The sequence below is a fragment of the uncultured Paraglaciecola sp. genome, from assembly GCF_937123705.1.
GTDB lineage: Bacteria > Pseudomonadota > Gammaproteobacteria > Enterobacterales > Alteromonadaceae > Paraglaciecola.
This window is the reverse complement of sequence record NZ_CAKZKO010000138.1, coordinates 115,343-173,013: the sequence shown is the minus strand read 5'-3', so window position 1 is coordinate 173,013 and position 57,671 is coordinate 115,343. Positions and strand designations below refer to the sequence as shown.

At 41.9% G+C, this 57,671-nt stretch carries 55 protein-coding genes (2 of these 55 running past the window's edge); 18 read left to right on the top strand and 37 right to left on the bottom strand.

Annotation, left to right across the window (positions count from 1 at the left end; genetic code table 11):
• Positions 1-519: the 5' end (the start) of a NupC/NupG family nucleoside CNT transporter gene (locus Q0688_RS17940; RefSeq protein ID WP_299080153.1), read on the bottom strand. 690 nt of this gene lie to the left of the window's left edge; the window shows 519 of its 1,209 coding nt (coding positions 1-519); it begins with the start codon at positions 517-519; its stop codon lies off the left edge, out of view.
• A gap of 48 nt (positions 520-567) precedes the next feature.
• On the bottom strand, positions 568-1,191 hold the full coding sequence (udk, locus tag Q0688_RS17935; protein ID WP_299080150.1) for a uridine kinase: 624 nt from the start codon (positions 1,189-1,191) through the stop codon (positions 568-570).
• A 360-nt stretch (positions 1,192-1,551) separates the two neighbouring features.
• Here udk and Q0688_RS17930 point away from each other — a divergent pair, with 360 nt between their 5' ends.
• The gene (locus Q0688_RS17930; RefSeq protein WP_299080147.1) at positions 1,552-4,665 is read left to right on the top strand and encodes a TonB-dependent receptor; all 3,114 of its coding nucleotides are present in this window, start codon (positions 1,552-1,554) and stop codon (positions 4,663-4,665) included.
• Between the two features lie 75 nt (positions 4,666-4,740).
• Positions 4,741-5,907, top strand: coding sequence for an endonuclease/exonuclease/phosphatase family protein (locus tag Q0688_RS17925; protein WP_299080144.1), 1,167 nt, complete (start codon positions 4,741-4,743; stop codon positions 5,905-5,907).
• Positions 5,908-6,118: 211 nt separating this feature from the next.
• Here Q0688_RS17925 and Q0688_RS17920 read toward each other — a convergent pair whose 3' ends face one another.
• Positions 6,119-7,534: an FAD-dependent oxidoreductase gene (locus Q0688_RS17920; protein WP_299080142.1), complete on the bottom strand. Its 1,416-nt coding sequence runs from the start codon at positions 7,532-7,534 to the stop codon at positions 6,119-6,121.
• Between the two features lie 9 nt (positions 7,535-7,543).
• Complete coding sequence (gene gltB, locus Q0688_RS17915) at positions 7,544-12,010, bottom strand: glutamate synthase large subunit (RefSeq protein ID WP_299080139.1); 4,467 nt, start codon at positions 12,008-12,010, stop codon at positions 7,544-7,546.
• A 553-nt stretch (positions 12,011-12,563) separates the two neighbouring features.
• Between gltB and arcB the strand changes: the two genes are divergently transcribed.
• From arcB to galK, 3 genes are all read left to right on the top strand, one after another.
• A complete protein-coding gene (gene arcB, locus Q0688_RS17910; protein ID WP_299080136.1) occupies positions 12,564-14,909 on the top strand; it encodes an aerobic respiration two-component sensor histidine kinase ArcB in 2,346 nt (781 codons plus the stop codon).
• Between the two features lie 82 nt (positions 14,910-14,991).
• Positions 14,992-16,041 carry a galactose-1-phosphate uridylyltransferase gene (gene galT / locus Q0688_RS17905; protein ID WP_299080133.1) on the top strand — a complete coding sequence of 350 codons (1,050 nt, stop codon included), beginning with the start codon at positions 14,992-14,994 and terminating at the stop codon, positions 16,039-16,041.
• A gap of 3 nt (positions 16,042-16,044) precedes the next feature.
• Positions 16,045-17,208 carry a galactokinase gene (gene galK / locus Q0688_RS17900; protein ID WP_299080130.1) on the top strand — a complete coding sequence of 388 codons (1,164 nt, stop codon included), beginning with the start codon at positions 16,045-16,047 and terminating at the stop codon, positions 17,206-17,208.
• A 10-nt stretch (positions 17,209-17,218) separates the two neighbouring features.
• Here the strand turns inward: galK and Q0688_RS17895 are convergent, their stop codons facing one another.
• From Q0688_RS17895 to Q0688_RS17835, 13 genes are all read right to left on the bottom strand, one after another.
• Positions 17,219-18,082, bottom strand: coding sequence for a DMT family transporter (locus Q0688_RS17895; RefSeq protein ID WP_299080127.1), 864 nt, complete (start codon positions 18,080-18,082; stop codon positions 17,219-17,221).
• 6 nt (positions 18,083-18,088) lie between these two features.
• Positions 18,089-19,444: a magnesium transporter gene (gene mgtE, locus Q0688_RS17890; protein WP_299080124.1), complete on the bottom strand. Its 1,356-nt coding sequence runs from the start codon at positions 19,442-19,444 to the stop codon at positions 18,089-18,091.
• Positions 19,445-19,547: 103 nt separating this feature from the next.
• Complete coding sequence (locus tag Q0688_RS17885) at positions 19,548-19,823, bottom strand: HPr family phosphocarrier protein (protein WP_299080121.1); 276 nt, start codon at positions 19,821-19,823, stop codon at positions 19,548-19,550.
• Positions 19,824-19,826: 3 nt separating this feature from the next.
• A complete protein-coding gene (gene rapZ / locus Q0688_RS17880; RefSeq protein ID WP_299080118.1) occupies positions 19,827-20,672 on the bottom strand; it encodes an RNase adapter RapZ in 846 nt (281 codons plus the stop codon).
• On the bottom strand, positions 20,673-21,116 hold the full coding sequence (ptsN, locus tag Q0688_RS17875; protein WP_299080115.1) for a PTS IIA-like nitrogen regulatory protein PtsN: 444 nt from the start codon (positions 21,114-21,116) through the stop codon (positions 20,673-20,675).
• A gap of 34 nt (positions 21,117-21,150) precedes the next feature.
• Positions 21,151-21,438 carry a ribosome hibernation promoting factor gene (hpf, locus tag Q0688_RS17870; RefSeq protein WP_299080112.1) on the bottom strand — a complete coding sequence of 96 codons (288 nt, stop codon included), beginning with the start codon at positions 21,436-21,438 and terminating at the stop codon, positions 21,151-21,153.
• 25 nt (positions 21,439-21,463) lie between these two features.
• Positions 21,464-22,954 (bottom strand): RNA polymerase factor sigma-54, encoded by a 1,491-nt coding sequence (locus Q0688_RS17865; protein ID WP_299080109.1) that lies wholly within the window; start codon positions 22,952-22,954, stop codon positions 21,464-21,466.
• A 52-nt stretch (positions 22,955-23,006) separates the two neighbouring features.
• A complete protein-coding gene (lptB, locus tag Q0688_RS17860; RefSeq protein WP_299080107.1) occupies positions 23,007-23,732 on the bottom strand; it encodes an LPS export ABC transporter ATP-binding protein in 726 nt (241 codons plus the stop codon).
• The gene (gene lptA / locus Q0688_RS17855) at positions 23,732-24,280 is read right to left on the bottom strand and encodes a lipopolysaccharide transport periplasmic protein LptA (protein ID WP_299080104.1); all 549 of its coding nucleotides are present in this window, start codon (positions 24,278-24,280) and stop codon (positions 23,732-23,734) included. The genes lptB and lptA overlap by 1 nt, the downstream gene beginning before the upstream one ends.
• Positions 24,243-24,809 (bottom strand): LPS export ABC transporter periplasmic protein LptC, encoded by a 567-nt coding sequence (gene lptC, locus Q0688_RS17850; protein ID WP_299080102.1) that lies wholly within the window; start codon positions 24,807-24,809, stop codon positions 24,243-24,245. Before lptC ends, lptA begins: the two co-directional genes overlap by 38 nt.
• Positions 24,806-25,360: a 3-deoxy-manno-octulosonate-8-phosphatase KdsC gene (gene kdsC / locus Q0688_RS17845; RefSeq protein ID WP_299080099.1), complete on the bottom strand. Its 555-nt coding sequence runs from the start codon at positions 25,358-25,360 to the stop codon at positions 24,806-24,808. Before kdsC ends, lptC begins: the two co-directional genes overlap by 4 nt.
• Positions 25,360-26,319 carry a KpsF/GutQ family sugar-phosphate isomerase gene (locus Q0688_RS17840; RefSeq protein ID WP_299080097.1) on the bottom strand — a complete coding sequence of 320 codons (960 nt, stop codon included), beginning with the start codon at positions 26,317-26,319 and terminating at the stop codon, positions 25,360-25,362. Before Q0688_RS17840 ends, kdsC begins: the two co-directional genes overlap by 1 nt.
• A 24-nt stretch (positions 26,320-26,343) precedes the next feature.
• Entirely contained in the window at positions 26,344-27,300 is a 957-nt protein-coding gene (locus Q0688_RS17835; RefSeq protein WP_299080094.1) for a calcium/sodium antiporter, read from the bottom strand.
• Positions 27,301-27,686: 386 nt separating this feature from the next.
• On the opposite strand from Q0688_RS17835, the gene Q0688_RS17830 reads away from it, so the two are divergent.
• Genes Q0688_RS17830 through murA form a run of 7 tightly spaced genes read left to right on the top strand, consistent with a single transcriptional unit; the run spans position 27,687 to position 32,326 of the window.
• Positions 27,687-28,487: an ATP-binding cassette domain-containing protein gene (locus Q0688_RS17830; protein ID WP_299080091.1), complete on the top strand. Its 801-nt coding sequence runs from the start codon at positions 27,687-27,689 to the stop codon at positions 28,485-28,487.
• Positions 28,484-29,263 carry a lipid asymmetry maintenance ABC transporter permease subunit MlaE gene (gene mlaE, locus Q0688_RS17825; protein WP_299080088.1) on the top strand — a complete coding sequence of 260 codons (780 nt, stop codon included), beginning with the start codon at positions 28,484-28,486 and terminating at the stop codon, positions 29,261-29,263. Before Q0688_RS17830 ends, mlaE begins: the two co-directional genes overlap by 4 nt.
• Positions 29,264-29,274: 11 nt before the next feature.
• Positions 29,275-29,739 carry an outer membrane lipid asymmetry maintenance protein MlaD gene (mlaD, locus tag Q0688_RS17820; RefSeq protein ID WP_299080085.1) on the top strand — a complete coding sequence of 155 codons (465 nt, stop codon included), beginning with the start codon at positions 29,275-29,277 and terminating at the stop codon, positions 29,737-29,739.
• Positions 29,740-29,772: 33 nt separating this feature from the next.
• Positions 29,773-30,414: an ABC transporter substrate-binding protein gene (locus Q0688_RS17815; protein WP_299080082.1), complete on the top strand. Its 642-nt coding sequence runs from the start codon at positions 29,773-29,775 to the stop codon at positions 30,412-30,414.
• A complete protein-coding gene (locus Q0688_RS17810) occupies positions 30,415-30,729 on the top strand; it encodes an STAS domain-containing protein (RefSeq protein WP_299080079.1) in 315 nt (104 codons plus the stop codon).
• Positions 30,730-30,757: 28 nt separating this feature from the next.
• Positions 30,758-31,015: a BolA family protein gene (locus tag Q0688_RS17805; RefSeq protein ID WP_299080076.1), complete on the top strand. Its 258-nt coding sequence runs from the start codon at positions 30,758-30,760 to the stop codon at positions 31,013-31,015.
• Between the two features lie 48 nt (positions 31,016-31,063).
• Positions 31,064-32,326 (top strand): UDP-N-acetylglucosamine 1-carboxyvinyltransferase, encoded by a 1,263-nt coding sequence (gene murA, locus Q0688_RS17800; RefSeq protein WP_299080073.1) that lies wholly within the window; start codon positions 31,064-31,066, stop codon positions 32,324-32,326.
• A 67-nt stretch (positions 32,327-32,393) separates the two neighbouring features.
• On the opposite strand, the gene Q0688_RS17795 is transcribed toward murA, so the two are convergent.
• The 3 genes from Q0688_RS17795 to Q0688_RS17785 all read right to left on the bottom strand — a co-directional run bounded on the left by Q0688_RS17795 (position 32,394) and on the right by Q0688_RS17785 (position 35,455).
• Positions 32,394-33,446 (bottom strand): trypsin-like peptidase domain-containing protein, encoded by a 1,053-nt coding sequence (locus tag Q0688_RS17795; RefSeq protein WP_299080070.1) that lies wholly within the window; start codon positions 33,444-33,446, stop codon positions 32,394-32,396.
• Positions 33,447-33,549: 103 nt separating this feature from the next.
• Positions 33,550-34,914 (bottom strand): DegQ family serine endoprotease, encoded by a 1,365-nt coding sequence (locus tag Q0688_RS17790; protein ID WP_299080067.1) that lies wholly within the window; start codon positions 34,912-34,914, stop codon positions 33,550-33,552.
• Between the two features lie 103 nt (positions 34,915-35,017).
• Positions 35,018-35,455: a DUF1043 family protein gene (locus tag Q0688_RS17785; RefSeq protein WP_299080064.1), complete on the bottom strand. Its 438-nt coding sequence runs from the start codon at positions 35,453-35,455 to the stop codon at positions 35,018-35,020.
• Positions 35,456-35,640: 185 nt separating this feature from the next.
• Between Q0688_RS17785 and zapE the strand changes: the two genes are divergently transcribed.
• Positions 35,641-36,747: a cell division protein ZapE gene (gene zapE / locus Q0688_RS17780; protein ID WP_299080061.1), complete on the top strand. Its 1,107-nt coding sequence runs from the start codon at positions 35,641-35,643 to the stop codon at positions 36,745-36,747.
• A gap of 121 nt (positions 36,748-36,868) precedes the next feature.
• On the top strand, positions 36,869-37,591 hold the full coding sequence (locus Q0688_RS17775; RefSeq protein ID WP_299080058.1) for a YebC/PmpR family DNA-binding transcriptional regulator: 723 nt from the start codon (positions 36,869-36,871) through the stop codon (positions 37,589-37,591).
• A 127-nt stretch (positions 37,592-37,718) separates the two neighbouring features.
• Here the strand turns inward: Q0688_RS17775 and folE are convergent, their stop codons facing one another.
• The 4 genes from folE to Q0688_RS17755 all read right to left on the bottom strand — a co-directional run bounded on the left by folE (position 37,719) and on the right by Q0688_RS17755 (position 40,784).
• Positions 37,719-38,273, bottom strand: coding sequence for a GTP cyclohydrolase I FolE (gene folE / locus Q0688_RS17770; protein ID WP_299080055.1), 555 nt, complete (start codon positions 38,271-38,273; stop codon positions 37,719-37,721).
• Positions 38,274-38,433: 160 nt separating this feature from the next.
• Positions 38,434-38,616, bottom strand: coding sequence for a hypothetical protein (locus Q0688_RS17765; RefSeq protein WP_299080050.1), 183 nt, complete (start codon positions 38,614-38,616; stop codon positions 38,434-38,436).
• A gap of 47 nt (positions 38,617-38,663) precedes the next feature.
• On the bottom strand, positions 38,664-39,092 hold the full coding sequence (locus Q0688_RS17760; RefSeq protein WP_299080048.1) for a CopD family protein: 429 nt from the start codon (positions 39,090-39,092) through the stop codon (positions 38,664-38,666).
• A gap of 15 nt (positions 39,093-39,107) precedes the next feature.
• Positions 39,108-40,784: a chloride channel protein gene (locus Q0688_RS17755; protein WP_299080044.1), complete on the bottom strand. Its 1,677-nt coding sequence runs from the start codon at positions 40,782-40,784 to the stop codon at positions 39,108-39,110.
• 182 nt (positions 40,785-40,966) lie between these two features.
• Between Q0688_RS17755 and Q0688_RS17750 the strand changes: the two genes are divergently transcribed.
• Complete coding sequence (locus Q0688_RS17750; protein ID WP_299080041.1) at positions 40,967-41,677, top strand: DUF6776 family protein; 711 nt, start codon at positions 40,967-40,969, stop codon at positions 41,675-41,677.
• A gap of 117 nt (positions 41,678-41,794) precedes the next feature.
• Positions 41,795-42,139, top strand: a complete 345-nt coding sequence (gene erpA, locus Q0688_RS17745; RefSeq protein ID WP_299080038.1) for an iron-sulfur cluster insertion protein ErpA — start codon at positions 41,795-41,797, stop codon at positions 42,137-42,139.
• 81 nt (positions 42,140-42,220) lie between these two features.
• Here the strand turns inward: erpA and Q0688_RS17740 are convergent, their stop codons facing one another.
• The 8 genes from Q0688_RS17740 to rpe all read right to left on the bottom strand — a co-directional run bounded on the left by Q0688_RS17740 (position 42,221) and on the right by rpe (position 50,726).
• Positions 42,221-43,039, bottom strand: coding sequence for a DUF1338 domain-containing protein (locus tag Q0688_RS17740; RefSeq protein ID WP_299080035.1), 819 nt, complete (start codon positions 43,037-43,039; stop codon positions 42,221-42,223).
• 24 nt (positions 43,040-43,063) lie between these two features.
• Positions 43,064-44,536 (bottom strand): succinylglutamate-semialdehyde dehydrogenase, encoded by a 1,473-nt coding sequence (astD, locus tag Q0688_RS17735; protein ID WP_299080032.1) that lies wholly within the window; start codon positions 44,534-44,536, stop codon positions 43,064-43,066.
• Positions 44,537-44,538: 2 nt separating this feature from the next.
• Positions 44,539-45,567: an arginine N-succinyltransferase gene (gene astA / locus Q0688_RS17730; protein ID WP_299080029.1), complete on the bottom strand. Its 1,029-nt coding sequence runs from the start codon at positions 45,565-45,567 to the stop codon at positions 44,539-44,541.
• Positions 45,568-45,593: 26 nt separating this feature from the next.
• Positions 45,594-46,799: an aspartate aminotransferase family protein gene (locus tag Q0688_RS17725; RefSeq protein ID WP_299080026.1), complete on the bottom strand. Its 1,206-nt coding sequence runs from the start codon at positions 46,797-46,799 to the stop codon at positions 45,594-45,596.
• A 257-nt stretch (positions 46,800-47,056) separates the two neighbouring features.
• On the bottom strand, positions 47,057-48,220 hold the full coding sequence (locus Q0688_RS17720; RefSeq protein WP_299080023.1) for an HDOD domain-containing protein: 1,164 nt from the start codon (positions 48,218-48,220) through the stop codon (positions 47,057-47,059).
• Between the two features lie 109 nt (positions 48,221-48,329).
• Positions 48,330-48,965: an aminodeoxychorismate/anthranilate synthase component II gene (locus Q0688_RS17715; RefSeq protein WP_299080020.1), complete on the bottom strand. Its 636-nt coding sequence runs from the start codon at positions 48,963-48,965 to the stop codon at positions 48,330-48,332.
• A gap of 24 nt (positions 48,966-48,989) precedes the next feature.
• A complete protein-coding gene (trpS, locus tag Q0688_RS17710; protein ID WP_299080018.1) occupies positions 48,990-49,994 on the bottom strand; it encodes a tryptophan--tRNA ligase in 1,005 nt (334 codons plus the stop codon).
• Positions 49,995-50,054: 60 nt separating this feature from the next.
• On the bottom strand, positions 50,055-50,726 hold the full coding sequence (rpe, locus tag Q0688_RS17705; RefSeq protein ID WP_299080016.1) for a ribulose-phosphate 3-epimerase: 672 nt from the start codon (positions 50,724-50,726) through the stop codon (positions 50,055-50,057).
• A gap of 276 nt (positions 50,727-51,002) precedes the next feature.
• Here rpe and Q0688_RS17700 point away from each other — a divergent pair, with 276 nt between their 5' ends.
• Complete coding sequence (locus Q0688_RS17700; RefSeq protein ID WP_299080014.1) at positions 51,003-51,647, top strand: TorF family putative porin; 645 nt, start codon at positions 51,003-51,005, stop codon at positions 51,645-51,647.
• Positions 51,648-51,767: 120 nt separating this feature from the next.
• Complete coding sequence (locus Q0688_RS17695) at positions 51,768-52,091, top strand: hypothetical protein (RefSeq protein WP_299080011.1); 324 nt, start codon at positions 51,768-51,770, stop codon at positions 52,089-52,091.
• Here Q0688_RS17695 and Q0688_RS17690 read toward each other — a convergent pair.
• The 5 genes from Q0688_RS17690 to Q0688_RS17670 all read right to left on the bottom strand — a co-directional run.
• On the bottom strand, positions 52,083-52,919 hold the full coding sequence (locus Q0688_RS17690) for a Dam family site-specific DNA-(adenine-N6)-methyltransferase (RefSeq protein WP_299080008.1): 837 nt from the start codon (positions 52,917-52,919) through the stop codon (positions 52,083-52,085). The two genes, Q0688_RS17695 and Q0688_RS17690, sit on opposite strands and share 9 nt — an antisense overlap.
• Before the next feature lie 73 nt (positions 52,920-52,992).
• Positions 52,993-54,438 (bottom strand): DamX protein, encoded by a 1,446-nt coding sequence (locus Q0688_RS17685; RefSeq protein WP_299080006.1) that lies wholly within the window; start codon positions 54,436-54,438, stop codon positions 52,993-52,995.
• 69 nt (positions 54,439-54,507) lie between these two features.
• Positions 54,508-55,575, bottom strand: coding sequence for a 3-dehydroquinate synthase (gene aroB, locus Q0688_RS17680; protein ID WP_299080003.1), 1,068 nt, complete (start codon positions 55,573-55,575; stop codon positions 54,508-54,510).
• Between the two features lie 40 nt (positions 55,576-55,615).
• A complete protein-coding gene (gene aroK, locus Q0688_RS17675) occupies positions 55,616-56,131 on the bottom strand; it encodes a shikimate kinase AroK (RefSeq protein WP_299080000.1) in 516 nt (171 codons plus the stop codon).
• Positions 56,132-56,359: 228 nt separating this feature from the next.
• A protein-coding gene (locus Q0688_RS17670; protein WP_299079997.1) for a type IV pilus secretin PilQ crosses the window boundary here: on the bottom strand, positions 56,360-57,671 show its 3' portion. 455 nt of this gene lie beyond the right edge of the window; the window shows 1,312 of its 1,767 coding nt (coding positions 456-1,767); its start codon lies off the right edge, out of view — the gene reads right to left on this strand; the stop codon is at positions 56,360-56,362.

Below are 57,671 nucleotides of genomic sequence, written 5' to 3'. Positions count from 1 at the left end.
AGAGGCTAAACCGCCAACCATAACGGCAAACAGTTCGGAGCGTGTAAGGTTAGGAATATAAGGCCTGATAACGAGAGGCGCCTCGGTCTGCCCCACAAAAATATTGGCTGCAGCTGACATAGATTCAGGTCGGCTGGTTTTCAAGAACATTTGTAAAAAACCGCCAATCACGCGAATTATCACGTTCATAATCTTAAGGTGATATAAAACCGTAATTAAAGATGAGAAAAATATAATCACCGGTAATACATTAAAAGCAAAGATAAAACCGATAGATTTGTTACCCAAAGGGCCAAATATAAAGCTAATACCATCTTGGCTATAGCTAATAATATTTTCTACATAGCTGGTGAGCGATAAAAGAAATTGCTTACCCGGAGGAAAATATAATACTAAGGCCCCCACCGAGGCCTGAATGGCAAATGCACCGCCTACAGTGCGCCAATTGATGGCCCGCTTGTGAGACGAAAAAGCAAACGCGATAAGCAACATTAGTGCTACGCCGATAAGACTAACCATGTGATTTCCTTTTTTATTTTTATTAGTAATCAGTAATTTATTTGTAAATTAAAGCAGGCTCTGCTGGATATGAGATTTAATCACATCGAGTGCAATGCGGTTTTTACCACCCTGAGTGACAATTACATCTGCGGTGAAGCGACTAGGGGAAATAAACTGATGATACATAGGTTTAACAGTTGACTCATACTGATTCGCAACCGACTCTAAAGTACGCCCTCTTTCAGCTATATCCCGTTTCATACGGCGTAGTAAACAAATATCCAGCGGTGTATCCACAAAAATCTTAATATCAAACATAGGTTGTAACGCATCGTTGGCTAACAACATAATACCTTCAATGATAATAACGGGGGCTGAAATCAAGGTTTCAGTTTTTTCAAGACGGGTGTGAGTTTTATAACAATAATGTGGGTACTCAATAGACTGCCAATTTTTCAACGCACTTAAATGTTCAACCAACAACTCATGTTCAAAGGCTTTTGGGTGGTCATAGTTGTTTTTTTCTCTTTCCGCCATGGGCAAATGATCCTGAGAGCGATAATAGTGATCTTCTCGTAAAATTTGAACTGTCTTGCCTTCTTCAGAAAATTCTTTTAATAAATTCTCAGTAAACAAAGACTTACCTGAACCGGATGCGCCTGAAATGGCAATAACTAAAGGGGTAGACATAGCGTACCGTTACATAAAGAAATAAATTGGTACGAAAGATACCAGCGAACTTGCTAAAAGTCAGTTCACAATGTAGATTTTCTACTTGACTTCTTGGTCAGCTTTGTAAGTTTTTTGTTAAAACATGTTGCTAAATTGTATAAATGACCTAAGAAGTGCAACAGTTTTATGAATTTACACCAACACTGTTACCGCGGTAATAAAAGTGTCATAATTAGTCTGTTAAACTAACGGTTATAGAAATGAGAAGTCGATATTGAGTCGATCAACCAAGACAGCCAAGGTTGTCAACATGGCATTTATAAATAAACTGTAGTTCGAATTATAGGTTCAGAACACACAAAACTTAGGATACACATCATGTTTAAAAAATCAAAATTCAATCGCATCGCGATTGCTGTAGCTATGGCAGTAGGTATGTCTACTACGGCAGTGGCACAAGAAACATCTTCTGGAATTTCTGGTAAAATTGTAGGTCCTCAAGGTAATGCAGCCGCTGGAACTGTGGTCACTATTACTCATATACCTTCAGGCTCTGTCAAAACAACAGTAGTCAATGAGTCTGGTCAGTATACTGCTAAAGGTCTTCGCGTTGGTGGTCCTTATAGTGTGAAAGTTGATTCTAATCAATTTGAAGATACGCTAGTAAATGAAGTGTTTTTGACCTTAGGTGAGTCTTATAATCTAAGTCTTGCACTAGAATCTGAGCAAGATATTGAAAGTATAGTAGTAACAGCTTCTGCCGTTAGTACCTCTGTTTTTGGTGGAACCGGTCCAACAGCTAACTTTAACCTTGCAGATTTAGAAGGTGCACCAGCAATCAACCGTGATATCAATGACGTTATACGTGCTGATCCTCGCATTTATGTAAACGAAGCATCCAATAATGCGGTTCAGTGTGGTGGCGCTAGCCCTCGTTATAATAGTCTCACACTTGATGGTGTGCGCATGAACGATAACTTCGGTTTGAATAGCAATGGTTACCCCACTGAGCGTATGCCTTTCTCTTTTGATGCTATCGATCAGGTGGCCGTTGAGTTGGCTCCATTTGATGTGCAATACGGTGGTTTTACTGCTTGTAATATTAATGCAGTAACAAAATCTGGTACTAATGAATTCCATGGAAGTGTATTTTTTGACTATAACAATGATTCCCTAATTGGCGACAGCATTGAAGGCGATGATATTGACAATGGCAATTTCACCGACAAACGTTATGGCGTTAATCTAGGCTTCCCACTAATCAAAGATACTTTGTTTTTCTTTGGTTCTTACGAAAAAGTAGAAGGTGTTGAATTATTCAGTTATGACGCACTAGGCAGCCGGGTGACTCAAGATGACGTGGATCGAATCACAAGTATCGCGCAAAGTGTTTATGGGTATGATGCAGGTGGCATGCCTGGTTCAATGCCAGTTGAAGATGAAAAGTTATTAGTTAAATTAGACTGGAACATTAACGAAGATCATCGTGCAGCTTTTGTTTATAACTACAATGATGGTTTTAGCCTTAGTCAATCTGATGGTGGTTCTAGCCGTTTGCCTTTAGAAAATCATTTCTATGAGCGTGGTGCAGAGCTTAAGTCTATGGTGTTGTCGGTTTATTCTGATTGGAATGCTGATTTTTCTACCGAGTTTCGTTTGGGTAAAACAGAGTTAGACAATCGTCAAACTTCATTAGATGCAGCTTCAGGATTTGCCGAAGCACAAATCAGAACTGATGGTGGTGGTACGGTTTATATTGGTCCAGATGATTCTCGTCAATCAAATGACCTTGACTGGGAGAACTTTACTGCCAAATTGGCTGCTACTTATTACCTAAACGATCACAAAATTACTGCGGGAATCGAATACGAAGAAATTGACGTATTTAATATGTTCCTACAGCATTCAGTGGGTGAATACCGCTTTAATAGCATAGATGATTTTGAATCTGGTGATGTAGATCGTATTTATTATGGTAATGCCGCCGGAACTAACGTGCCAGCCGATGCCGGTGCAACTTTCGCAAATGAATTGTTCACACTTTATGTGCAAGATGATTTTGACTTGACCGACGACATTCAATTGATGGTTGGTTTACGTTACGACAAATACAGCACAGACGATACACCAACAGAAAACGTTAACTTTATGAACCGCTATGGTTTTAGTAACACTGGTAATGTGGATGGTATTTCGTTGATACAACCTCGTGTTGGCTTTAACTGGGCTGTAGATGATAACTTAGAAGTGCGTGGTGGTGTTGGCTTGTACTCAGGTGGTAATCCAAATGTTTGGATTTCAAACGCCTACTCAAATGATGGTGTAACTAATATTCAGGTTCGTGAACGTGAAATAGCCAACTTCGATAACTTGTTCAACACTGAATTGTCAGGTGCTGGTCGTCCAATATACGACATTCCACAAGCTATGTTTGATGCAGTAGCCAATACTTCTATTACAGATGGTGATGGTGGTGTGAATGCAACTGATCCTGATTTTGATATTCCTTCAGAGTGGAAATACTCTCTAGGTCTAACTTATGTTAGCGACAGTGATTATGTGGTTACTGTTGATTTAATGCATACAGAGAAGCAAGATTCGCCAATAGTTAAGTCATTGAGTTCAGTTGTGGTAGATGCTGCACCAGATGGGCGCCCTATTTATGACAGATTAGATGGACGCTTTGTCAATAATGACTTAATCTTGACTAACGTTAAGGGAATTAATGGTTCTTCAACTATTCTTTCATCTTCAATTGACAAGAGCTATGACAATGGAATCGACGCGACTCTAGGTTATGCCTATGTACGTGCTACTGATGTTAGCCCAATGACAAGTTCAACAGCTGGCTCTAACTTCGGTAATGTTGCGGTGGTTGATTTCAACCGTCCTAAGTTATCCACTTCAGATTATGAAACACGTCATCGTTTCACTTTGAACTTAGGCTACAATACTGAATTGATTGATGGTTATAACACCCGTTTCAGTTTATTTGGTACCGCAAACGAAGGTCGTCCTTATTCATACGTGTACTCAGATGCTAGGATGTTTGAAGATTCAAATAGTTTCCGTAGCTTGATTTATGTGCCTACTGAGAGTGACTCTAAAGTTGTTTACGGCCCTGACTTCGACCTAGAAGCCTTTAATGCCTTAATTGAAGCAGAAGATTTAACTCGTGGTGAAATTGCTGGTCGTAACTCTAGAGCTTCCGATTGGTGGGTTAAGTTTGATGCTCGAGTTGAGCAAGAACTTCCAGGATTTATGGAAGGACATAAAGCCAGTGCTTTCTTAGTTATTAAGAACCTAGGCAATATGTTAAATGATGACTGGGGTGTCTTGAAGCAAGGTTCATTTGTTGGTGATGATATTATCGAAGCGTCTATTAATGACCAAGGTCAATATTCTTACAATGAATTCCTTCCTTTTGAACAATCCGTTGTCCGCTCTCCTTCTTTATGGGAAGTACGCGTAGGGGTTAAATACAAGTTCTAATTCTTAAAATTAGATACTTTGAAAGCCGACTATTTATAGTCGGCTTTTTTGTTTACAGCCAAAAGTAATGAAACAATGTATAAAATATTCCTGTTCTTTTCTGTGGTATTCAGTATGCCGGTAAATAGCCAAAGTATTAGGGTGGCGACATTCAACGTCAGTATGGAAGCCACTAATTATATGGAGCCTAGCCAAGCTGCCACGGCAGATGTGCTGAGCAAGCATTTGTTGTCGAGTCGGTCTCAACAAATCAGTCATATTGCCGAGGTTATTCAGCGGGTTCAACCGGATATCATTTTGCTCAATGAGTTTGATTATTCTGAGCAATCCAATAAGGCTGTTATGGCTTTTCGCCGCAACTATTTAAATAGCGCCAAAAATGGTGCACCTTCAATCGATTATCCATATTTTTACTCAGCGCCTGTGAATACTGGAATTGATTCAGGTTTAGATCTCGACAGGGACGGTATAGCATCTGGCACTAAAGGCGATGCCTTTGGTTTTGGGCTGTTTCCGGGTCATTATGGCATGGTGGTGTTAAGCAAATATCCAATCCAATTTGACAATATACGCAGCTTTCAACATTTCCTCTGGAAAGATATGCCAAACAATTTAATGGCATCGATCAAGGATGAAAACGGGCGATCGTATTACACTCAGCAAGCGCAGCAGATATTACGATTATCTTCTAAGTCTCATTGGGATATTCCTATCAAAATTGGTAATCACACTATTCATATACTGGCCAGTCATCCAACGCCACCTGTATTCGACGGGCCTGAAAATCGTAATGGTAAACGCAATCACGATGAAATCCGTTTTTGGACCGATTACCTGTCCACTAGTGAAAAATCAGCCTACATCTACGACGATACGGGCAAACGAGGCGGATTTAATGGAAAACACTTCGTTATAGCAGGTGATTTAAACGCTTCACCTGATGAAGGTGATGGCATAAAAAACGGCATAAAAGGGTTACTTGCTCACCCGTTGGTGAATGCTCTCGTTGTGCCAAAAAGTGCAGGAGGACAGAGACATACGCCAGACAATCAATACGCCGCCACACATACTGCCGATTGGGCAATGCGCGCAGATTATGTATTACCTTCAAAAACACTGAATGTCACTACAAGTGGCATATTTTGGCCTAAGTCAGATGAACCCTTATTTGGTTTAATCAAAGATCGTAAAAGCTCTTCAGATCATCGCTTAGTGTGGGTGGACATTGAAATGGCGGATTAAAAGCAAAGCTGTTGAACCACAGAGGTCACAGAGCGCACAGAGAAAAGCAAAATAATCACATGTTGTGTGATTCCTTAATTGTGTCTTGTTCCTTTCTTCTTTTTCTCTGTGCAGCGAAGCGCTCTGTGTCCTCTGTGGTTTAAATTCTTTTTTTTGACCAACAGACAAAGGGGCGCAAGCCCCTTTGTCTGTTTAGATTGTGCTTTTAGTTTTAAACGCCTAGGTAATCGAGAATCCCTTCAGCGGCGCAGCGGCCTTCGTCAATGGCGGTAACGACTAAATCTGAGCCTCTTACCATATCGCCACCTGAGAAAATCTTGGGGTTAGAGGTCTGGAAAGCATATTTGCCATGTTTAGGGGCGCGCACTCGGCCTTTCTCGTCCAAAATTATTCCAAAGTCACCAAACCAGCTAGCAGGGCTAGGTTGAAAACCAAAAGCAATGATCACCGCATCGGCTTCAAGTACGTGCTCTGAGCCTTCTATTACAACTGGGCGGCGGCGACCTTCGGCATCGGGCTGACCCATCTCGGTCTTGACCATTCGTACACCTATGGCTTTGCCATCGCTGTCTACAGCAATATCTAGCGGCATAAGATTAAAGTTGAAATTCACTCCTTCTTCACGCGCATTGACCACTTCTCGGCGCGAGCCAGGCATGCTGGCTTCATCGCGGCGATAGGCACAAGTCACATCGGTTGCACCTTGACGAATAGCGGTTCGAACACAATCCATGGTGGTATCGCCACCACCGAGTACCACTACTTTTTTGCCCTGCATATCAACAAAATCAGAGGCTGATTGTTCTAAACCTAGCTCGCGATTGACGTTGGCAATAAGGTAAGGCAGTGCTTCATACACACCCGGTGCTTTTTCGTTCTCAAAGCCACCTTGCATAGGTTGATAGGTCCCCATTCCTAAGAAAACGGCATCGTATCCGTCTAATAAGTCTTGGAATGGTTTGTCTTTGCCGATTTCGGTATTCAGTACAAACTCTATGCCCATTTCAGTGAAAATGTCATGGCGCAGCGCAATCACGTCTTTTTCTAATTTGAATGATGGAATACCAAATGTGAGTAAACCACCAATTTTTTCATATTTATCAAACACAACCGGTTGTACACCATTGCGCACTAAGATATCGGCGCAACCTAATCCGGCAGGTCCAGCGCCAATAATGGCGACCTTTTTAGTGGTTTTAACCACCTTAGACATATCCGGCCTCCAGCCTTGTTTAAAGGCAGTGTCGGTAATGTATTTTTCGATACTGCCAATAGTAACGGCACCAAAGTCATCATTCAGGGTGCAGGCGCCTTCACACAATCTGTCTTGTGGGCATACTCTGCCGCAAACCTCGGGTAAGGTATTGGTTTGGCTGGATAATTCTGCCGCTTCAAAAATACGTCCCTCGTTTGCTAGTTTTAGCCATTGTGGAATGTAGTTATGCACTGGGCATTTCCATTCACAGTAGGGGTTACCACAATCGAGGCAGCGATCGGCTTGACCTGCTACTTGAGTGTCACTCATGGGCTGATAGATTTCAGCAAATTCTTCACGCCTAAGCATAGAGGGCTTTTTAGGTGGATCGATGCGCTCTACATCAACAAATTGGTATATATTCTTAGCCATGCTCCCCCCTTATTGTACTTGTACACGAAGTTCGGCTGTAGACCGACTAATGTGACCAAGTAGATTGTTAACGTCACTGGTTTTTGGCTTAACCAATCTGAATTTAGGCAAGTATGAGGCAAAATTGCTTAAGATATCGTGAGCATGCTCACTGCCTGTTTCTTCATAATGTTGGTTGATAAGGCCACGTAAGTGTTCCATCAAAATGGCTTTGTCTTCGATAGACATAAGCTCAACCAATTCTCCATTTACGCGCTGTTGGATATCATCTTGTTCATCAAGAATATACGCAAAACCACCTGTCATACCGGCCCCAAAGTTGACGCCTGTACGCCCAAGCACGGCAACAATACCGCCTGTCATATATTCACAACCGTTGTCGCCTATGCCTTCCACTACGGCTATGGCTCCAGAGTTACGAACGGCAAATCGCTCACCTGCTAGACCTGCCGCAAATAATTTGCCACCCGTTGCGCCATACAGGCAGGTATTACCGGCAATCACACTTTCATTGGATTTAAAGCTTGCGTTTCTAGGTGGATGAATAACTAACTTGCCGTCTGTCATGCCTTTACCGACATAATCATTAGCGTCACCAGATAAGGTCATCTCAAGGCCGCCAGCATTCCACACTCCGAAGCTTTGTCCAGCAGTCCCTCTGAAATTTAACTTAATAGGATTTTCGCTCATGCCTTTGTTGCCATGATGTTTGGCAATTAATCCTGAAACAATAGCGCCAACCGAACGGTCAGTATTGCGAATAGGGTAATTGAATACCCCACCACTTTTAGTGGTCACGGCCGTTGCTACATCATTGAGTAGTCGTTGGTTTAAGTCACCTCTATCTGCAGGTGCATTGGCTTCCTCGCTGCAAAATAACTTAGTGTGATCCCCAGCTTCTGGCTTAGCCAATATTGGGCTGAGATCCAATCTATTTTGCTTGGCAGTGACACCATTTAAAACCTTAAGTAAATCGGTGCGGCCTACTAAGTCTTCCAGCCTACGAACCCCCATGGTTGCCATGATTTCACGTACTTCTTGAGCGATAAACTTAAAGTAGTTCATAACCATTTCGGGTAAACCTATGAAGTAACTCTCTCGTAGGTTTTCGTCTTGGGTGGCGATGCCTGTAGCACAGTTGTTTAAATGGCAAATACGCAAATATTTACACCCTAACGCAACCATTGGGCCAGTGCCGAAACCAAAGCTTTCAGCACCTAATATGGCACCTTTTATTACGTCTAAGCCAGTTTTTAGGCCACCATCTGTTTGTACTCTGACCTTGTGTCGTAAGCCATTGCTGACTAAAGCTTGTTGGGTTTCAGCCAGACCCAGCTCCCACGGACTTCCCGCGTATTTTACCGAGGTTAATGGACTGGCACCTGTACCACCATCATATCCAGAGATGGTAATTAAGTCGGCATAGGCTTTCGCCACGCCACAGGCAATAGTGCCCACGCCAGGTTCCGACACCAATTTTACCGAAATCAAGGCTTCAGGATTGACTTGTTTTAGATCAAAAATTAACTGAGCTAAATCTTCAATTGAGTAAATATCGTGATGCGGCGGTGGAGAAATTAAGGTAACACCTGGCACCGAATGTCGTAACTCAGCAATATACTGATTCACCTTGTCACCTGGCAGCTGTCCCCCTTCACCGGGCTTGGCCCCTTGCGCAACTTTAATTTGCAGGATCTTAGCATTCACTAAGTAGTGAGGTGTTACGCCAAAACGACCGGATGCAATTTGTTTGATATTAGAATTACGCTCGTTACCAAATCGCGCCGGATCTTCACCGCCTTCACCTGAGTTAGAATTGCCTCCTAAACGATTCATGGCAATAGCTAGGGCTTCGTGAGCTTCTGGACTTAAAGCGCCAATTGACATGGCCGCCGTGTCAAACCGTGGAAATAGGTTTTCGGCGGGTTCGACTTCATCGATTGAAATGGCTTCTGCATTAGGCGCTAAGGCCAACAAATCTCGAAGACAGGCGATTGGACGATCATTTACCAACTCACTGAATTTTTGATAGTCCTGATAGTTACCACTTACTACCGCTTTTTGTAGTGTAGTAACTACATCTGGATTGTAAGAGTGGTATTCACCGCCATGCACATATTTTAATAAGCCACCGTGATCGATTTTTTTGCGTTTAAGCCATGCCACACGATTTAGATTCACTAAGTCTTGTTGAAAATCATCAAAACCAGCACCTTGAATACGGCTAGGTACGCCCTTAAAACAGGTTTCCATAACGGTATTATTAATACCAATAGCTTCAAATAATTTTGAGCTACGGTAACTGGCAATAGTGGAAATGCCCATCTTAGACATAATCTTATACAAGCCCTTATTAATCCCTTTGCGGTAATTAACTATGGCTTGCATTGGTGGCATGTCGAGTTGCCCCGTTTCACACATTTGCTCAATGACTTCATAAGCTAAAAATGGATAAATAGCGGTAGCGCCTAAACCTAGTAGCACCGCATATTGATGAGAGTCTCGCACCGATGCGGTTTCTACTACTATATTGGCATCGCAGCGTAAGCCTTTTTCTACTAAACGTTTTTGCACCGCGCCCACCGCCATAGCTGCTGGTATTGGAATACGTGATGACTTAATGGCGCGATCAGACAAAATAACGAAAGCGGCGCGTTTATGGGAAACTATGTGCTCAACCTCATTACACACCCGATTAATTGCTTTTTTTAGCCCTTCTTCAGGTGGGAAATTTAGATCAACAAATTCGGCATAATAATGTTCAGGATCGTAATTGCGTAGCTGTTTTAGATCGGTGTACATCATTATGGGTGAGTCGAATAATACTCGATCTGCATATCCAGATGTTTCTGTGAACACCGATTTTTCACGGCCGATACAAGTTGCTAAAGACATCACATGGTTTTCACGCAAGGGATCAATAGGAGGGTTGGTGACTTGAGCAAATTGCTGGCGAAAATAATCGTAAATAGTTCGATTCTTGCCAGAAAGCACAGCCATTGGGGTATCGTCACCCATAGAGCCAGTGGCTTCTTGGCCATCTTTTGCCAACACTTTTACAACTTGATCGAGTTCTTCGTAGCTGAAATTAAATTGCTTGAAGTAGGTATTCATCATGTCGTCGTCAAACATACGTTTGCCGATTTCCGGGGCTTCACATTCTTCAATAGGTACTAAACGGCGGATGCTTTTTTCAAGCCATTCCTTATAGGGATGGCGGCTTTTTAAATCATCGTCTATTTCATTTGAGCGCCATAACTTACCTGTTTCGGTATCTATGGCTAACATCTCGCCTGGTGCCACTCGGCCTTTCTCAACAACATCTTCTGGTTTGTAGTCCCAAATGCCCACTTCTGAGGCCAAGGTAATTAAGCCATCTTTAGTAATAACATAGCGAGCTGGGCGCAAACCGTTTCGGTCAAGATTACAAGCCGCATGGCGACCGTTAGTTAATACGATACCCGCAGGTCCATCCCAGGGCTCCATATGCATGGAGTTAAACTCGTAGAAGGCTTTCAGGTCTTCGTCCATAGTATTGTTATTTTGATAGGCAGGTGGCACAAGCAAGCGCATCGCCCTAAACAAGTCCATACCACCTGCTAAAAATAGCTCAAGCATATTATCTAAAGATGAAGAGTCAGAGCCTATTTCGTTTACAAACGGGGCCGCATCGGCTAAGTCGGGTAATAAAGGCGTTTTGAATTTACCGCTACGAGCTTGGGCCCAATCACGGTTGCCGCGTATGGTATTAATCTCACCATTGTGGGCTAAAAACCTGAAGGGTTGAGCTAATGGCCAGCGCGGCAAGGTATTGGTAGAAAAGCGTTGATGGAATACGCAAATAGCAGATTGCATATTTTCATCAGCTAAATCTAGGTAAAACTTGGGTAAGTCACCAGCCATTACTAGGCCTTTATAGACTGTTACTAAGCTAGATAGACTGGCAATGTAAAACTCAGGATCGTCAGATAAGCGTTTTTCAGCACGTCTGCGAGCCATAAATAAACGCCGCTCTAAATCTGCTGAGCGCCAACCAGAAGGGCCATTTACAAACACTTGTTCAATTTGAGGTACGCAGGATGCGGCTAAATCACCTAATACCGAATTGTCGGTGGGCACTACTCTCCAGCCAACGACCCCTAAGGTCTCTTTTTCCAATTCTTCGATGATAATCTGTTTAGCAGCCTTGGCTAAGTTTTGGTCTTGATTAAGAAATATCACGCCAACGCCGTACTTCTTACCTAGCTTCCAGTTTTTTTGCTCTGCTATTCCTCGAAAGAACGCATCAGGTTTTTGCAAAAGCAAACCACAACCATCGCCGGTTTTCCCGTCTGCGGCAATACCACCACGGTGTTGCATGCGGTCGAGTCCTTCAATAGCGGTACTAACCAAGTGATGACTGGGTTCGCCAGCAGTGTGAGCGATTAGGCCAAAACCACAGTTATCCTTTGAATCGTTAGGATGAAATAAACTCATTAATGCAAACTCCTTCAACCCTCGACTGGGCAGGGTGTTATTTAGTGTTACTGCCAATTTAGACATCTCAGACACGTTTGAAAAACGTGCCTGCGCCTCATGGCTTGATGCTCATGTTCTGATCGTAATTATTACTGAAGATACCAGTCGAGTATCGAATATTTATACTAAGCAGGTCTTACAAAATACCGAGGATTATTTTAGAAATCAATTCTCTTATTTAAGGGATTTTTTGTTTTTCACCATTTTAGGTTTAATTGGGACTGAAACTACTTTAATATCAATTGGATAGAGTGATGTTGTAGCTTGGTTATATGCTAGATAAAAAAGCTAAAAAGCAGGGGGTATTGTTATCAAAAAGTTAATAAAAGCCTATTGATTAAGCTAGTGAAGCCAGATCCAATATTATCTAAATATCTTAAAAAAGTGCATAACTAGTATTTTTAGATAGGACGAAGCATTTTTATGCAAGTCTAAGTTTTGATCCTTGGAGTATTCTTGTTAGCATGTCGCGCATTGGTGGCAACCACTGAAATTTGAGAGCAACATATTTATGACACAAAAGACTCTAGTTGATCCTTGGGCGATGCGGATCGCACAGTTTATTAGTCGTTTGGGTACCTTAAAAGCGAGTGTTTTATTTGTCATCTTGACCTTGATGTTTACCTTTACGGGTACTTATGTTTTCCGGGGGATTGTGAGTGATCATGCCCATTTTGAAGATTTTTTAAGTGCCACCATTTTGACCTTGCTTAGCGCGCCTTGGATGATGTGGATTTTTAGCGAGTTAGTGCAACAGCTGGAACGCTCAAGAGAGAGCCTTAAGGATGCCGTCACTCAGTTGGAGCGATTAAGAGAAGAGGATGATGTGCTTAATCGCACGCTACAAACCAGTATTCAACAACTAAGTCATGAAATAGAGCAACGAAAAAACGCCCAACTAGAGCGAGAAACTGTATTTACCGAACTCGAACGTGAAATAACAGACAAATCTGAGAAAGAGCAGCAAGCTTTGCGGTTATCTACACTGCTAAGGTCGATAATTGATGCGTCGCCGGATCTTATTTATTACCGCAACGAGGAAGGACAGTTTGCCGGTTGCAACCGTGTTGCTGAACAAATGACCGGTAAAACTGAACAGGAACTCATTGGGCTCACCCCACATCAAGTTTACGATGAAGAGCTGGCCCGCCAAGTAGTGGCAAGTGATCAAGATGTACTTGAAAACAACGTCAGTATTACTGAAGAATTATGGCTACGTTTTGCTGATGGACGCCGCCGCTATTTTGAAATGCGTAAGGTACCATTTTATAGCGCGGATAATACTCGCCTTGGTCTACTTGCCTTCGGCCGTGATATCACTGAGCGAAAACAAGCAGAGATTGCAGTGACAAAAGCCAGCAAAGACAAAACAGCGTTTATTGCAACTATTAGCCATGAGTTACGCACACCCCTTAATGGCATTGTTGGCTTAAGTAGAATGTTGCGCGATACCGAGCTTACCAGCGAACAGTTTGCATGGGTGAGCACGATTTACGCCAGTGGTATTACCTTAGGTAACATATTTAATGACATTATTGATTTAGATAGGTTAGATAGGGACAGGCTTGAGTTATCACTAAAAACAGTGTCGATAAAAGAATTTACGCAAGAACTTAGCAGCATTATTGAGTTATTGGCCAAAGATAAAGAATTGATGTTTACCGCAGATGTGGAAGATCCACTACCAGCTTTGGTTGAGGTAGATGGTACCCGTTTACGGCAAATATTATGGAATTTGTTGTTTAATGCGGTCAAGTTCACGCAAAAAGGCGGCGTATCATTGGCTGTCAAAGCTAAAGCAATTGATGCTGAAACCAGTATGGTCACTTTTCAGGTGCGTGACACAGGAGTAGGAATACCTCAGCAAGACTTAGAGAAAATTTTTGCTATGTATTACCAAGTAGACCTACCTGAACATCAAAGTGCCACTGGTACAGGTATTGGCTTAGCTATATGTCAACAAATGGTGTCATTGATGAATGGGACTATTAGTGTAAGCAGTGTTATGGGCGAAGGCACCTGCTTTACAGTTGACTTACCCCTAGCAATTAGCCAAAAACCTCTGCAAGTAGAAACGCTGAAAGTGACGGGTTTGCAGATATTACTAGTAGAAGATATTGAGCTTAATGTCATGGTGGCCAAGGCCTTGTTGGAAAAACTTGGGCAAGTTGTTGATGTCGCCATGACAGGCAACGAAGCGATTACCATGGCCCGCGATAAGCAATATGATTTAGTTCTACTTGATATACAGCTGCCAGATATGAATGGTTTTGAAGTGGCTAATGTTCTTCATGAAGAATCATTAGTAGAACAAACCAGTATCGTTGCCTTAACGGCCAATGTGGTTAAAACTCGCCAAGAGTATCTTGATAATGGCATGGACGATGTTATTGCTAAACCTGTTAAGAAGAGTCGTATTATTGAAGTCGTTAATAATTTGTTTTATGAGCAGCCTATATTACCTCACGAACCCACTACAGAGCCTAAGAAAGATCAACTTAATGCAATCCTCGATCTAGAATTGTTGCAGATGTTGGTGGACACTATTGGCCATGAAATGGTGAGAACAAGTGTTAAGGTCTTTCAAGAAAAAATGCCCGAGTACTTAGAGATCTTGCAACTTAGCTTAAGTGCAGATGAGAAAGACGAAGTGTGTTCTCAAGCTCATAAAATTAAAGGTGCCGCGGGCTCTGTCGGCTTAGCTAGGGTGCAAAAAATAGCCAACGAAATTCAACAAGGCGATCATCCAGCTTGGTGGCAAAATGTACATGATTGGGTTGAACAACTTAATCAGGCTGCGAGCCAAGATATGCAAAAATTAGTTAACTGGCTGGGACAGCAGGATATAGATGACTAAGCCAAGTCACTTAGCAAAGCGATAGTTGATATATCAGTGACTGCTGCATAAGTCTTAATTCGAAGAAATAGGTTATAAAAATATGTCTACATTTGATCCTGTTGATCACTCTCATCGTCGCCGTAACCCCTTAACGGGCGATTGGGTTTTGGTATCCCCTCATAGAGCTAAGCGCCCTTGGCAAGGACAAGTTGAAAAGCCTCAAGTAGCTGATTCTGTAGCCCACGATCCGCAATGTTATTTATGTTCTGGTAATACCCGTATTAATGGGGAAATCAATCCTGAGTATGATGGCACATTTGTATTCACCAATGATTTTGCTGCCTTGATGCAGGACACGCCAGCATCTGGGCAATCCAATGACGATCTATTTACTTTGCAAGCAGCCAGAGGCACCAGCCGGGTTATTTGTTTTTCTCCTGAGCATAATAAAACCTTACCGGAATTGTCTCTATCCGCCTTAGAAGCTGTGGTCAATACTTGGCAAGAGCAAGTGGCAGACTTATCCAAAGATTACGTTTGGGTACAGGTTTTTGAAAATAAAGGAGCAGCTATGGGGTGCTCTAATCCTCATCCCCACGGACAAGTATGGGCCAACGATTTTATTCCCAACGAAGTGGCAAAAGCCGAAGCTAGTCAGAAAGCCTATTTTGATAAGCATGGTAGTTCGCTGTTATTAGATTATGCTCAAAAAGAATCGGCAGACGGTTCGCGCACTGTAGTAGAAACCGAATATTGGATTGCCGTTGTGCCTTATTGGGCGGCCTGGCCATTTGAAACCTTGCTTATGCCTAAGTTTAGCTGCGCCCGACTAACCAGCCTGAATGAAACACAAAAAGCAGACTTGGCCATTGCCATTAAAAAGCTGACCAGTCGCTATGATAATTTATTTCAATGTTCTTTTCCTTATTCTATGGGCTGGCACGGTGCGCCGAATAATCTTGAGACGCTAGATCATTGGCAAGTTCATGCCCATTTCTATCCGCCATTGTTACGCTCAGCCACTGTGCGTAAATTTATGGTGGGTTATGAAATGATGGCAGAGCCGCAACGAGATTTAACCCCAGAACAGGCCGCAGAGCGTTTACAGGGCCTCAGCGATGTTCACTACAATGAAGCGACCGGAGCATAATTGATGTCTGTTATCTCGGCAACCATGTTAAGCCAGCTCGATAGGGTCTTTACCGAAACGTTTAAGGCCAAGCCAAGTCGACATTTTCAAGCACCGGGCAGGGTGAACCTTATTGGGGAACATACCGATTACAATGACGGCTTTGTATTGCCTTGTGCCATTAACTATCAAACCTTAGTTGCGGTCACGCCTAGAGACGATATGACAGTAAAGGTTGTGGCGGTTGATTATCATAACCAACAAGATGAGTTTGCCCTTGATGGCGAAATCGAAACCCACCCAAGCCAAATGTGGAGCAATTATGTGCGCGGCGTGATTAAACATCTACAACTAAGTGGGCATGTGTTTAAAGGAGCCAACTTGGCCATTACCGGTAATGTACCTCAAGGGGCTGGGCTAAGTTCATCTGCCTCTTTAGAAGTAGCGATTGGCGAAACCTTTCGTGGTTTATACAGCTTAGCTCTCACAAAACCTGAAGTGGCGTTAAATGGTCAAGCAGCTGAAAATCAATTTGTGGGATGTCAGTGCGGGATCATGGATCAAATGGTCAGCGCTTGCGGCTCGAAGCAAAACGCTTTGTTACTGGATTGCCGCTCGCTAGAGACAGAACTGATCTCTATGCCAGAAGGCTTAGCCGTGATGATTATCAACTCCAACGTAAAGCGAGGCTTAGTCGACAGCGAATACAATACCCGTCGCTTGCAATGTGAAGAAGCCGCTCAAATTTTAGGAATAAAAGCACTGCGTGATATCAGTTTACTCGAGTTGCAAAACCATAAAGATAAACTCAGCGAATTGGTATACAAGCGAGCTCACCATGTGGTTTCTGATAGTGAGCGCACTGTTTTGGCCTCAGATGCATTAAAAGCAAACAATGTAGCCCTGCTGTCAAAATTAATGGCAGAGTCACATATTTCCATGCGCGATGATTTTGAAATAACCGTACCCCCAATTGACTTTGCGGTGCAACTGCTCAGTGAATATTTGGGTGAAAAAGGTGGTGTACGTATGACAGGCGGTGGTTTTGGCGGTTGTATGGTTGCCCTTATGCCACATGATATGGTGCAAGGCGCCGAGCAATTGTTGGCCGAGCGTTATGAAGCTGCAACTGGCTACCAAGAGACAACCTATATCTGTAGCGCCAGCGATGGAGCCGGGGAATTTTAATTTAGTCTCACTATTTCGGGTTTTGTTTCGCCAAGATCACTAATAAAATCCCGCTTAATATCACACTAGCAGATAATGCAAGGTGCGGGTCTATTGGCTCTGCTGCCAATGCTAAGCCGCCTAACGCCGCCCAAATTGGAACCGATAGCTGACTTACGGCAGCTATACTAGGTTTTAAGTGTGGTAACACAAAGTACCACACCCCATAGCCTATTCCCGAAGCTAGGGCTCCTGAGGCAATAGTATAAAGCCAACCTAGTAGGCTAATTTGAAATCCAGTGGCGAAATATATCCAAACCATACCAATCAAAACCACCGGCAGCAGCCGCAAAAAATTACTGGTTGTATCTAATAGCGCTTGGCTGCTCTTGGCGCCATTTAGGCTATACAAGCCCCAAGCTATTCCAGCTAAGCTCATCAGAATACAGCCAATCAAACTCGGTTGATTAAGTTCAGGATAGACAAAATACCCAAAGCCTAACAGCGACAAGCTAATGCCTAGCGTCTCTTGTTTTGACATTTCAACGCCTGTTAGCCAACCTTTGAGCAACATAGTGAACTGCACACAGGCAAATAAAATGAGGGCGCCTGTTGCTGTGCCTAAGGTGACATAGGCGTAAGAAAATCCAGCGGCATAAATGAACAAATAAGTCGCGCCCGTATAACTTCCAAATTGATTGATGCTAATAAGATGTTTCTTATTTTTGATGGCAATAATGAGCGTTAAAGTAAGGGCTGCCGATAATAATCGGAGCGTAGTAAAGGTAAGGGGATCGACCTGTTCACTACTCAGCGCTAACCGACAAAGTACTGAGTTAGCCGCAAAAGCAAAAAGTGATAGTAGCGTCAATAGAGAGGCAGGTAGTGTATTCACTGAAACTTAAATCAGTAACCAAGTTGCTGTACCTAGAAAGGCAAAGATACCCACCACATCGGTAATAGTGGTTAGAATAACGCTACCGGCTAGTGCAGGGTCAATTTTAAGTCTTTTCATTATGATAGGTAAGCTTGCCCCTGCAAGACCGGCGGCAACCATATTGATCATCATGGCAAACGCAATAACCGCACCTAGCATTAAATCTTGTTTCCAAATGGCAATAACCGAGGCAATTAACACCGACCAAATCACCCCGTTTAGAAAACCTATAGCGAGTTCTTTACTGATTAACCATCTGGCGTTGGCAGAGTTAACATGATCCAGTGCCATACCCCTAATAACTAAAGTGAGGGTTTGGTTACCCGCCACTCCGCCCATGCTAGGCACTATAGTATTCAGGATAGCTAATACTGCCAACTGGCTTAGGGTCGCTTCAAATAGGTCACTTACTGCCGCAGCCAATAAAGCAGTCACTAAGTTTACACCTAACCAAATTGAACGTCTTTGGGTACTTTTGACAACAGGTGCGAAGGTGTCTTCTTCATCATCCAAACCGGCCATACTCATCATTGAGTGCTCGGCATCCTCACGGATGATATCTACCACGTCATCTATAGTGATGCGACCCAACAACTTATTATTTTCGTCTACAACTGGCGCTGACAACCAATTGTATCGCTCAAAGAGGCTAGCTACTTCGTTATCCATCATGGTAGCTGGGATAGCTTCTGAACTTTTAATGAGTGATTCTACTGGGGTATCAGCTGCAGCCGTAATGAGCCTAGTGAGTGCTACACCACCCATTAATTTATCATCACTATCTACTACATATAAGGTATCGGCGTACTCTGGCATATTTCCTTTAAGGCGCAAATATCTAAGGATCACATCAACGTTAATACCTGGGCGCAGGCTAATCGTATCTGTGTTCATGATAAATCCCGCGGTTTCCTCACCGTAAGATAAACCAAGCTCGGCACGTAGCCGGTCTTGTTCATCCATAGCCGCTAGTAGGTCTTGTGCAACTTCTTGAGGAAGGGCGCGTAAGGTATCGACTAGATCATCGGTGTCCATTTCTTCAAGGGCATCGGCGACCTTCTCAGGAAGCATGGTTTTTATAATGCCATTGCGCACATCATCGGATAGCTCTTCGAGCACATCACTGTATAGTTCATGTGGGATAAGTTGCCATATATCTAGACGATTACGGCTGCGGCTGGATTCCAAAAGCAACGCAAGATCACCAGGTTGCAGTTGTTGCAACATGTCCTTGGCTAGATCAGAGTGTCCCTCACCTAAGGCTCCATTGATGGCATGAAGTTGGCTGTTAACGCTTTTGGATTCGATGGAATTTGGCATGGATCAGGTATATTTACTCAGTTGAGCAACAAGGCAGCATGCCCTTGAAGCTATAACCTTGATCTTACGTCACTCATTTAATAATTGCACGTTGTGCAATGGCTTATTCATCTTCATTAAACTTTGTGACAACTAAGGTTTCTACTGCGTCCATTGCTGCTCGCGCATCCTTACCTTCACACACCACTCTAACTGTTTCACCTTGATGGCTTTCGAGCATCATTAATCCCAGTACACTGTTGGCTGAAGCTTGCTTATCTCCTTGGTGTAAGGTGATGTCAGCTGCAAACTTATTGGTTAGCTGCACTAATTGAGTGGCTGCTCGGGCGTGCAGTCCCAATTTATTAACGATAATCAGTGTTTTTTCTAAGCGCGTCATCAGTTACAAGTTCTGTTCACGGTGGCGAATTTGTACATCAGGGTGAGAATTACTAAAAGCTTTGGCTAGGGTTTCGGCCACATAAACGGATCTATGTTGACCGCCAGTACAACCAATGGCAACAGTGACATAACTGCGATTATTACGCTCCAAGTGAGGTAACCAAGTTGAAATCAAGTTTTGAATTTGCCAGATAAATTTAGTTACTATGGGTTGCGAGCCTAAAAAAATCTGAACCGGTGCGTCTAACCCTGTAAGGTGTTTAAGATCAGGCTCCCAATGGGGGTTAGGTAAGAAACGACCGTCAAACACGTAATCGGCGTCTTTTGGGATACCATGCTTAAACCCAAATGATTCAAACACCAATACCAGTCTAGAGCTTTTCTTCCCAAGAATTCGTTCGCGTACCAATTCGGCAAGTTGATGCACAGATAATTTGTCTGTGTCTATATATAAGTCGGCGCGTTCGGCTATAGGTGCCAGTAATTGAGCTTCTGCTTTAATCGCAGCAGATAAGGATTTATTTTCTTTGGATAAGGGGTGCAGCCGCCTAGTTTCGCTAAAACGCTTAATTAATATGTCATCACTTGCATCAAGATAAAGTATGGTCATGGTCCACGTAGAGGGGAGGTAATCGAGGATTTCTACCAGTTCATTGGGATTTTTAGGTAAGTTACGTACATCAATGCTAACCGCTACTTGATCATATTCATCTACTACAGTGTGCGTAAGCGTGGGTAACAAATTAACGGGAATATTGTCTACGCAGTAATACCCCAAGTCCTCTAAGGAACGCAGTACTATTGATTTTCCTGAGCCTGAGCGTCCACTGATAATAATCAGGTTCATTTAGTTTAGTGCCTCAAATAACTCTCGATCCGTCTTGGCATGGCGCATTCGATTCAGGGTGTCTTTATTGTTTAGCGTCGAGGCGATAGCCGATAAGGTTCCTAAATGTTCGGATGCTTTATCTTCGGGTACCAAAATAGCAAAAAAGATGTCAACTGGGGTGTTATCTATGGCGTCATAGTCAATGGGTTTTTCACAGGTCACCACAATCGCCATCACTTTATCAAGATCTTGCAAGCGTCCATGGGGCAAGGCAATACCATTACCTATGCCTGTACTGCCCATTTTTTCTCTGCAAATTAGGCTAGACAAGATTGTCGCTTGATCAATGTCTAAAAGGTGTTGGTTTGCGATTTGGCTTATGAGCTCCAGCACTCTTTTTTTACTATTCCCCTGAACTGCACATAAAGTACAGTCAGGGTGAAGAATATCTTTAATTTCCATTATGAATTCTAATTTTGGTTTATAGCTAACGTCATTAATGGCGCTTAATTTTTTCCTTGTGCTTAATCACTTGGCGGTCAAGTTTATCGATTAAAGCATCAATTGCTGCATACATGTCAGAGTGCTCAGAAGTGGCAAATACCTCTGTTCCACTAAGATGCATGGTGGCTTCGGCTTTTTGGTTGAGCTTTTCCACGTTTAAGATCACATGCACATTGTTGATATGATCAAAGTGTCTTTCAAGTTTGGTAAATTTCGTATCGACGTAGTCTTTTAAAGAATCTGTAACTTCTACATGATGACCGGTAAGGTTAATTTGCATATCGCCTATTCCTTCTTCAATTCGCCTAAAGCAGGCTCTTACGTTGGTTAGAGGGGGGGATCATAAGTGATTCCCGGTATTTTGCTATTGTTCGCCGTGCCACCATAATGCCTTGGTCGGCCAACAATTGTGCAATTTTACTGTCACTTAAAGGCTTGCTGGGTTTTTCTGCCGCGACTAATTTTTTAATCAATGCTCTGATAGCCGTTGATGAGCATTCTCCACCTGCATCTGTTGCAACGTGGCTAGAGAAGAAATACTTCAGTTCAAAAATACCTCTAGGTGTGTGCATATATTTTTGCGTAGTCACCCGCGAAATAGTGGACTCGTGCATATCGACCATTTCTGCTACATCGTTGAGCACCATTGGCCTCATCATTTCAGGGCCATGCTCAAAAAAGCCCATTTGCTGTTGTACAATACAGTTAGACACTTTAAGTAGGGTTTCGTTGCGGCTTTCGACACTTTTAATAAACCACTTGGCTTCTTGCAAATTAGAGCGAATAAACTGGCTGTCTGAGGAGTTCTGAACACTTTTACTCATAGCCGCATATTGTTGGTTGATATTAAGTTTTGGCAAATTGTCGGGATTAAGTTCAACTGTCCAGCGGCCGTTCTTCTTGGCTACAGATACATCGGGTATCACATATTCTGACTCACCTGTCACTATAGCTGTGCCCGGCCTAGGATTGAGGGTTTGCAACAAACGCATGGATTCTCGCAACTCATCTTCTTTTAGGCGGGTTTTACGCATTAGGGTGCGATAATCTTTACTGCCAATAAGATCGCAATAGTCAGTTATGAGCATTTTGGCTTGTTCTAGCCAAGGTGTCTCTGGGGCGAACTGTTTTAGTTGCACCAATAAACATTCTTGTGCACTACGAGCACCTGATCCTACGGGGTCAAACATTTGAATACGTTTTAGCACCACTTCAACTTCGTCGAGTTCTATCTCTTCGTCATCCATACTGGCTAGAACATCTTCGGTGCTGATAGTTAGATAACCCGCTTCATCGATAGAATCTATTATTGCCATGGCAATAACAATATCGGTATCGCTAAAATGGGTTAAACGCATTTGCCACAGCAAATGATCTTGAATGTTGTCGGTGGTTTCGCCCTGAAAAATTTGGTCGTCATCTCCTGCTGATCCCGCACTACTCATTGGTGCAGGAGCTGATGATGCGCTTAGGTACTCGTCCCAGGTGCTGTCTAAAGGTAAATCTTCTGGTATGTCGTTGTTTTGCAGGGCATCGCCGCTATCGACACTATCAACATTGACTTCAATCTGTTCGTTGGCGTTATCTTTACCATCGGCACTATGGTTTGTTTCCAGAGATTTGTCGCCGCTATCACTAACTTGTTCATCAATTTCTAATAAAGGATTTGAATCTAAAGCTTCTTGGATCTCTGCTTGTAAGTCCAGCGTAGACAGTTGCAAAAGCTTAATCGCTTGTTGCAATTGCGGTGTCATTGTAAGTTGTTGGCTAAATTTTAGCTGTAAAGAGGGTTTCATCTACTTCTTATGTTTAATTTATTGTTATCAGCCGAGCTAATCTTAGGTTTAACTATAGCCTGAATTGTTCACCTAGGTATACATCTCTTACGCGTTGATCACCTAAAACTTCTTCTGCGGTGCCAGAAGCGATCAACTCGCCATGACTCACAATGTAGGCTTTCTCGCAGACATCTAAGGTTTCTCGTACGTTGTGATCCGTTATCAATACACCTAAACCTCTATCTCGTAAATGTTGAATTATTTTTTTTATGTCGTTTACCGAGATTGGATCAACGCCAGCAAAGGGCTCATCTAACAAAATAAACTCGGGGTCGGCAGCCAAAGCCCTTGCTATTTCTACTCTTCTGCGTTCGCCTCCAGATAAGCTCATCCCTAAACTGTTGCGAATATGATTGATACTAAACTCGTCTAACAGTGAGTCGGCTTGTTGCTCTCGTTGTTCATTTGATAATTCTTTACGGGTTTGCAAAATCGCCATCAAATTCTGATAAACAGTTAGCTTTCTGAATATCGATGCTTCTTGGGGTAAGTAGCCAATGCCTTGCCTCGCGCGGACATGCATGGGTTGCAAGGTCAGTTGTTGTTGGTCAATGTAGATGTCGCCTTTATCTAAAGGCACTAAGCCAACAATCATATAAAATGTGGTGGTTTTACCGGCGCCATTTGGGCCAAGCAAACCGACTATTTGCCCTGTCGAAACTTCTAGGCTGACATCTCGCACAACTTGTCTGGATTTATAAGACTTGGCTAAATGGGAAGCTTTTAGTACGGCCATTAAGGTTGTTTATCCTGTTGTTCTGACTCAGGCTTTTTCGGTTTTGAAACGGGTTGGAAAGTAGTTATAACACGTCCACTTTCTTGATCGCTACCTTGGGCGACAATTTGTTCAAGTTCCATATTAAATTTGATCGACTTCCCTTGCACACTGCTGGAGTTTTGCTTTATTTGCGCATTTCCCTCTAAAGATAGTGAGCGAGTTTGGCGATGATACTCAATCTTGTCGGCACTGGCGGTGACTATGCTGCCATCTTCTTGCTGTTGTGAATAAGTAGCGGGTTTACCAGTGGCGATAAATATCTCATTTCCTTCGCCTTGACTGGCATCAATTTCCAATTCATCTGCGCTCACAGTCAGAGTACCTTGCTGGATCACAACATTGCCTTGGTAGGTGGCCCTTTTTGCAATGCCATCGGCATTTTGGTACAACGAAGCCAATTCAATTTTTTGGGTGAAATCATCTTTCCCGGCGTGACTCGTGGCCGAGAATAATAATATGGCTAAAAAACTACTCTTGAATAGAGGGGTGGTAAACGGTTTTAACATGGTCTAATAACTCGTATCTTTGGGTTTCTAAGCTAGCGGTAAAGCCGTTGCTGCTAATGACATAATTAGGGCCGACAATTTCCACCGCTTGGTCAGAATAAATGGTTTTGTCTGTTAGGTTTACTTCTACAAAATGGGTGCGAATAACTTGTATGTAGCCCTTGGTATCTAGGCTAGTAATTTCAACATTGTTCTCAAATTGAATGCGTTGATCATCGTATAAGGTACCCTCTTGGGCGTCGACTTTCCATGGATGTAGCGATTGCGCAAACAATAAATAGTTGGGCTGTTTAAATAAGGTAAACCCAAGTAAATCAAAACTCTCCATTTGCTGAGCAAACACTTGATGATTGATTTGACCAAATTTGTCATACAGGGTGCTACGCATTTTAGTGGCTTGATAATTTGGGATCCACGCATCTTCTGTAGGTGACTCAAGGTTGACTTCTTCTTCGGCCAGCCAACCTGGCAGACTCAAGGCCAAGGCTAAAATAAATAAAATGGTAATACATAGTGTCACGCGATTCATATGCTGGCGCCGTGAATGAAATTTAGCTGTCCATGTGCCAGAAGAATTAAGTCGCACAACTCTCGTACCGCGCCAAATCCACCTTTAGTACGGGTTCTATAGTGTGCTTGTGAGGCGATAAGCGGATGGCCATCTTGTACACACACGTTGCATTGAGATGCTTGAAACATGCCTAGATCTGGCATGTCATCTCCTATGGCCGCTGTTTCATTCTTGGTTATTGATATTTTTTTCTGAATAGCGAGTAGGGCGGGTTGTTTATCTTCACATCCTTGGTATATGTGCTGCACACCTAAAGCTGTCATTCGCTTTTCGACCATATTTGATTGGCGTCCGGTAATGACGGCTATTTGAATGCCAATTTTTTGCAAGGCTTTAACGCCATAGCCATCTCGAGTGTGAAACGCTTTGAGTTCTTCGCCATCTTGTCCCATATATATTCGACCGTCAGAGAACACGCCATCAACATCGCAGGCCAATAGCTTGACCTGTTGTAGTTGTGTTAGTAGCTTGTCATGAATTGGCCCGTAGGGCGTATCTACCATAGGCATTAAATGATCCCCGCTTGGAGTAATAGCTGCATATTAATTGCTCCAGTTGGTTTACCTGTTGTATCTGTTACAAACAGAGAACTTATTTTATGCTTCTGCATTAGCGATAGTACCTCCGCTGCTAACATTTCTGGTCTAGCGGTTATGCTATTAACTGTCATTATATCTTGAATTCGGGTGCGGTGAATATCGATACTATTGTCCAGTACCCGACGTAAATCTCCATCGGTAAAAATCCCCAGTAATTTTCCTTGGCTATCTATCACGCCTGCCATGCCTAAGGCTTTTTGCGAAATAACGAGTAATACTTCCCTCAAGGTTTGTTGCTCAGTCACTAAGGGGAGCGATTGCTCTTTTACCATTATGTCTTCGAGTTTAAGTAACAATTTTCTGCCTAACGATCCGCCGGGGTGAGACATTGCAAAGTCTTCAGAAGTAAAACCGCGAGCATCGAGTAATGCAACAGCCAATGCATCACCCATGACTAAGGTGGCAGTAGTACTGGATGTAGGGGCTAAGCCTAATGAGCAGGCCTCTTGTTGTACTTTGATGCAAAGATGAATATCGGAATACCCGCCAAGCGTACTCTGCGGGTTGGACGTCATAGCAATGATGGGCACATTCATACGTTTAACTACAGGGATTAACGCTAAGAGTTCACTTGTTTCGCCAGAGTTTGAGATGGTCAACAAAATGTCTTGCTCGGTAAGCATTCCCAGATCGCCGTGGTTTGCTTCCCCTGGATGCATAAAAAATGCAGGTGTACCTGTGCTTGCAAGGGTCGCAGATATTTTATGCCCAATATGCCCAGATTTGCCCATGCCACAAACAATGACTTTTCCTTTACAAGCTAAAATTAATTGGCAAGCTTGAACAAATGCATCATCAATATATTGGGCTAACTGCGCGATAGCCTGTTGTTCGATTTCCAAAACTCTTAAGGCAGATTTTTTGATCATAGTATGATTCTAAGGGTTGTTATATTAACTAAATAACATAAATTGATATGCACAGAAGCAAGTAATTAAGCACAAACCTTCAATTCGGTTGATATGTCTGCTTCCAATAAAATTAAAGCTAAATATTATCAATAGTCCTGTTAAACCTAACATCACGTAACTATCTCGAGTAGCGGCATTTTCATCTATCAAACCGGGTTCAATAAGACCAGGCATGGCTAACACAGCTAACAAATTGAAGATATTGGAGCCGATAATATTACCCAAAGCTAAATCATCTTCATTTTTTAATACGCCGGCAATACAAGCTGCCAACTCAGGCAAACTGGTACCTATTGCAATAATGGTTAAACCAATTACTAATTCACTTAAACCAAAGTAGCGGGCGATTGTTTCAGCCGAATCTACCATAAAATGAGCGCTAAGCGGCAGCAATATTATGCCTAAAATCAGCCACATTACGGCATTGATTGTGGGAACATTAGATGGAATTTCATTTTCGGTTTCAGTTTGTATCGGGTCGTCTTTTTCCATGTTAAAAGCTACCCATGTGAGCCCACCTATGACGACAAAAAATAACGCAATTAATACAATGCCTTCTATCTTAAGCAATAAAAAATCAGATAAAAAATAAACCGCGAGCAAGTTTACTAATAGTAAGACGGGCATTTCTTTTTTAAGTACGCTTGATGCTATTGAAAGTGGTTTAAGAAGTGCAGTTAAGCCCAACACTAATGCTATATTGGTAATATTTGAACCCAATGCATTACCCACAGCGGTATTAGTATTGCCGTTGAAGGAAGCCGTGGCGGCGACCATTATTTCAGGCGCTGACGAGCCCATAGCAACAATAGTAAGGCCAATGATCATGGGTGACACGCCTAAGTTTTTCGCAAAGGCCGAAGCACCAAAGACAAATCTATCTGCGCCCCAACTTAAAACGATTAACCAAACTAGGAAATAACATACTTCTAAAATCACAAAATTCACTTCTACTTTTGATAGGAATTAAAAACCAAAAGTAATTGTCGCAAAAAGCGAGGGCTTTGCATATGCGTGTTAAAATAAATAAGCCCTTATTATTCATTTTGAAATATTTTTGCTGCTATGAGTGGCAAGGCACAACATATATTCAGACTATGCAATTTTAGGTATGTATAATGCGCCAAATAGTAGTGGGTTTATGATTAAACTCAGCATAGATAGCAATGTGGTTTTTGAATGCTATTAAGCTCATATTCAGCAAAAATTTTATTAAATCGTATATACCTTGTTACTTTTTGTTTTTGTTATTTCATGGCTAAAACTAATATAATGACCCTCTTTATACTTGGCTTGATAAACCAATTTGGAATGTTTCTGTCGTAATGGAAAACTTGATTGAAATTAATAATCTAACCTTTAGTCGTGGTGGTCGTATGATATACGACAATATTTCACTGCAGATTAAGAAAGGTAAGACTACCGCTATAATGGGACCTAGTGGCATTGGAAAAACCACTATGTTGCGATTGATGGGGGGCCAGTTGATACCCGATAAAGGTGATGTGAAATTTAAGGATGAATCTATACCAGGTATGAGTCGAACGCGGCTTTTTGAAGTACGCCGGCAAATGAGTATGTTGTTTCAAAGTGGGGCGTTATTTACCGATATGTCGGTGTTTGACAATATCGCATTCCCGTTACGAGAACATACAATGTTATCCGAGTCCATCATACACACTCTGGTTATGCTGAAATTGCAAGCTGTTGGATTGCGAGGTGCAGCAGATTTAATGCCTGCGGAGTTATCTGGTGGTATGGCGCGCCGCGCCGCACTAGCTAGAGCTATTGCCTTAGATCCTGAGCTGATAATGTACGATGAGCCATTTGCAGGGCAAGATCCTATTTCAATGGGTGTATTAGTAAAACTTATCAAAGCTTTAAATGATGCCCTACAGCTCACTAGTGTGGTTGTGACCCATGACGTCACAGAAGTGTTAACTATTGCTGACTATATTTACATATTGGCCGAGAAAAAAGTTATTGGAAGTGGTACACCAGATCAAATCAAAAATAGTGACTCGCCTTTAGTGCAGCAGTTTCTACAAGGCCATGCTGATGGTCCGGTGCCTTTTCATTTTCCTGCCAGTAGCCCCGCACAAGCATTTTTAGGAAGCGCAGTATGAATTGGTTAATTAGTTTAGGGGCAGGGGCCCTGAATCGTTTAGAGATGTTTGGGCGGGCTAGCTTTATGTTGTTTGGTGCAGTTATTGCCAAACCACAACCACTAAAGTTGATCCCTTTAACCGTTAAGCAAGTATATGTAGTGGGTGTACAGTCTCTGCTAATTATCGTGGTTTCGGGGTTGTTTATTGGTATGGTCATGGCATTTCAAGGCTACACCATATTGGTTGGTTATGGCGCTGAAGGCAGCCTTGGTCCTATGGTGTCACTTTCTTTATTGAGAGAATTGGGGCCAGTGGTTACGGCATTATTGTTTGCAGGGCGTGCTGGTTCAGCACTGACTGCTGAAATAGGATTAATGAAAGCAACCGAGCAACTTAGTAGTTTAGAAATGATGGCTGTCGATCCACTACGAAGGGTTATTGCTCCGCGGCTGTGGGCTGGCATTATTGCTATGCCTATGTTGGCCCTTATTTTTAGCGCTGTAGGTATTATAGGTGGCCACTTAGTGGGAGTGGACTGGTTAGGTGTAGATTCAGGCAGTTATTGGTCTATTATGCAGTCAACTGTAGATTGGAATAAAGATGTGGTGAATGGCATCATTAAAAGCATAGTGTTTGCGTTTGTAATCACGTGGATCGCCACCTTTAAAGGATATGATTCTGTACCCACCTCAGAAGGTATCAGTAAAGCAACCACAGAAACAGTGGTGTTTTCATCGTTAGCTGTACTAGGGTTAGATTTTATCTTAACCGCATTAATGTTCGGAATTGAGTAAAGGAAATGGGAATGAAATCTAAAAAAGCGGAATTATTAGTGGGTGTCTTTGTTGCCTTAACAATAGCTGCCGGACTTATGTTAGCGCTGAAAGTGGCTAATCAAAGCATGTCCAGTAGCGATGATACTTATATTTTATATGCCAAATTTGACAATATTGGTGGGTTACAAGTACGTTCAGCAGTAAAGGTGGGCGGGGTAACTATAGGAAGAGTCGACAATATTACGCTTAGCAATAGTGACTTCACTCCTGTTGTAACTATGAGTATCTCTTCTGAATTTGATCAATTTCCTGAAACCAGTTCGGTATCCATACTGACTTCAGGATTGTTAGGTGAACAATATATTGGCTTTCAACCAGGCTTTGCTATAGATGGTATTGAAAATTTAGCTCAAGGTGACTACATAGAAGACACCAAATCAGCCTTAGTTTTGGAAGACCTTATAGGTCAATTTTTATTTAGTAGCAACGACTGATAATCCTTGTCGATGATGGGAGAAAATTACGTGATGAAGAAATGGACACTATTTCTAATAAGTGGAATATTAATGTTTTGCTCAGCAGTAACACAAGCGCAGGAAATCAATCCTTACGTTTTGTTAGAAGAAGTGGGCACAAAAACCTTTAATAGAATAAAGCAAGAACGGCAGTTGATAGATGATAATCCTGAGCTCTTAAGAAAGGTAATGGAAGAGGAGTTGCTGCCATACATAGATTACAAATTTTCAGCATTGAAGGTACTCGGAAAATACTATAAAAGTGTTCCGCGTGACAAGATTCCTGAATACATCAGTATATTTCGCTCGTATTTGATAACAACCTATGCGTTAGGTATGGCATATTACAATGGGCAAGATGTTGAATTTCAGCCTGTTCGTGAAGTAACAGATGAAACTATGGTAACGGTAAGAGCCGTGGTTAAAGAGTCGGGCCGACCCGATATCAATTTGGCATTCAAATTACGTAAAAATAAAAATACCAATGAGTGGAAAGCATACGATATGGTGGCAGAGGGTATCAGCCTTTTATCTAGTAAACAGAGTGAGTTTGAGTCTATTTTGAGAAAAGATGGGTTACAGAAAGTTATCGACTTAATGAATAATACAATCAGCAAGCCTATCAATATTGACGCTGAAAAGAAGGGCAGTTAAGTGGAAGCATTGGCCGTGACTGAGGCAGCTGCAGGGTGTTTTAATTTGCGAGGCGACTTTAATCGCCATACAATCCCTAAATCTGCGGCGTTAGACAGCCTTAAAAAGGGCTGTCAACAGATCACGGCTGATGCCGTATTAACCCTTGATTTAGGCGGCGTGGATCATGCAGACACTGCAGCGCTAGCTTGGGTAATGAATTTCTTGAAACATGCCCAGCGCCGACCTATACAGATTGAACTTAAAAATATTCCAGAAAGCTTACTAAAGCTTGCAAAAATAAGCGACGTAGACAGTTTTTTGTCGGTACAATAGTCACCTTCAATACACATCTGGATCTGTCATGGATAATCAACAAATTTCAACACTTTTGATCGAAACCTTAAACTTAGCTGAGGCACATGTAACAGGTGATGGATCTCACTTTCAAGTTATAGCGGTGAGTGATCAGTTTACCGATATGAGCCGAGTGAAGAAGCAACAGTTTGTGTACGCACCTTTAGCCGAAAAAATAGCCGAAGGCAGTATGCATGCAGTGTCTATCAAGACTTTCACTGAAGCGCAATGGAAGCGTGAAAAAATGTTTAACCTTCCTCAGTAGAACCACAAAAAACACATCACCCCAAGTAATTTTGAATAGAGTGTCGTCATGGACAAATTAATTATAGAGGCTTGCCCACCTTTAAATGGCACGGTGGCTATTTCTGGCGCCAAAAATGCGGCGTTACCCATTTTAATGTCAAGTATATTGGCAGATTCCACCTGTTATTTTGATAATGTGCCCGAGCTTAGAGATATTCACACAAGCTTATCTTTACTGAGTGAATTAGGCGCCAAAGCCTATCGTCAAGATGGACAGTCAGTCGTGATTGACCCAAGTTCAATTCATCATTTCGATGCCTCCTACGAATTGGTCAAAACCATGCGTGCATCTATTCTGGTGTTGGGTCCACTTTTAGCCAAGTTTGGTAAGGCGAATGTGTCTTTGCCTGGTGGATGTGCTATTGGCGCTCGGCCGGTGAATTTGCATTTGCAAGGGCTACAACAGATGGGCGCTAAAATTGATGTAGACAGTGGATATATCAGAGCTTCAGTTGCAGGAAAGTTGCAAGGTGCACGTATATTTATGGATGTGGTGAGCGTGGGAGCTACAGAGAATCTTATGATGGCTGCGTGTTTGGCGCAAGGTACAACCATTTTAGAGAACGCTGCAAGAGAGCCCGAAATTGTTGACCTTGCAGATTGCTTAAACGCAATGGGCGCTAAAGTGACAAACGCTGGAAGTGATAAAATTACCATTGAAGGTGTCGAATCTCTATCAGGATGCCGTTATCGAGTATTGCCAGATAGAATTGAAACCGGTACTTTTTTAATCGCGGCTGCAGTAACAGGTGGCAAAATTCGCTGCGTTCAGGCGGCTCCAAAAACCCTAGAGGCAGTGCTAGATAAGCTCTCCAAAGCCGGAGCAAAACTTACTATTGGTGACGACTGGATTGAGTTAGATATGACTAACAGGGAGCTTAAAAGTATTGATATTAAAACGGCTCCTCACCCAGGATTTCCTACAGATATGCAAGCGCAATTTGTTGCTCTGAACTGTTTGGCTGAAGGCACAGGGGTAGTGACTGAAAATATTTTTGAAAATAGATTTATGCACGTACCCGAGTTGCAGCGAATGGGGGCGGACATATCCTTGCAGGGAAATAGCGCTGTGTGCAATGGCAAGTCAAGCTTAAAAGGCGCTCAAGTTATGGCCACGGACTTAAGAGCATCGGCTAGCCTTGTGATTGCTGGATTAGTCGCTCAAGGACAAACCACAGTGGATCGCATTTATCATCTCGATCGTGGTTATGAGCATATTGAACAAAAGCTAAACGGTGTGGGTGCTAACATTAAACGGGTTAATGATTAACCCCAAGTCTGGGTAACAGGGAAACCATATAAGCCTCTAGCAATAAATGACTTGTTAAGGCAGAAGGCTATTGCAATTCTGCCACAACCATTTGTAACTCTATAATTTTACCATTTCTGTTCACTTTAAAGGTGACGGTTTGGCCGGGTGTGGTATTTGAAATGTAGTCTAAAGTATCACGGATACTGGTGGTTTGAAGCTTGTCCACAGATAATATCAGGTCTCTAATTTGCAGGCCTCCCGCTTCTGCTGGGCTCCCTTGTGAAACTGCAGTCACTATTATTCCCGTGCTATTGGGTCTCTCTTGAGCACCTACAAAGCCTAATGCCCCACGTGTTACTTTACCGGTAGCGATGATTTCATCCATGACTTTTTTAGCTAAGTTGTAAGGCACCGCAAAAGACACGCCGTCAACAGATTCAACGCGGCTGCGGCTAATGCGAGTTTGAAAATTGGCATTATTAATACCCACTAAATAGCCTTCGCTGTCGACGAGCGCACCACCAGAGTTACCTTCATTTAACACCGCATCTGTTTGTATGTAGTCGAAGAAATTATTCAAACCATTGTTATTTATCCGGCTAACAATGCCTTGGGTAACGGTTTGTCCTAAGTTGTAAGGATTACCTAAGGCCAAAACTAAGTCCCCCACCAAGGTTTTAGGATCATCAAGTTGTGGTATTGCGTGTAGGTTTTCTACTGAAACGTTGAGTACTGCAAGATCTGTTATTGGGTCGTAGCCTACAATTTGGGCCTCTTCACGTCGCCCATCTTGAAACGCCACTAAAATGAGCTTGGCATTAGCAATAACATGATAACAGGTCAAGATATAGCCGTTGGATGTCATGATCACGCCAGATCCTAAGCTCGTTCTTTCTATAGGCTGACGACGATTGTAAGCACTTCGTTCAATACTTTGACTATAGATATTAACCACTGCTGGGCCTGCTGCGTTAACCGCAGAGTTATAGCTGATCTTCTTTGAACTCTCTGGTTGAGTAAATAGTGTGAGTGGAAGGCCACTACCTTGACGTAAGTCTGGGACGAGAGCCAAAATGACAGAAGAAATGATTATGCCAATAAGAATAGATTTTAGTAAAAAAAGTAATGTTTTTAGCACAAGCAGTATTAATTATTATAACAGCGGGATTGATGAATAATAACATTGAAATCAGAGAGTTGATAGCACCACTGGGAAGCAGCGGTACTATCAATGGGGCATTTTAACGGATCACTAAATACAAAGAGGAGATACCGCGTTTAACATTTAGGGCGATAACACCTTTAGCATCTGCTAATTCGCTTCGTAATTGCACCACTGTATCAATCTTTTTGCGATTAATGCCAATAATCACGTCACCGTCTTGCAATCCAATGCGCGCCGCAGGAGAGCGTGGAGCAAGTTCCGAAATCATCACCCCATCGTCACCTTGCTGGGTTTTACCGTTGCTTAAGGTTGCGCCTTCTAAGGCAGGGTGTATTTCTTTGGCCACTACGACATTTTGGGTCGCATCGCCTAGTACTACTTGTATTGTTATACGTTTTCCTTTGCGAAGTACGGTTAACTCAAGCTTAGCCCCCGCTCCTTTGCTAGCCACTTTCGCTCTTAACTCTAGAAAGCTGGCTACAGCTCTGTTATTAATTTCAATAATGATGTCACCGGCCTGAATACCACCTTTATCTGCCGCAGAATCGGGTGACACTTCACTAACAAATGCTCCTTGATTGACATCTAAATTCATGGCTTCAGCTAAGCCTGAATCGATGTCTTGCCCGATAATACCAAGTAAGCCACGACGAACTTCACCAAACTCAATAATTTGGTCGACTAAGCTTTTCATCATGTTGCTAGGGATGGCAAAGCCAATGCCAACATTGCCACCATTTGGTCCGAAAATCGCGGTGTTAATGCCAACCAATTCACCTCTTAGGCTGACCAGTGCACCACCTGAGTTTCCTCTATTGATTGCCGCATCTGTTTGGATAAAGTTCTCATATCCACCAATATTTAAACCAGATCGTCCAAGGGCACTTACAATTCCCGAGGTGACCGTTTGATTAAGGCCAAATGGATTACCAATAGCCACCACAAAATCACCCACGCGCAATTCATCTGAATTAGCTAGCGGCAGAGCGGTTAACGCATCAGGCTCTATTTTTAGTAGTGCAATATCACTTTGTTTATCAGCGCCTAGTTTCTTTGCTTTAAATTCACGTCCATCAGTTAACTTGACGGTAATTTCATCGGCATTGTCTACTACATGATTATTGGTTACTACATAACCCGCTTTGGCATCAATAATGACGCCCGAACCTAGGCCTTTAAAGGGTCTTTCTTGAACCTGCTCATCTGGGCCGCCAAAAAAATGTTTAAACATTTCGGGAACACGTTGCCGAGAAACTTGAGTGCCTTCAACTGAAATACTGACTATGGCAGGGGTCGCTTTATCCAGCATGGGTGCAAGGCTAGGTACTTGATTTTTGTCATTTGAAAAGAAAGGTAAAGCAGCATGGGATACTAAATTCACAGACATAGTCGCAGCCACAATACAACAGGTCACTAAAAAACGATTGCCTACTTTGTTCATCGATTGTTATCTCCAATTTCAAGATTTAAAAATACTAAACAGACTGTATAGAACACACAAAATGTCTAGAACACACAGACTGCTTAATAAATGAAAAAGTTCACTATTTGCTTTCTTTTATCGGCGCTTCATCGTTACCAGAGAATAAGCCTGAGCTTTGAGAAGAGAAGTCTAGTGGTTGTACATCTGAGCTAGACTTTTCACGAACCGCCGCGGTATTTTTGTTACGTAGATAAGCGGTGGTGTGTTCGCCAAAAAAACTCAATGCGCTGTCTTCATCGCCATGTTGTTGACTTATTAAAAGTTGCTCGTAATCCTCTAATTGCCGTTTCAATGTAGACGATTGCGCCATAAGTACTTCTGCAATTTGTTTGCTTTGTTGTACATGAGCCACAGCTTGTTGTTTCATTAACTCTTGAATTGTTTGCTCGCTTTCTGATTTATCCGATAAAGTTTGTTTTTCTTGACCAAAAATTTTGCCTATAAAAAATCCAGCGGCTGCACCGATAACTAGCAACAATAACCCCATCAACCAATCCATAACTTCTCCTATTTCTTTTAGGTATATTTGTTCATTCACTTCACTACTATGGCATTATTTATCGCCTAATGACCATGAGCAAGCTTGTAATATTTGTTATTATACGTCGAGCATTTTTAATGCGGACATTTTATTTGTATTCAAGTGTTAATAAACACTCATTAGTTATAGGAAAATCCAAAAGGATGGTTGAGCACACACCTTGGCAGAAGTATCAAGTCGATCTACAAGCCCCTGAATTTCTATATGATGCAGCACAAGAAAACGCGGTCAAAGAATTACAACGCTTGTTTGATGAATTAACCCATCCAGAGCAAAAACGCACTTGGCGAGTTAAGTTGCAGAGTGCATTTGGAAAGGGAATGAAAAAGCCATGTATTCAGGGGTTATATTTTTGGGGCGGGGTTGGCCGAGGTAAAACCTACTTAGTTGATACTTTTTACGAATGTTTGCCTTTTAATCAAAAGCTGCGTATTCATTTTCATCGCTTTATGCACAGAGTACACCAGGAGCTTAAAACCTTAGGTGGTCAAGCCGATCCCTTGAAACTCATTGCTAAAACCTTGGCCAATGAAGCGAAAGTAATATGTTTCGATGAATTTTTTGTTTCCGATATAACAGATGCCATGATTTTAGGCACTTTGATGGAGGAACTCTTTAGCCAAGGTATAGTGCTAGTGGCCACCTCAAATATAGTACCAGACGACTTGTACAAAAATGGCTTACAGCGAGCTAGGTTTTTACCTGCAATTGAACTCATCAACCAAAATACTCGCATAGTCAATGTTGACAGTGGCGTAGATTATCGTTTACGTACACTGGAGCAAGCAGAAATTTATCATTACCCCCTAGATACTCAAGCTACCCAAAATTTGCATACCTATTTTGCGCAACTGGCCCCTGAACTAGGCTGCAAAAACCAAGATATAGAAGTAGAAGGGCGGAATATTTCAACCTTACATTATGCCGATGGCGTGGTAATGTTTGAATTTCGTGCCATCTGTGATGGTCCTCGTAGCCAGACCGACTACATGGAGATAAGTCGTTTATATCACACTGTGCTCATAGCTAACGTAGAGCAGATGGGGCAAGCCACAGACGATATTGCTAGGCGTTTTATTGCTATGGTGGATGAGTTTTATGAGCGTAATCTGAAGTTAATTATGTCGGCAGAGGTATCGATGGAAACCCTTTACACTGAAGGTCAATTAAGTTTTGAGTTTAAACGATGCTTAAGCCGCCTGAAAGAAATGCAGTCTCACGACTACCTTGCCTCAGAGCATATTCCTTAACATAAATTGTTTTACGGATTAATGGTATTAGGTGCAATGGGTTTTGTTATCTGCCTTGAATATCGGTAAAATCAAACCTATACGCTAAAGTTTTTCGACATTATTAGAAGAGAATTATTAAATGGGAAGAAAGTTTGAAGTACGCAAAGTCTCAATGGCAAAAACTGCTGGAGCCAAAACTAAAGTCTACTCAAAATACGGTAAAGAAATATACGTTGTTGCCAAAAACGGCGGGGTAGATCCTCAAGCAAACTTGGCACTGCGTAGATTGGTCGAAAAAGCCAAAAAAGACCAAGTACCTAGCCATGTTATTGAAAAAGCGATTGATAAAGCAGCAGGTGGTGCAGGAGAGGATTACGTACCAGCTCGATATGAAGGATTTGGCCCTGGTGGCTGCATGGTGATTGTGGATTGTTTAACTGACAACAATAACCGCACCATTACTGATGTACGTAATTGCTTTACTAAAACCAGTTCGAAATTGGGCGTTGAAGGTACAGTAGGGCATATGTTTGATCATCAGGCAGTTTTTGCTTTTAAAGGTGATGATGAAGATGCCGTATTAGAAATCTTAATGGAAGCAGATGTAGATGTGACCGAAGTTGAGTGTGAAGATAGCGTGGTGACTGTATATGCGCCTCATACCGAATTTAATAATACTCGAACCGCACTAACCGATAGCAATCCCGATATTGAATTTGATGCCGAAGAAATTACCTTTATCCCGCAAACAGAATCTGTTGTAAGTGGCGAAGACGTGGCCACGTTTGACAAATTTATGGATATGTTAGAAGACTGCGATGATGTGCAACATGTTTACCACAATGCTGTGGTTGAGCGTTAGTTGTTTACAGTAAATAAGATGTTTAAGTGTCATAAAAAAGCTGAGTTGATGCTCAGCGTTTTTATGGCCAGTGTTAACTGACAGGTAGCATCAAACCCTAACGGACAAAGGTTGTAATACCAGAGTTTTATTTACCAATTAATCGCAAAAACTCATTGCGGGTGGCATCCGATGTGCGCATTGAACCTAACATCACTGAAGTGATCATAGAGGAGTTTTGTTTTTGCACTCCGCGCATCATCATACACATGTGTTTACCTTCCATCACTACGCCTACACCCGAAGCACCAGTAACTTGCTGCACGGCATCGGCAATTTGCTTGGTTAAGCCTTCTTGAATTTGTAGGCGTCTTGCATACATGTCCACAATGCGAGCAAACTTTGATAGCCCTAAAACTTTACCTTTTGGAAGGTAGGAGATATGGCAGCGGCCTATAAAGGGCAAAATGTGGTGTTCACACAAAGAGTAGAATTCGATATCTTGTACAATCACCATTTCATCTGTGTCTGCTTCGAAAACGGCGCCATTTACCACATCATTTAAATCTTTCTCATAGCCGTCGGTTAAAAACTGCATGGCTTTTGCCGCGCGCTTAGGCGTATCTATTAGTCCATCACGGCTGACGTCTTCTCCCAAAATGGAAAGAATATCGGTGTAATGACTGGCTAATTTATCTGACATGTAATTTGGCTCTTCAATGAATGGTATGAATTGAGACTATGTGGGTGATACTGGCGTCATCCACAATTAGATTTTGCCATGATAACATTTTCTATGAAAAGGACTAATACCAATCTACATAAATACCGACCTGATATTCGCAATATTGCAACTAAGCGGCTTAGGAATTTTTCCCTTTTTGATCCATTGACTGGCGAATTTCTGACATGTAATGATCGACTGCCGTTTTGGCTTCTTCGTATGCTTGCGCATAATCTTCTGATTCTGGGTGTTGTTTATATTGTTCAAATGCAGAATCAATCTGATCGAGTAATGATTTGAGGCGTTTTTGGTTGACATCCATATCTAAGCTCCCTGAGTTTGTCTTTAGTATAACCTATTCACGACATTTTATAGATTCTTTACAACAGCCAAAATAATAATAGCTAAAACAAGCAAAACGGGCGCTTCATTTAGAAAACGGTAGAAGCGTGGAGAATGAGTGTTTTCGTCTCTGGAAAACTTTCGTACTAATGAAAAGAGATAAAAGTGGTAGGCGTAGATGAACAGCACTAAGGTCAGTTTTATATGCAGCCACCTGGCAGCCTTAAACCACTCGTTACCATATAAACTGATTAGCCATACACCAAACACTAGGGTTAAAAAGGCAAAAGGCGTCACAAAAAACCATAGTCGTCTTTCCATTACCTTGAACTGATCTTTAACTGCTTGAATATCTGTTTGTGCGTGATAGACCATCAGCCTTGGTAAGTAAAATATGCCTGACATCCATGCCACCATAAAAAAAAGATGCAGCGCTTTGACCCAAAATATTGTCATAAAAAATTGTGTTTCCTAATAGCTAGCTTGATGTAAATAAAGGCTTAAGGTTTCCCAAGTAATGATGCCAATTATATCATCAGCACTGTCAGAATAAATGCAAACAGCACCGGCTCTTTGAGGAGACAAAATGGCATATACCTCTGCCAATGTGGCTTGGTATTTAACGGCTTGCATGGGTGTGAATGTTAGCTCTGTCGCATCGCAGTGTTCGTTTTTATTATGACTTACCTGAGCGTATTCGACTTGGTCATTTACCATTGATTTATACACTAAGGTGCCACTATCAGCATCAGTAATCTCAGAATTCAGATGTTCTTTACCTTGTTTGGCAAGCTTAAATTTTGTGTCCATGACCGCTATCACCCCGGTTTTTTGTAAAAAAGACATGACCGAGGAAAGGGTATAAGGCAACTTTTGATAGTCGAGCTGGCGAATAAACACCGAACGATTACCCAAAAACTGTGTCGCAGTAACATAAGCTGGCACAATGACCAGAATCGCTGGAAGTATAACTTCTGGGCTATAAGCTAGCTCCATCACTGCAGATAATGCCGCCAGCGGAGCATGTAATACTGCAGCCATCAGTCCAGCCATACCCAATAAAGAAAAGCTCTCGTGAAGTGCTGTGGGATCAGATACAAAAAAGCCCAAAGGGCTGGCCAAAAGCACTCCACTTAACATGCCAATCACAAAAACTGGGCCCATAATACCGCCCGGCACACCCAGCCCTAAGGCGATAATAGTTAATAGAAATTTAGCACTTACCACCCATAACAAAAATTGCACATCAAAATGTTGCGCAAATAAATTATGGGTTGAGTGAAAGTGGGCACCTAGTGCTTCGGGTAAAATGAAACCTACTATGCCTGTAACTGCTCCGGCAATGAGCAAACGGCGAACCATATCAAAACGGTGAAAACCACGGATGACTGTCATCAGGCTATTATTAAAAAATGTGGCCAATGCACCTAGCACTATGCCAACCACCACCAAATACAGATATATCCAGTAATTAAAATTCGCGAAGTGAATGAATGCTAATTCTTGAGCTTCTCCAAATACCGCCCTTGTCATAACACTTCCACAGGCAGCAGCAAGCATGATAGGAATAAAAATATGAATTTTGTATTCCCGCAATACTACTTCCATCACAAAAATAACAGCAGCAAAAGGAGTGTTGAAGGAAGCAGATATCGCGGCAGCGATACCACAACCAGACAAGATACGAATGCTGTTATCGGGTAACTTGAGCCACTGGCCAATAAAACTACTACCAAATGCCCCAAGATGAACAGATGGCCCTTCTCGGCCCACAGAAAAACCTGTTGCTAGCGCAAGGGTTCCTCCTAAAAACTGATTTATCGCAGTGCGAACAGGAATATGGCCAAAATAATTTTTAACCCTATGGATGACAAATGGAATGCCCATACGATAGTGTTTAAAGCCAGTTAAATAGGCGAACAGTATGATTAACAAGGCGCCCACTAAAGGTAAAAGTAACCGAGTGGTAGGTGTGATACCTGCGAAGTCATTCACCTCTGGCAAAAATAATAGCTGAACCCATTCGATAGATAACCGAAACAAGATGATTAAACTGGCAGCACTTACCCCGGCTACCACAGCGACTGCGCATAACTGAATAGAAGTGCGTGGCGTGGCAAGTTCTTTTCTGAAGGAATGAAGGTTCATAAATATAAGATTGTATTTATAGCCTAGATAGATACCAGCTTATCACAAGGTGTTGTATTTTATAGAGTTAATCTGTAAAGGGTGTCAAAAATGAATATTTGCTAAATCAGAGGTTCATTGTAAATGACTAAATGATAATATCTTGCTCAAATTAGAAGTATCGTTGCTTTAAAGGGCAAAAATTGACTATTTATAAACTAAAAAACAAGCTAGGGCCATTTCAGTTTTATCTGATTTTTATCGCCCTAACAGCTGCGATTTTATACCTAGGCTTTTTCTGGGGTAATAGTCACTATACCCAACAAAAGATGGCTGTAGCGACTCATGAAAGAAGTATTCGTAATCTAAAAGTAGAAAATGAACAGTTAATAAAAAAGCTCAATGTTTTAGGGGTAGAGCTTGAAGTCGCTAGGCTTGAAAAGCAGCAGCACTTTGCGGAAATTGATAAGAGAATCGATATAGAAAATGATTTGCGTACTCAATTAGCTTTCTATCAAAAAGTCATGGCGCCTGAATTGAACGAACAAGGATTTATAATAGATGGCTTTCATATTAAGTCTGCCTTAAGTGAAAGCTCGTATCGATTTGAGCTAGTGTTGATGCAGCAAAATAAAACAAAAAACACGCTCAAGGGAAATTTAAAAGTTACTTTAGTAGGTAGTGAAAACGGCAAAACCAAGCAGTATTCACTTGATTCATTGCTTCATAATCAGGAGCAAAAGAAGCTAGCTTTTAGTTTTAAATATTTTCAGGTAATAGAAGGTGAAGTGACATTGCCAAAAGGTTTTCAACCTGAGCAAGTTTTAGTGCATGCTGATATCTTTCAGTTTAAGCGTAAAAAAGGTGAGTTGACCACAGTTTTCGATTGGCTAGTAAACGATAGTCAAAATTAGCAGCGACGAATTACTTTAATTCGAACTAATTAGTCTAAGTGAATACTTGACCATAATAGTCGGGTATTAGATAATCCGCGGTATAAAGAGTAATCCGTTTTAATACCGAGACAAGTTATGACAGTGCAAGTTGCGTTACCCATAGAGTTTTCTGATGCCGCCGCGAGAAAAGTAAAATCTTTGGTTGAAGAAGAGGAAAATCCCAATCTAAAATTACGGGTATATGTAACGGGTGGCGGTTGTTCGGGATTTCAATATGGCTTTACCTTCGATGAAAAGGTCAATGAAGGCGACACCACTATTGACAAAAACGAGGTAACCTTAGTGGTTGACCCTATGAGCTTACAATATTTAGTGGGTGGCGAAGTAGATTACACCGAAGGATTAGAAGGTTCTCGCTTTTTAGTGACTAACCCTAATGCAACAACCACTTGTGGTTGTGGTTCCTCATTTACCGTTTAGTTTATGCCTACTAGTAAAAAGCCAGCTTCTTTTAGCTGGCTTTTTGCGTTTTAAGATACCGTAATATCAATACCTATAATTTTAGGTGTCGGTACTTTCAAATATCTTATCTGCCGAAGCCGCTACAAAGCCTTGGTATAAACCACCCGATGTCATGGGATAGCGCTGGGCAAATTCATAAAAACAACTTGGGACTAGCTTGTTGCCGTTGGCAAATTCTACTTTTATTTTGTCTGCCATTGTGGATGACTGTGCTAACAATACCTCTGGACCACCTTTGGTTTCACCGCCTGAGCTATTTAAAACAAAACCTGACTCTTTCAATACACTATTCATCTGTGCAAGTGAATCAAAGTGACCCATATGGTTAAGGCTAACGGTAAAGTGGTTGGCTCTAAAGCCCCAAGCAGACATCCAAGCGGCGTATTCAGAATGTGCTACTAGGGTCTCGTATTCATCAGTGCTCACTTGCCAATGGGTACCTGAATACAGAAAATCATCCTGTTGTGCCACGTCGTCAGCCATGCCATCGGTCATTTTAAAAATGATTTGTTGTACGTCATTAGGCATTTCTTCTACCAATAACTCACTAATAAAGACTTTAGGTTGGGTATCGTCTGCATGTTCAAAGTGCTTCGCACGAAGTTTCTTTTGTGCAAAGTCATATTGCCCTTGTTCGGTATAGCCTAGTGCGATGAAATGCGCCGCCAGCTTTTCCAAATTAATCTTATCGATATTAAAGGTACGTAACGCAATATGATCATTTACCAACTTGGTTATTTTTCCAGAATGCTCAAATTCATAGCCTTCTAACAAATCGTGTACTTTTTTTGCCGAAGGCGTAATGCTTATATAGTCTTGCCATAACTGGCTAAATAAGCTTTCTATTTTGTTATGCATAAAACTAAAACTCTTCCTCTAATCTTAAATACTTAAGCCTGGGCTTAAGGTGCCAGGTAATGTTGTCTTTTCCAATTCTACAGATGCCACTGGGAACGCGCAATAATCGGCAGCGTAGTACGCACTCGCTCTGTGGTTACCACTATCACCAATACCACCAAAAGGCGCTGCGCCACTGGCGCCGGTAATAGGTCTATTCCAGTTGACTATGCCAGCGCGAATACGCTGATAAAAATGTTGGTAGTTTGCGGCACTGTCAGCTAATAACCCTGCAGAAAGACCAAAACTGGTATTGTTGGCTTCATCTATAGCTTGGTCAAAATCACTATAGCGGATGACTTTCAGTAATGGCCCAAAGTGCTCTTCATCGGGCATATCAGTGAGAATGTCGGTCACGTCTAAAATACCTGGGCTAACAAACCCTGAGTCTGGATCGAGGTGCTTAAGCTCGACTAAAGGCTTAGCACCAAGGGTGAGCAACTGCTGCTGGGCAGCAACCATCAAGGACGCGGCCTGTTGCGAAACCATTGCTCCCATAAAAGGTTGTGACTCGGCATCATACATGCCTACTTGAATATTGTTGGTGGCTTCTAGCAACTTTTTAAGTACGGCATCACCCGCTTCGCCTTGTTGAATAAACAAACGGCGAGCACAAGTACAGCGTTGGCCAGAGGTAACAAAAGCTGATTGAATAATGTCGTGCACCACGGCATTTGTGTCAGCCGCATCTTTGACGATCAAGGGGTTATTTCCACCCATTTCTAAGGCCAATATTTTACCTGGGTGCCCAGCAAATTGTTCGTGCAGTAATTTACCAGTTCGAGAGCTTCCTGTAAAAAATAGGCCATCTAAGCCATTATGAGAGGCTAGGGCTTTGCCTGTTTCTACTTCACCTTGCACCATATTCAACACGCCAGCGGGTAAACCGGCTTGTTGCCAAAGTTCAATGGTTTTTTCTGCTACCACGGGGGTAAGATCGCTCGGTTTAAACACTATAGTATTACCTGCTAACAACGCCGGTACTATATGTCCATTGGGTAAGTGCCCAGGGAAGTTATAAGGACCAAATACTGCGACTACGCCATGAGGTTTGTGGCGAATAAAGGCTTTGCCTAAAGGCATAGCATTTTCAACTGTGCCGGTACGCTCGTGATAGGCTTTTTCAGATAGGCCGATTTTACCAATCATGGCACCTACTTCTGTAGCGGTTTCCCATAAGGGTTTGCCCGTTTCTTGAGCAATATTTAAAGCCAATGCTTGTTTGTTTTCTCCGAGTAACTCAGCAAATTTTTTCACATAGCCAAGGCGTTCGTCAAAGGACAGGTTACTCCACTCGACAAAGGCGGAGCGAGCCGCGTTAACCGCTGAGTCAACTTGTTGTTGAGTGGCTGATTTTGCCTGCCAAATAATGTCTTTTTTGGCTGGATCTATAGATTGAATGTCATGACCGTCACCGGCAAGCCAGTTGCCAGCAATAAAATGTGTGTGTTTATTCATGGTTACGTCCTGAAATGGGTAGGAGCAAAGCGAATGTTATCGCCATCAGTTACACCGAGTGCCTCGGCTGCTTGTTGACCAATAATGGCATGTTCAGTATCGACAACGAGTTGAGTACATAGGCCACGAAAGTCTTGTACTTCAGTATTAATAACAAAAAAGTGATCTTGACTGGCGTCAATATTATCAACCACTTTGATAGGCATTTTTTTGCTAGTTTGTGCGGTGCGGATATGTTTTAAATTTGCTTCAACTGTGGGGCCAGCATCAAAAATATCGATATAACCTCGACAACTAAACCCTTCTTGTTCAAGGAGTTGTAATGCAGGCTTGGTTTTTTCATGCACTTGGCCAATAACCGATTGAGCTTGTTTACTTAACAGTTTTACATAGATGGGATATTTGGGCATAAGCTCAGCAATAAACTGTTTTTGTCCAATGCCTGTAAGATAGTCGGCTGTCGGGAAATCCAATGAAAAGAAATGTTCTTCCAACCATTGCCAAAAAGGTGATTCGCCGCTTTCATCACTGATACCGCGCATTTCCGCTATAATTGTTTCAGCAAAACGATTTCTGTGCTCCATCATAAATAGAAAACGAAATTTAGATAATAATCTTCCGTTCAATCCTTGGCGGGCGTTTTGTCTTAAAAATAAGGTACATATTTCAGAAACGCCGGTGTAATCGTTACACAAGGTTAAAATATCAACATTATTATAAATTTTTAATTCACGAGATGCATGTACCACTTTGCTTAAATGGTAATGATAGAATGCATCATCTAACCCCACACCGGCTACAATACCACTTGTGCCAACTACCTCTTTGGAATCTTGGTCTTGCATCACAAACAGGTAACTTTCATCTGCTGGCTGGCTAACGTCTTTTGCAAAGGCTTGATTTGATTGGTCAATTTTACTTTTTAGCAATACGTCATTGACAGGCAACGACGTAAAACCTACCCCTGATTCTTGGGCAATTGCATGTAATGACGCATAATCGTCATGTTGGATTGGGCGAATGACTTTCATTTTTCGCTTACTCGCTTATAGGTTGCTTAGCTATTAACTACTTTTGCTACTGCTCGCTCGAAACGTGCAAGACCTTCTTGAATATCTTCATCAGGGATAATTAAAGAGGGTGTAAAACGCACCACATTAGCACCAGCCACTAAACACATTAGTTTTTCCTCTGCTGAGGCAACCAAAAAGTCACGAGCACGCCCAGCAAAGTCTTCACTCAATACTGCACCTAATAGTAGGCCCTTCCCTCGGATTTCTGAAAAACAATGGTATTGCTGATTGATGGCTTCAATGCCTTTTCGGAAAAGCTGTTCTTTGTGTTTAACACCACTCAATACCTCTGGGGTATTAACGATATCTAATACGGTTTCGGCCACTGCACAAGCCAGTGGGTTTCCACCATAAGTACTGCCGTGAGTGCCAATTTTTAAATGCTGAGCAATCTCAGTAGTGGTCAACATTGCGCCAATTGGGAAGCCGCCACCTAACGCTTTAGCCGTTGTAATGATATCTGGTGTAACGCCCAGTCCCATGTAGGCATACAGGTCGCCTGTACGGCCTATACCTGATTGTACTTCATCAAAAATAAGTAAAGCGTTATGCTTATCACATAAGGCACGAACACCTTTTACAAAATCTGCAGAAGGGCTAATAATGCCACCTTCACCTTGTAAAGGTTCCATCATTACCGCACAAGTGTTGTCGGATATTAACGTTTCGAGGCTGGCCAGATCGTTATAATCTGCGTGTTCAATAGCGCCTGGCTTAGGGCCAAAGCCATCAGAATAGCTTGTTTGTCCACCAACAGTAACAGTGAAAAAAGTGCGGCCATGGAAGCCCTGCTTAAAAGCAATAATTTGGTTTTTTTGTTCACCAAATTGATCAAGAGCAAAACGTCGAGCTAGTTTTAGCGCTGCTTCATTGGCTTCGGCACCTGAATTAGCGAAATAGACTTTTTTAGCAAAAGTCGCATCGGTTAACTTTTTAGCTAAGCGAAGGGCAGGTTCATTGGTGAGAACGTTACTCAAATGCCATAGCGTTTCACCTTGGGACTTAAGGGCTGCAACAACATCAGGGTGACAATGTCCCAAAACATTGACCGCAATGCCACCGGCAAAGTCGATATATTCAGAACCAGCCTGATCCCACAGGCGAGAGCCTAATCCTTTTACCGGAATAATTGCCGCTGGATTATAGTTAGGAACCATTACTTCGTTAAATAAGTCGCGAGTTACATTCATACTATTGCCTTACTGGAGTCGTGTTTTGGATACAAAAAGAGCGACATTATGGCAGAAGGATTGACACTTGTCTTTACAGAACTTCAATGCAAAGCGGCATTTTTAAAGGGTTCACTTAGTTTTGCATGAATAGTGAATAACTATCTAATGAGTGTTGATACTTTTGGCTTGCGGATACTCATACTGTCTCAATACAGAGCACTATTATTGAGCCTTTTAGTGGTTCTGCCGTTGTTGCATGAATATGCTTAAAAAAATTAGTTGTTGTTGATGCTCAGATCAAGAGCGCGCAAGTTTGTTTTTCTCAGCAGTTCTAAAGCGCCTTTCGGCATCTTTAAAGTACGTATAAAGTCTTTCGACTGCTGAAGATCAATTAAGTTGTGCTCTTTTAACATACGGTATTGGGCATAAGCATTACCCTGCTTTAATACCAGTGCCAAAGGTGACAGGCTGGATATCTCATGATCATTTGCCGTTTCATGCATTGCTAGAGAGATAAATACCCTTCGCATTGACATATTATCAATGAGTTTGGCACTGATATCGAGTGCATATTGATCGATTAAATGATTCAGAAATGGGCCCGAAGGAGTCATTCTTGTCAAAGCGGTATGTTCATTATGTTTAAGCGCTTTTTGTGTTTCGGTAACGGCTTTGCGCTGTTCGCGTTCAAATAATCTGAAATACAATTTGGTCACAACCACTTTGCCCATCATATGAAACATGCCTAAGCAAAAAGCTTGGTATTGATTAACGCCAACGACAGAGGCGATTTGTTTACAAGAAATAGCGGTGGCCAAGGCCTCCTCCCATATTCTGTGTTTTATTTCTGGGTAAGGATCGGTGATTTGAGGTAACGACCGCTTGAAAGCCAGATAGGTAAGGACAAAAGTTAAGTTTTCTAATCCAAAGATATTTAAACCTACTCGCAAAGTTTCAACTAATACGGGTTTACCGGTTTGATCTGTGCGTCGGTTACTAGGTTTGTTAGCAAACTTCATTAAATCACTATAAAGCCAAGGCAGTTCGGTAGCCAGCGGTTCAATTTTTGAGATCGTAGCGGCTTTGGTACAGGCTAAGTCGAGTAACTTAGGCAAAGCATGGTCTATTCCCATTACTTTTGAATATAACAGCTCGGTGTCTTCAAGACTTTCCTTAAGGTGCTTTTCTACGGCGGCATTGACCTGATCCCCCATGGCGCTAAGTAGGTCTAGATTGGACTTTTCATTCAAGTCCTTCTTTTGAATTGCTTGCTTTTCTACGTGGAGAAGTGCTCTAGCTGTTTTACTTTGCTCAAGTTCAATGGCAGTAAGTTTAGGTTTATCGTCAATTACCAAGCTTCGTTTGGCCATTTTTATATCTAAAAATAAGCTTTCAAAACGATCCTTAACAAGCTCTTCTACATTTTTTGGTAAACTCATTGGTTACTATTGTCTTCTAAAATGATGTTGATGATTAATAATGTTTATCTAGTAACAAAACACTTAAGTTGGCATTAAATGTGTCATTGAAGTAGCTAAATCTCTATCACTACCATTTCTCTGTATCAGCGTTATTATAGCTGTTCAGAAAATTATTAAGTATGCAATGACCAAATTCAGTCAATAAAGATTCGGGATGAAATTGCACACCAAAAATTGGCAGAGTGTTATGCTCAATCGCCATAACTTGTTTTTGTTGTGGCTGTAAGCTTAAATCGTTGTTTTCAATGTTATCACTTTGATGACACCATGCCGTTATTCTAAAGTCCTTTGGAACACTATCTGTTTCTAATATCAAGGAATGATAACGGGTAGCGTTAAAGGGCAAAGCCACATCTGTAAATAAAGTTGAATGGGAATGGTATATTTGTGACGTTTTCCCATGTTTTATTTGCGGCGCTTTAATCACCTTTGCACCAAATACTTGGCCTATAGCTTGGTGTCCCAAACATACCCCTAAAATCGGAACTAGGCCTGCAAAGTGTTTTATCGCTTTAAGGGTTATTCCTGCGCTATCAGGGGTACAAGGGCCAGGTGACAAAACCAAATAGTTGGGGTGTAATTCCGCTATCTCAAGGCAGCTGATTTCATCGTTACGCACAACGACTACGTCTTGTCCCAACTCTTTAAAATAGCGCGCTAGATTGTGAGTAAATGAATCATAGTTGTCAATTAACAGCAGCATGGTCTGTTTTAACCAATTACTAAATTACGGTCGTCTGACAAAACCTACCGCTTCATAGGCCTTAGCCAAGGTTATAGCTGCTCGTTGACTGGCTTTTTCCGCACCTTCGCTCATGATCCGGTTCAATTCAGTTTGGTCAGCCCGTAGCAGTTGATATTTTTGCTGAATAGGTTCGAGTAATGCAACAATGGCATCGGCTACATCTGATTTTAAATGTCCATACATTTTGTCTTCGTAACTAGGGACCAATGCTTCAACTGAAGTGCCCGTTGCACATGACAACAAACTCAACAAATTGGAGACACCAGGTTTTTCTGCGGTGTCAAAATAAATACGTGCTTGGTCGTCAGAGTCTGTTACGGCTCGTTTAATTTTTTTGGTGATCTTTTTTGGATCTTCCAATAAACCTACAAAATTATTGACGTTGTCATCTGATTTAGACATCTTTTTGGTTGGATCTTGCAAGCTCATTACTCGCGCACCAAACTCCGGAATATAGGGATCAGGTATACTGAATGTTTCGCCGTATACATTGTTAAACCGCGTGGCTATATCCCTTGCGAGTTCCAGATGTTGTTTTTGGTCGTCGCCAACGGGTACTTGATTGGCCTGATACAACAAAATGTCTGCGGCCATTAAAACCGGATAAGAATACAAACCGGCATTGATATTTGACACATTCTTCGCTGACTTATCCTTAAACTGTGTCATGCGATTTAGTTCACCCATCTGCGTATAGCAATTCATCAACCAAGCTAATTGCGCATGTTCAGGGACATGAGATTGCATGAAAACTGTACTTTTGGCTGGATCGATGCCGCAAGCAATATATAGTGCTAAGCCATCTAAACAAGCTTGATGTAACGCTTTAGGATCTTGCCTTACGGTAATTGCGTGTAAATCAACCAGCATATACAAGCAGTCATAATCGTCTTGCATATTGACCCACTGACGTAGTGCTCCCATATAATTACCAATGGAAAGTTGTCCTGAAGGCTGGCAGCCACTAAGTACAATAGGTTTAGTCATCTTGAGTTGTTCTACTTATATTTTATGTTGAAAAAAATAGCTGGTTATCCAAACCTAAGGCTAATTCACTAAAGCAAGTTCAGTGCGCATTTGTTCTATTACTTTTTGATAATTTGCTTCACCAAAAATAGCAGAGCCAGCTACAAACATATCGGCACCTGCTGCTGCAATGGCGCGAATATTATCGATTTTTACGCCGCCGTCAATTTCTAATCGTATATCGAGTCCAGATTCATCAATTAAGGCACGAGTTTGTTTAAGCTTATCTAGACTGTGTGGGATAAAAGATTGACCACCAAAGCCTGGGTTGACTGACATCAGTAAAATATGATGTAACTTGTCCATGACATGATCGAGTAGCTGTAAGGGCGTCGCAGGATTGAAAACTAAACCAGGTTTGCAGCCAGAATCGATAATCAACTGTAAACTCCTATCCACATGCTGGGATGCTTCTGGGTGAAAGCTGATGTAACTGGCTCCAGCATCAGCAAACTGTTTTATCATATCATCAACAGGTTGCACCATTAAGTGGACGTCGATATCTGCCGTTACACCATGTTTGCGCAAAGCTTGGCAAACGAGCGGGCCAATAGTCAAATTGGGTACATAATGGTTGTCCATGACGTCGAAGTGCACCACATCAGCACCTGCTTCTAGTACTTTATCGACTTCTTCACCTAGCTTAGTAAAGTTGGCTGACAAGATTGAAGGTGCGATCAAATAAGGCTTCATTATTTTCCCCGCTAGTAAAAAGCGATATTTTACAGAAAAAAACGAATAGACAAAAGCGCACTGTCTGCACCATAAGTGATGATTTGTTCACTCATAGTGCATTGTATTGATTAAAAAAAGAAAAAAGCCATAAAATTCAAATGGATAATGATTAAATAATTATATTAAAAACAAATACTTAGTTTAAGTTTTGATTAAATATCTTGGTTTGTTACATCTAGGCATTGGATTTGCGTTAAGTGCTTCATCAAATATGAAAACAATCGGAGAAAACTTATGAAAACCTTAAACAGAACATTAATGTCTAGCGCTATTCTATTGACATATGGGGTGAGTCAACTGGCACTTGCTGAGGGCAGCTTGAGCGCAAAAGTCGGCTATGTTTCTGAATATCACTATCGAGGTATTCAGCAAACCGGCAGTGGTTCAGCCAATGTTGGTTTGGATTATGAAAATGGTGGTTTTAGCCTAGGAACTTGGGTTGCAGATGTAGCTGATGGCTTGGAAGTTGATCTTTACGGTGGCTATGGCTTTGAACTGGATAACGGCCTTTCATTAGGAGTTGGAGTTACGAGTTATCAATATACAGGTGACTTTGACTCTGCATACAATGAAATCAATTTAAATGCCGGCTTTGGGATGTTTAGTGTTAGTTATAATCAAGGCAAATGGGACGGGCTAGTAGGTGACAAGGCAGCAACAGAAGGAGATTATTCATTCACTACTGTTTCCCTTGAGAAGAATGGCTTTACCGCTACTGTTGGTATCTATGGGCAAGACTTCGCAGGAGAATACTTAGAAGTGGCCTATGGGACAGAAGTTGGCGGTTTTGATTTAGGTGTAGGAGTTATCTTCAGTGGTTCTGATCTTGATGACGATGAGGCGATGTATTTTTCTCTAAGTAAATCATTTGATCTTTAAAGCGGTTTAAGGCGTATTACTAATCAGTATACGGTAAGGCGCACAGTAAATCAGTTGAAATGCGGTTGTTGCTGTTTGCATATGGTATAATGTAACAAATTAAGTCAACGGGATAAAACTATGAATACGAAGCCAAAATCGCTATTTACTCTTGCTGGGGTAACGTTAACGGCTCTCGCTTTTTTTAATATGTCCCAGACTTTGTTTGTTGATGTTAATAGTTATTGCAGCCACATTGAAAACCTAGAGCTTGCTCAAGGGCTGCCAGTCAGCCACCCTGCCAATAGATGTGCTTCCCAGCAGACCCAAGAAATAAGTTGGTCTGAATGGTTTGCTGGGGGGTCAAGTTCTTATCAATTTCATTTTATTGATTTACTTGAGCTGCTGTCTCGTACTGGAAATAATGAAGTCATTCATCCAGCCAATCCCGTTAATTCAAATTGAGTTTTGATAGAGCGCCAATAGTTCAGCAACTTTTAATCTAGCGTTGCCGTTTTGACTGATAAAACGGCTCACTTGTAGCTTGGTTATATCGGCGTGCTGATAAATATCTCGGGTAAACTCTGTGTCGTGATTGCTTACCAATACTGGAATTTCACGAGTGTAACCTGCATGCCGAGCCAATGATGCCAGTTTTATCTGGTTGTCTAGGGTAAAGCCACCTGTTGCATAACTATTAAACATAGCGGTTTTGCTAATAGGCGCATAAGGCGGATCACAATATATTACTGAGCCTTTTCGCGCTCTGGTAAACATTTTCTCAAAAGGCTCGCACGTAAAAGTGGCCAACCGTGCTTTCTCGGAAAAGTACTCAAGCTCTTTTTCTGGAAAATAAGGGGCCTTATATCTACCAAAAGGAACGTTGAATTTTCCGCTATTGTTATATCTGCACAAGCCATTGTAACCGTGGCGGTTTAAGTATAGAAAATACACCGCTCGCTCATAGATATCTTCACTTTCATTAAAGCTTTGCCTTATGTGGTAGTAGCGAAGTTCGTCGTTATAGTCTGGGGTAAACAGCTTTATGCTGTCTTTTATGTAAGCTGCACCTTGGTGCTTAACAATATTGTACAAATTGATAAGGTCGGGGTTAATATCATTAAGTAAATATTTAGAATACTGGGTGTTAAGAAATACCGAACCGGCACCAACGAAAGGTTCAATGAGTTTCTTAGCCTTTGGAAGTCTTGCGTTAATGTCTTCCATTAGGCTGTATTTGCCCCCGGCCCATTTTAAAAAGGCTCTGTTTTTCTTATCTTTTGTTACTGCCAATGTTTCAACCAAGTCGGAGCTGCAAATTTGTCAGGCCGAATTGTAACGGCACCGAGTACAAACAACAAATAGCTTAGGACTTTGTGATACTTATTTCTTGTTTGACTTGCCGTAGACTTTTAACAAAAGGCGCATTTAGCCGCAAGGAAGCATGCAATTGAGTAATGGCTACTCTGGCTTCTTCCATAGAAGCAAAGTCTTGGTTCTTCACTAGAACAAACCAATCTGCACCGTAGCGTTGGGTTTTATACAACCATAGTTGATGGCTTAATTGTTCAATAGCGACAAAGTCTTGCAATGCTTGGAGATTAGCCATAGCGGCTATTTGGATAACAAAATGCTCTGTAGGCAGCGCCAACAGTAAACTAGGCTCAGTCTGTAGCGAATTTCTCTCTTGAGTTATATTTGCTTTCTCTAAAAGGGCTGGTTGGTGCTTGGTTATTGCAGCCATCCTACTTTCAGTTCCATCACCTTGGATACTTCTTGTTTGTCGTTGTAAGTTAGGGTTTAGGTTAGGAGATTGCAGTGCTTGTTCTTGGGATGGCTGTGCCTGAATATCTTTTGGATGTTCGATTATATTGGATGCTAACTGTGCATGGTTAGGCTGTCTTACGAGTTTTGCACTGGCGCTGCTCCAATCTGTAATTAAAATATCTTTAGTGCTGGTTAAAGGAGCAGTGCTAACTACTTGTGGCTCGACTTCTTGGCCCGTGTTAGTGACTGGTTTCTTTGATATTGTATCTTTTGAGGCGTTGCTCAATGGCTTAGGCGTTACAATTTTGGTGGCAAAATAGGACTGCATATCTTTAATTTTTAGAGGATATTGCCAGTTCACTATAACCGCAAAAAGCCCTAAAAAAATTAGACCAAAAGTAAGCTTGATCCACAATTTATTTAAGCGTGGCTTAGGTTTTGACTCGCTCAGTTGTACCTGGCGTTCTTGTACACGTTGCGCAAATTGTTGACGTGTATTTTGAAGGAAGGATTCAAGGTCAGAAAATTCATGGGTTTCAGGATATTGAAACTCAATTTGAGTGTTTAACACTATGGGTTGGTCTTTTGTGTTACAGCCCAAACTTAGCTTAGTAGATTCCGCCCACTCTGAATCACCGATAAGAAGTACATTGAGAAGGTGTTTGTTTTTAGCAAAGCGGCTTTGTAACACCAGATCCCATAATTCCTTTACAAGCTTGTTTGGTAACTTATCAGCTTGATAAATATTGATTAAGATTGCGCCAGTTTGATTGTTAAGTGGTGCCAATAATTGATTTAAAGGTCGACTAAAGTCTGCGGTTAGGTTTGGACTAATAAGTTGACGAAACAGTTTTTCTCGATAGCTGACCAGAGGTGTCAATTCATGTGCTGTAAGTAATGCTAAGTCAGCTTGCTCACTTTGCTGGGTTAAGAAACTTTCAATGAGCTGAGATTTTTGCGCAATTTTTTCGCTGCAAACAAATACAAGTTGCGATGAGTAACTAATTAAATAGTCTAACCGGTTGTTCAGTTCTGACGCTGCCATTTTAATACCTAGGTAGTGAAGCGTGCTAGGTCGATGCAACAACACCGACATCACAAGCCAAAAATAATCCTAAGAAAGAATGGCCAGTAAAATCTCGTCAGATACTTGATCCGTTACAACCGCTTCACCAATCTTCTTTGGAATGACAAAAAACAGTTGGCCAGCTTGCACTTTTTTATCGTGACGCATATGTCGTACAAAATCGTCATATGCCATGTTAGACGGTGCAACTGTAGGTAAATCAAATGCTTGTAAAAGAGATTCGATACGACTAAATTCTGACGTTTCGAGCCAATTTTTCTTAGTTGCTACTGCAGAAGCAAGAACAATGCCTGTTGCTACGGCTTCACCATGTAACCAGTTTCCATAACCTTGTTCTGCTTCGATGGCATGACCAAATGTATGGCCTAGATTGAGGATTGCTCGTAAACCTGACTCTCTTTCGTCAATAGCAACAATTTCAGCTTTTATTTCACAACATCTAGAAATCATGTATTGCAAAGCGGTGAGATCTTGCTGTTTGATGGCCTGTAGATTTTCCTCTAACCACCGAAAAAAATCACAGTCGTAGATCACGCCATACTTAATGACCTCAGCCATACCTGCTGCAAACTCTCGTTTCGGTAAACTGGCTAAACTATTGGTATCTATCAGTACGGCCTTAGGTTGGTAAAATGCTCCAATCATATTTTTTCCGAGTGGGTGATTTACGGCTGTTTTTCCACCTACTGATGAATCTACTTGAGATAATAGGGTGGTGGGAATTTGAATAAAAGGCATACCCCGTTGAAAACTAGCTGCTACAAAACCGGTTAAGTCTCCGACTACACCGCCACCCAGCGCAATTAAAGTGGTGTCTCGAGCAGCAGACATCTCTAACAGTCTGGAGATAATCATTTCAAAACTTTGCAAATTTTTGTGTTGCTCACCGTCTGGTATAACAATTTTGCTAACGTCATAGCCTGATAAGGCCTGATTGACTAATTCGAAATAAAGAGGGGCCACAACTTCATTGGTCACTATGATGACTTTTGGGGTGACTAAGTGAGTGGTTAAAACATCAGGAAGGCTAAGTAGGTCTGCTTGAATATAAATAGGGTAGCTACGCTCTCCCAACTCAACTGTTAGTGTTGCCATAAGTAGCTAGCCCTATTAAATGTGATAAGTGTAAGAAGCGTTACAGTCCAATCTTCTGGATGATTTGATTTGCCACCGCACGAGCGCTTTGATCATCGGTATCAACAATATAATCGGCTGCGTCTTCGTATAATGGGTTGCGCTCTTCAGCTAGGTTTCGCAATACTGTTTCTGGATCATCGTTTTGCAACAAAGGGCGACGTTTGTCGCGTTGAGTTCTAGCGACCTGCTTATCAATTGTGGTTTGTAAATACACTACTATTCCACGAGCGGATAGTCTATTTCTGACATTTTTACTGACCACCGAGCCACCGCCCGTTGCCAAGACAATACCTTGCTTATCAGTTAAGTCGTTGATGATGTTTTCTTCACGTTGACGGAAGCCTTCTTCGCCTTCTAGATCAAATATCCAAGCGATATCTGCGCCAGATCGTCTCTCGATCTCTTGGTCGGAGTCAAAAAATTCTAAATGAAGTTCTTCTGCTAGATGCCTGCCAATTGTGCTTTTACCAGCACCCATGGGGCCTATAAGGAATATATTACGTTTTTCAGCCATTTTTGCTTATTTCACAACTATGTTTAAGGGGTAGAAAGTATTGTGCGGCTACCCTTTTATGGATTAACCAGACCTCGTCGAAAATTTCGATGAGGAGATTATCTCAGTTTTAAAGGGAATTTTGCAAGCTTTGTAAAGCGCATAAGACAGGAATAATAAAAAAAAGCAGCTTTAATTTGACATTAAGCTGCTTTTTTAATGCTGTTTACCTAGCCGTTGGGCTAAATTTTAGTTACTTCTTAGTTTGTTAGTTAAAATTTTAGGCGTTACAAATATAAGAAGTTCACGCTTTTCTAATACCTCAGTAGAGTTTTTGAACAGACTACCAACAAAAGGCAAGTCGCCTAAAAGTGGAATTTTTCGTTCGTCGTTTGAAGAGTTTTGCTGGAATATGCCACCTAGAACCACAGTTTCACCGTTTTCAACTAACACTTGAGTATTTATCTCTTGTGTATCAATAGCAACGGCGTCACCTGTAGAGGTTGAAACTGTATCACCGCGGGTGTCTTGGGTTACCACTAAATCCATAATGATGCGATTGTCTGGGGTAATATGTGGTGTAACTTTTAAACTTAGTACCGCTTTTTTGAATTCAACTGAAGTGGCACCACTAGAGGTGGCTTGTACATATGGAATTTCTGTACCTTGCTCAATATATGCTTCATGCTGGTTCGCCACAGTAATACGTGGGCTAGCAATAACTTCACCTTTGTTTTCAGTCTCTAAAGCTGACAGCTCCATATCAATAATAGTGCCATCTAATAAACGAGCGATTTGGATACCAATACTTCCCGCTGGACTGCTTACGGGTAGTGCCACATTAAGTCGGTCGGTAATTGAAGGTACCACGCCACTGGCGATAGAATCAGCCCCCTTTATAGAGCCTGAAATTGCACCGTCATTGATGGTATCGCTAAGCCCCCATTGCACGCCTAAAGATTCGCTAGCGTTGTCTCGCACAGTGACCATGCGTGATTCTATTAGAACTTGCTTGATTGGTATGTCTAAGGCATCAACTAAGGCTTTGGCTTCATCTATCGAAGCTTGAGTATCTCGCAGCAATAGGGTGTTAGTTCTTTCATCTACTGCCACACTGCCTCTGGTGGTTAAGATACTGTTTTCCGTGCCTTTAAGAATGATGGCTATATCTTGTGCTTTCGCATAATTGATTTGCACATTGGTAGAAACCAGTGGTGCAAGTTCTGCCACCTGCTGTTTAGATTGTAGTTGCTGCGTTTCACGAGCCGATAGTTCCTCAGTAGGCGCAATCAGTAAGATGTTGCCTTCTAGTCTTTTATCTAACCCTTTGATTTTCAAAATCATGTCTAAAGCTTGATCCCAAGGTACACCGGATAAGCTAATAGTTACATTACCAGACACTGTGTCAGTGGTGACGAGGTTGAAATTATTGACTTGTGCAATAATTTGCAATACTTGGCGTACTGGTACGTCTTGGAAATCAAGAGAAATAGGTTCGCCTTCAAAGTTATTCTTTGGATCTTCTACTGGCGTATCTTTTGTGCGCTTCTCAATTTCTATA

Bases quoted from the DNA above. Each gene is read 5' to 3' on its own strand.
- udk (WP_299080150.1), bottom strand. From the start codon at position 1,191: ATGTCTACCCCTTTAGTTATTGCCATTTCAGGCGCATCCGGTTCAGGT.
- Q0688_RS17930 (WP_299080147.1), top strand. From the start codon at position 1,552: ATGTTTAAAAAATCAAAATTCAATCGCATCGCGATTGCTGTAGCTATG.
- Q0688_RS17925 (WP_299080144.1), top strand. From the start codon at position 4,741: ATGTATAAAATATTCCTGTTCTTTTCTGTGGTATTCAGTATGCCGGTA.
- Q0688_RS17920 (WP_299080142.1), bottom strand. From the start codon at position 7,534: ATGGCTAAGAATATATACCAATTTGTTGATGTAGAGCGCATCGATCCA.
- gltB (WP_299080139.1), bottom strand. From the start codon at position 12,010: ATGAGTTTATTTCATCCTAACGATTCAAAGGATAACTGTGGTTTTGGC.
- arcB (WP_299080136.1), top strand. From the start codon at position 12,564: ATGACACAAAAGACTCTAGTTGATCCTTGGGCGATGCGGATCGCACAG.
- galT (WP_299080133.1), top strand. From the start codon at position 14,992: ATGTCTACATTTGATCCTGTTGATCACTCTCATCGTCGCCGTAACCCC.
- galK (WP_299080130.1), top strand. From the start codon at position 16,045: ATGTCTGTTATCTCGGCAACCATGTTAAGCCAGCTCGATAGGGTCTTT.
- mgtE (WP_299080124.1), bottom strand. From the start codon at position 19,444: ATGCCAAATTCCATCGAATCCAAAAGCGTTAACAGCCAACTTCATGCC.
- Q0688_RS17885 (WP_299080121.1), bottom strand. From the start codon at position 19,823: ATGACGCGCTTAGAAAAAACACTGATTATCGTTAATAAATTGGGACTG.
- rapZ (WP_299080118.1), bottom strand. From the start codon at position 20,672: ATGAACCTGATTATTATCAGTGGACGCTCAGGCTCAGGAAAATCAATA.
- ptsN (WP_299080115.1), bottom strand. From the start codon at position 21,116: ATGGAAATTAAAGATATTCTTCACCCTGACTGTACTTTATGTGCAGTT.
- hpf (WP_299080112.1), bottom strand. From the start codon at position 21,438: ATGCAAATTAACCTTACCGGTCATCATGTAGAAGTTACAGATTCTTTA.
- Q0688_RS17865 (WP_299080109.1), bottom strand. From the start codon at position 22,954: ATGAAACCCTCTTTACAGCTAAAATTTAGCCAACAACTTACAATGACA.
- lptB (WP_299080107.1), bottom strand. From the start codon at position 23,732: ATGGCCGTACTAAAAGCTTCCCATTTAGCCAAGTCTTATAAATCCAGA.
- lptA (WP_299080104.1), bottom strand. From the start codon at position 24,280: ATGTTAAAACCGTTTACCACCCCTCTATTCAAGAGTAGTTTTTTAGCC.
- lptC (WP_299080102.1), bottom strand. From the start codon at position 24,809: ATGAATCGCGTGACACTATGTATTACCATTTTATTTATTTTAGCCTTG.
- kdsC (WP_299080099.1), bottom strand. From the start codon at position 25,360: ATGCCTATGGTAGATACGCCCTACGGGCCAATTCATGACAAGCTACTA.
- Q0688_RS17840 (WP_299080097.1), bottom strand. From the start codon at position 26,319: ATGATCAAAAAATCTGCCTTAAGAGTTTTGGAAATCGAACAACAGGCT.
- Q0688_RS17830 (WP_299080091.1), top strand. From the start codon at position 27,687: ATGGAAAACTTGATTGAAATTAATAATCTAACCTTTAGTCGTGGTGGT.
- mlaE (WP_299080088.1), top strand. From the start codon at position 28,484: ATGAATTGGTTAATTAGTTTAGGGGCAGGGGCCCTGAATCGTTTAGAG.
- mlaD (WP_299080085.1), top strand. From the start codon at position 29,275: ATGAAATCTAAAAAAGCGGAATTATTAGTGGGTGTCTTTGTTGCCTTA.
- Q0688_RS17815 (WP_299080082.1), top strand. From the start codon at position 29,773: ATGAAGAAATGGACACTATTTCTAATAAGTGGAATATTAATGTTTTGC.
- Q0688_RS17805 (WP_299080076.1), top strand. From the start codon at position 30,758: ATGGATAATCAACAAATTTCAACACTTTTGATCGAAACCTTAAACTTA.
- murA (WP_299080073.1), top strand. From the start codon at position 31,064: ATGGACAAATTAATTATAGAGGCTTGCCCACCTTTAAATGGCACGGTG.
- Q0688_RS17790 (WP_299080067.1), bottom strand. From the start codon at position 34,914: ATGAACAAAGTAGGCAATCGTTTTTTAGTGACCTGTTGTATTGTGGCT.
- Q0688_RS17785 (WP_299080064.1), bottom strand. From the start codon at position 35,455: ATGGATTGGTTGATGGGGTTATTGTTGCTAGTTATCGGTGCAGCCGCT.
- zapE (WP_299080061.1), top strand. From the start codon at position 35,641: ATGGTTGAGCACACACCTTGGCAGAAGTATCAAGTCGATCTACAAGCC.
- Q0688_RS17775 (WP_299080058.1), top strand. From the start codon at position 36,869: ATGGGAAGAAAGTTTGAAGTACGCAAAGTCTCAATGGCAAAAACTGCT.
- folE (WP_299080055.1), bottom strand. From the start codon at position 38,273: ATGTCAGATAAATTAGCCAGTCATTACACCGATATTCTTTCCATTTTG.
- Q0688_RS17765 (WP_299080050.1), bottom strand. From the start codon at position 38,616: ATGGATGTCAACCAAAAACGCCTCAAATCATTACTCGATCAGATTGAT.
- Q0688_RS17760 (WP_299080048.1), bottom strand. From the start codon at position 39,092: ATGACAATATTTTGGGTCAAAGCGCTGCATCTTTTTTTTATGGTGGCA.
- Q0688_RS17755 (WP_299080044.1), bottom strand. From the start codon at position 40,784: ATGAACCTTCATTCCTTCAGAAAAGAACTTGCCACGCCACGCACTTCT.
- erpA (WP_299080038.1), top strand. From the start codon at position 41,795: ATGACAGTGCAAGTTGCGTTACCCATAGAGTTTTCTGATGCCGCCGCG.
- Q0688_RS17740 (WP_299080035.1), bottom strand. From the start codon at position 43,039: ATGCATAACAAAATAGAAAGCTTATTTAGCCAGTTATGGCAAGACTAT.
- astD (WP_299080032.1), bottom strand. From the start codon at position 44,536: ATGAATAAACACACACATTTTATTGCTGGCAACTGGCTTGCCGGTGAC.
- astA (WP_299080029.1), bottom strand. From the start codon at position 45,567: ATGAAAGTCATTCGCCCAATCCAACATGACGATTATGCGTCATTACAT.
- Q0688_RS17725 (WP_299080026.1), bottom strand. From the start codon at position 46,799: ATGAATGTAACTCGCGACTTATTTAACGAAGTAATGGTTCCTAACTAT.
- Q0688_RS17720 (WP_299080023.1), bottom strand. From the start codon at position 48,220: ATGAGTTTACCAAAAAATGTAGAAGAGCTTGTTAAGGATCGTTTTGAA.
- Q0688_RS17715 (WP_299080020.1), bottom strand. From the start codon at position 48,965: ATGCTGCTGTTAATTGACAACTATGATTCATTTACTCACAATCTAGCG.
- trpS (WP_299080018.1), bottom strand. From the start codon at position 49,994: ATGACTAAACCTATTGTACTTAGTGGCTGCCAGCCTTCAGGACAACTT.
- rpe (WP_299080016.1), bottom strand. From the start codon at position 50,726: ATGAAGCCTTATTTGATCGCACCTTCAATCTTGTCAGCCAACTTTACT.
- Q0688_RS17700 (WP_299080014.1), top strand. From the start codon at position 51,003: ATGAAAACCTTAAACAGAACATTAATGTCTAGCGCTATTCTATTGACA.
- Q0688_RS17695 (WP_299080011.1), top strand. From the start codon at position 51,768: ATGAATACGAAGCCAAAATCGCTATTTACTCTTGCTGGGGTAACGTTA.
- Q0688_RS17685 (WP_299080006.1), bottom strand. From the start codon at position 54,438: ATGGCAGCGTCAGAACTGAACAACCGGTTAGACTATTTAATTAGTTAC.
- aroB (WP_299080003.1), bottom strand. From the start codon at position 55,575: ATGGCAACACTAACAGTTGAGTTGGGAGAGCGTAGCTACCCTATTTAT.
- aroK (WP_299080000.1), bottom strand. From the start codon at position 56,131: ATGGCTGAAAAACGTAATATATTCCTTATAGGCCCCATGGGTGCTGGT.